Source organism: Streptomyces sp. NPDC048637, from assembly GCF_040650675.1.
GTDB lineage: Bacteria > Actinomycetota > Actinomycetes > Streptomycetales > Streptomycetaceae > Streptomyces.
On sequence record NZ_JBEZHQ010000043.1, the window covers coordinates 1 to 57,671 of the forward strand.

44 protein-coding genes, 1 rRNA gene, 1 pseudogene and 3 riboswitches (1 of these 49 running past the window's edge) are annotated in these 57,671 nt (G+C 70.7%); of the genes and pseudogenes, 29 read left to right on the forward strand and 17 right to left on the reverse strand.

Translation table 11 applies throughout. The features are described 5' to 3' along the window. The 3 genes from rrf to AB0C46_RS34530 all read left to right on the forward strand — a co-directional run. Nucleotides 1-93: ribosomal RNA gene (rrf, locus tag AB0C46_RS34520) — 5S ribosomal RNA — on the forward strand; the annotation flags it as partial. Between the two features lie 709 nt (nt 94-802). Further along, nucleotides 803-3,028: a hypothetical protein gene (locus tag AB0C46_RS34525; RefSeq protein WP_362832760.1), complete on the forward strand. Its 2,226-nt coding sequence runs from the start codon at nt 803-805 to the stop codon at nt 3,026-3,028. 103 nt (nt 3,029-3,131) lie between these two features. Then, nucleotides 3,132-9,521: a hypothetical protein gene (locus AB0C46_RS34530; RefSeq protein ID WP_362832761.1), complete on the forward strand. Its 6,390-nt coding sequence runs from the start codon at nt 3,132-3,134 to the stop codon at nt 9,519-9,521. A gap of 336 nt (nt 9,522-9,857) precedes the next feature. Here the strand turns inward: AB0C46_RS34530 and metE are convergent, their stop codons facing one another. From metE to aceA, 4 genes are all read right to left on the reverse strand, one after another. After that, nucleotides 9,858-12,176 carry a 5-methyltetrahydropteroyltriglutamate--homocysteine S-methyltransferase gene (gene metE, locus AB0C46_RS34535; protein ID WP_362832763.1) on the reverse strand — a complete coding sequence of 773 codons (2,319 nt, stop codon included), beginning with the start codon at nt 12,174-12,176 and terminating at the stop codon, nt 9,858-9,860. A 165-nt stretch (nt 12,177-12,341) separates the two neighbouring features. Beyond that, nucleotides 12,342-12,569, reverse strand: a riboswitch (cobalamin riboswitch). Between the two features lie 174 nt (nt 12,570-12,743). Then, nucleotides 12,744-13,625, reverse strand: a complete 882-nt coding sequence (locus AB0C46_RS34540; RefSeq protein WP_362832765.1) for a 3-hydroxybutyryl-CoA dehydrogenase — start codon at nt 13,623-13,625, stop codon at nt 12,744-12,746. Further along, nucleotides 13,622-15,256 carry a malate synthase A gene (gene aceB, locus AB0C46_RS34545; protein ID WP_362832767.1) on the reverse strand — a complete coding sequence of 545 codons (1,635 nt, stop codon included), beginning with the start codon at nt 15,254-15,256 and terminating at the stop codon, nt 13,622-13,624. Before aceB ends, AB0C46_RS34540 begins: the two co-directional genes overlap by 4 nt. A 167-nt stretch (nt 15,257-15,423) precedes the next feature. Continuing rightward, nucleotides 15,424-16,707: an isocitrate lyase gene (gene aceA, locus AB0C46_RS34550; protein ID WP_362832769.1), complete on the reverse strand. Its 1,284-nt coding sequence runs from the start codon at nt 16,705-16,707 to the stop codon at nt 15,424-15,426. Between the two features lie 365 nt (nt 16,708-17,072). Here aceA and AB0C46_RS34555 point away from each other — a divergent pair, with 365 nt between their 5' ends. From AB0C46_RS34555 to AB0C46_RS34580, 6 genes are all read left to right on the forward strand, one after another. Further along, a complete protein-coding gene (locus AB0C46_RS34555) occupies nt 17,073-18,479 on the forward strand; it encodes a short-chain fatty acyl-CoA regulator family protein (RefSeq protein ID WP_362832771.1) in 1,407 nt (468 codons plus the stop codon). 101 nt (nt 18,480-18,580) lie between these two features. Next, nucleotides 18,581-18,767, forward strand: a riboswitch (cobalamin riboswitch). A gap of 197 nt (nt 18,768-18,964) precedes the next feature. After that, nucleotides 18,965-20,464 (forward strand): CoA-acylating methylmalonate-semialdehyde dehydrogenase, encoded by a 1,500-nt coding sequence (locus tag AB0C46_RS34560; RefSeq protein WP_362832773.1) that lies wholly within the window; start codon nt 18,965-18,967, stop codon nt 20,462-20,464. Between the two features lie 5 nt (nt 20,465-20,469). Then, a complete protein-coding gene (locus AB0C46_RS34565; RefSeq protein ID WP_362832775.1) occupies nt 20,470-21,618 on the forward strand; it encodes an acyl-CoA dehydrogenase family protein in 1,149 nt (382 codons plus the stop codon). Beyond that, nucleotides 21,615-22,736 (forward strand): enoyl-CoA hydratase/isomerase family protein, encoded by a 1,122-nt coding sequence (locus AB0C46_RS34570; RefSeq protein WP_362832777.1) that lies wholly within the window; start codon nt 21,615-21,617, stop codon nt 22,734-22,736. The genes AB0C46_RS34565 and AB0C46_RS34570 overlap by 4 nt, the downstream gene beginning before the upstream one ends. Continuing rightward, nucleotides 22,733-23,686 carry a 3-hydroxyisobutyrate dehydrogenase gene (mmsB, locus tag AB0C46_RS34575; protein WP_362832779.1) on the forward strand — a complete coding sequence of 318 codons (954 nt, stop codon included), beginning with the start codon at nt 22,733-22,735 and terminating at the stop codon, nt 23,684-23,686. The genes AB0C46_RS34570 and mmsB overlap by 4 nt, the downstream gene beginning before the upstream one ends. Beyond that, nucleotides 23,683-24,474, forward strand: a complete 792-nt coding sequence (locus tag AB0C46_RS34580) for an enoyl-CoA hydratase (protein WP_362832781.1) — start codon at nt 23,683-23,685, stop codon at nt 24,472-24,474. The genes mmsB and AB0C46_RS34580 overlap by 4 nt, the downstream gene beginning before the upstream one ends. Before the next feature lie 234 nt (nt 24,475-24,708). On the opposite strand, the gene cobF is transcribed toward AB0C46_RS34580, so the two are convergent. Next, complete coding sequence (cobF, locus tag AB0C46_RS34585) at nt 24,709-25,527, reverse strand: precorrin-6A synthase (deacetylating) (protein WP_362832783.1); 819 nt, start codon at nt 25,525-25,527, stop codon at nt 24,709-24,711. Then, nucleotides 25,524-26,885 carry a tRNA uracil 4-sulfurtransferase ThiI gene (gene thiI / locus AB0C46_RS34590; protein ID WP_362832785.1) on the reverse strand — a complete coding sequence of 454 codons (1,362 nt, stop codon included), beginning with the start codon at nt 26,883-26,885 and terminating at the stop codon, nt 25,524-25,526. The genes cobF and thiI overlap by 4 nt, the downstream gene beginning before the upstream one ends. A gap of 160 nt (nt 26,886-27,045) precedes the next feature. Further along, nucleotides 27,046-27,264: riboswitch (cobalamin riboswitch) on the reverse strand. A gap of 257 nt (nt 27,265-27,521) precedes the next feature. On the opposite strand from thiI, the gene AB0C46_RS34595 reads away from it, so the two are divergent. Then, nucleotides 27,522-28,535, forward strand: a complete 1,014-nt coding sequence (locus AB0C46_RS34595) for a helix-turn-helix transcriptional regulator (RefSeq protein WP_362832787.1) — start codon at nt 27,522-27,524, stop codon at nt 28,533-28,535. Between the two features lie 392 nt (nt 28,536-28,927). Next, entirely contained in the window at nt 28,928-30,166 is a 1,239-nt protein-coding gene (locus AB0C46_RS34600) for a multidrug effflux MFS transporter (protein ID WP_362832789.1), read from the forward strand. 85 nt (nt 30,167-30,251) lie between these two features. Here the strand turns inward: AB0C46_RS34600 and AB0C46_RS34605 are convergent, their stop codons facing one another. Then, on the reverse strand, nt 30,252-30,782 hold the full coding sequence (locus AB0C46_RS34605; protein ID WP_362832791.1) for a CGNR zinc finger domain-containing protein: 531 nt from the start codon (nt 30,780-30,782) through the stop codon (nt 30,252-30,254). 56 nt (nt 30,783-30,838) lie between these two features. Between AB0C46_RS34605 and AB0C46_RS34610 the strand changes: the two genes are divergently transcribed. Both AB0C46_RS34610 and AB0C46_RS34615 read left to right on the forward strand, forming a co-directional pair. Then, nucleotides 30,839-32,305 (forward strand): MFS transporter, encoded by a 1,467-nt coding sequence (locus AB0C46_RS34610; protein ID WP_362832793.1) that lies wholly within the window; start codon nt 30,839-30,841, stop codon nt 32,303-32,305. Then, nucleotides 32,302-32,775, forward strand: a complete 474-nt coding sequence (locus AB0C46_RS34615) for a carboxymuconolactone decarboxylase family protein (RefSeq protein WP_362832794.1) — start codon at nt 32,302-32,304, stop codon at nt 32,773-32,775. The genes AB0C46_RS34610 and AB0C46_RS34615 overlap by 4 nt, the downstream gene beginning before the upstream one ends. Before the next feature lie 207 nt (nt 32,776-32,982). Here AB0C46_RS34615 and AB0C46_RS34620 read toward each other — a convergent pair whose 3' ends face one another. Then, nucleotides 32,983-34,428, reverse strand: a complete 1,446-nt coding sequence (locus tag AB0C46_RS34620) for a glyceraldehyde-3-phosphate dehydrogenase (RefSeq protein WP_362832796.1) — start codon at nt 34,426-34,428, stop codon at nt 32,983-32,985. A gap of 571 nt (nt 34,429-34,999) precedes the next feature. Here AB0C46_RS34620 and AB0C46_RS34625 point away from each other — a divergent pair. The 7 genes and pseudogenes from AB0C46_RS34625 to AB0C46_RS34655 all read left to right on the forward strand — a co-directional run bounded on the left by AB0C46_RS34625 (nt 35,000) and on the right by AB0C46_RS34655 (nt 40,481). Beyond that, nucleotides 35,000-35,353, forward strand: a complete 354-nt coding sequence (locus tag AB0C46_RS34625; protein ID WP_362832798.1) for a PRC-barrel domain containing protein — start codon at nt 35,000-35,002, stop codon at nt 35,351-35,353. Nucleotides 35,354-35,734: 381 nt separating this feature from the next. Continuing rightward, nucleotides 35,735-36,127, forward strand: a complete 393-nt coding sequence (locus AB0C46_RS34630) for an ATP-binding protein (RefSeq protein ID WP_362832800.1) — start codon at nt 35,735-35,737, stop codon at nt 36,125-36,127. A 481-nt stretch (nt 36,128-36,608) separates the two neighbouring features. Beyond that, complete coding sequence (locus tag AB0C46_RS34635) at nt 36,609-36,974, forward strand: ATP-binding protein (protein ID WP_362832802.1); 366 nt, start codon at nt 36,609-36,611, stop codon at nt 36,972-36,974. Nucleotides 36,975-37,017: 43 nt separating this feature from the next. Beyond that, a pseudogene (locus tag AB0C46_RS34640) lies at nt 37,018-37,219 on the forward strand (glycoside hydrolase family 15 protein); the annotation flags it as partial. Between the two features lie 503 nt (nt 37,220-37,722). After that, nucleotides 37,723-38,271: a ferritin-like domain-containing protein gene (locus AB0C46_RS34645; RefSeq protein WP_362832804.1), complete on the forward strand. Its 549-nt coding sequence runs from the start codon at nt 37,723-37,725 to the stop codon at nt 38,269-38,271. A 220-nt stretch (nt 38,272-38,491) separates the two neighbouring features. Then, nucleotides 38,492-39,388, forward strand: a complete 897-nt coding sequence (locus tag AB0C46_RS34650; RefSeq protein ID WP_362832806.1) for a SigB/SigF/SigG family RNA polymerase sigma factor — start codon at nt 38,492-38,494, stop codon at nt 39,386-39,388. Between the two features lie 358 nt (nt 39,389-39,746). Further along, nucleotides 39,747-40,481, forward strand: coding sequence for an aromatic acid exporter family protein (locus tag AB0C46_RS34655; protein ID WP_362832808.1), 735 nt, complete (start codon nt 39,747-39,749; stop codon nt 40,479-40,481). Nucleotides 40,482-40,661: 180 nt separating this feature from the next. Here the strand turns inward: AB0C46_RS34655 and AB0C46_RS34660 are convergent, their stop codons facing one another. Next, complete coding sequence (locus AB0C46_RS34660; protein ID WP_362832810.1) at nt 40,662-40,835, reverse strand: CsbD family protein; 174 nt, start codon at nt 40,833-40,835, stop codon at nt 40,662-40,664. A gap of 264 nt (nt 40,836-41,099) precedes the next feature. Next, nucleotides 41,100-41,270, reverse strand: coding sequence for a hydrophobic protein (locus AB0C46_RS34665; RefSeq protein WP_362832812.1), 171 nt, complete (start codon nt 41,268-41,270; stop codon nt 41,100-41,102). 338 nt (nt 41,271-41,608) lie between these two features. Here AB0C46_RS34665 and AB0C46_RS34670 point away from each other — a divergent pair, with 338 nt between their 5' ends. Together AB0C46_RS34670 and AB0C46_RS34675 are read left to right on the forward strand one after the other, a co-directional pair. Beyond that, the gene (locus tag AB0C46_RS34670; RefSeq protein WP_362832814.1) at nt 41,609-42,469 is read left to right on the forward strand and encodes an RNA polymerase sigma factor SigF; all 861 of its coding nucleotides are present in this window, start codon (nt 41,609-41,611) and stop codon (nt 42,467-42,469) included. 304 nt (nt 42,470-42,773) lie between these two features. Further along, nucleotides 42,774-43,985 (forward strand): MFS transporter, encoded by a 1,212-nt coding sequence (locus AB0C46_RS34675; protein WP_362832816.1) that lies wholly within the window; start codon nt 42,774-42,776, stop codon nt 43,983-43,985. A gap of 100 nt (nt 43,986-44,085) precedes the next feature. On the opposite strand, the gene AB0C46_RS34680 is transcribed toward AB0C46_RS34675, so the two are convergent. The 3 genes from AB0C46_RS34680 to AB0C46_RS34690 form a co-directional block, all read right to left on the reverse strand. Next, nucleotides 44,086-45,312 (reverse strand): MFS transporter, encoded by a 1,227-nt coding sequence (locus tag AB0C46_RS34680; protein WP_362832818.1) that lies wholly within the window; start codon nt 45,310-45,312, stop codon nt 44,086-44,088. Nucleotides 45,313-45,327: 15 nt separating this feature from the next. Continuing rightward, on the reverse strand, nt 45,328-46,275 hold the full coding sequence (locus tag AB0C46_RS34685) for a DMT family transporter (protein WP_362832820.1): 948 nt from the start codon (nt 46,273-46,275) through the stop codon (nt 45,328-45,330). Nucleotides 46,276-46,466: 191 nt separating this feature from the next. Beyond that, complete coding sequence (locus AB0C46_RS34690; RefSeq protein WP_362832822.1) at nt 46,467-47,057, reverse strand: XRE family transcriptional regulator; 591 nt, start codon at nt 47,055-47,057, stop codon at nt 46,467-46,469. Between AB0C46_RS34690 and AB0C46_RS34695 the strand changes: the two genes are divergently transcribed. The 3 genes from AB0C46_RS34695 to AB0C46_RS34705 all read left to right on the forward strand — a co-directional run bounded on the left by AB0C46_RS34695 (nt 47,051) and on the right by AB0C46_RS34705 (nt 49,708). After that, nucleotides 47,051-47,422: a DUF664 domain-containing protein gene (locus AB0C46_RS34695; RefSeq protein WP_362832872.1), complete on the forward strand. Its 372-nt coding sequence runs from the start codon at nt 47,051-47,053 to the stop codon at nt 47,420-47,422. The two genes, AB0C46_RS34690 and AB0C46_RS34695, sit on opposite strands and share 7 nt — an antisense overlap. 31 nt (nt 47,423-47,453) lie before the next feature. Then, a complete protein-coding gene (locus AB0C46_RS34700) occupies nt 47,454-48,371 on the forward strand; it encodes a LysR family transcriptional regulator (RefSeq protein ID WP_362832824.1) in 918 nt (305 codons plus the stop codon). 131 nt (nt 48,372-48,502) lie between these two features. Further along, nucleotides 48,503-49,708, forward strand: a complete 1,206-nt coding sequence (locus AB0C46_RS34705; protein ID WP_362832826.1) for a PP2C family protein-serine/threonine phosphatase — start codon at nt 48,503-48,505, stop codon at nt 49,706-49,708. Nucleotides 49,709-49,763: 55 nt separating this feature from the next. Here AB0C46_RS34705 and AB0C46_RS34710 read toward each other — a convergent pair whose 3' ends face one another. Next, the gene (locus AB0C46_RS34710; RefSeq protein ID WP_362832828.1) at nt 49,764-50,297 is read right to left on the reverse strand and encodes a hypothetical protein; all 534 of its coding nucleotides are present in this window, start codon (nt 50,295-50,297) and stop codon (nt 49,764-49,766) included. Between the two features lie 42 nt (nt 50,298-50,339). Next, nucleotides 50,340-51,344, reverse strand: coding sequence for a hypothetical protein (locus AB0C46_RS34715; protein ID WP_362832830.1), 1,005 nt, complete (start codon nt 51,342-51,344; stop codon nt 50,340-50,342). Between the two features lie 281 nt (nt 51,345-51,625). Between AB0C46_RS34715 and AB0C46_RS34720 the strand changes: the two genes are divergently transcribed. Together AB0C46_RS34720 and AB0C46_RS34725 are read left to right on the forward strand one after the other, a co-directional pair. Continuing rightward, a complete protein-coding gene (locus AB0C46_RS34720) occupies nt 51,626-52,441 on the forward strand; it encodes a PTS sugar transporter subunit IIA (RefSeq protein WP_362832832.1) in 816 nt (271 codons plus the stop codon). 70 nt (nt 52,442-52,511) lie between these two features. Next, complete coding sequence (locus tag AB0C46_RS34725) at nt 52,512-54,074, forward strand: PTS ascorbate transporter subunit IIC (protein ID WP_362832834.1); 1,563 nt, start codon at nt 52,512-52,514, stop codon at nt 54,072-54,074. 97 nt (nt 54,075-54,171) lie between these two features. Here the strand turns inward: AB0C46_RS34725 and AB0C46_RS34730 are convergent, their stop codons facing one another. After that, nucleotides 54,172-54,759, reverse strand: a complete 588-nt coding sequence (locus AB0C46_RS34730) for a TetR/AcrR family transcriptional regulator (protein ID WP_362832836.1) — start codon at nt 54,757-54,759, stop codon at nt 54,172-54,174. A 224-nt stretch (nt 54,760-54,983) separates the two neighbouring features. Between AB0C46_RS34730 and AB0C46_RS34735 the strand changes: the two genes are divergently transcribed. Beyond that, nucleotides 54,984-56,159 carry an ATP-binding cassette domain-containing protein gene (locus AB0C46_RS34735; protein ID WP_362832838.1) on the forward strand — a complete coding sequence of 392 codons (1,176 nt, stop codon included), beginning with the start codon at nt 54,984-54,986 and terminating at the stop codon, nt 56,157-56,159. After that, nucleotides 56,119-56,982, forward strand: coding sequence for an ABC transporter permease (locus AB0C46_RS34740; protein ID WP_362832840.1), 864 nt, complete (start codon nt 56,119-56,121; stop codon nt 56,980-56,982). The genes AB0C46_RS34735 and AB0C46_RS34740 overlap by 41 nt, the downstream gene beginning before the upstream one ends. Before the next feature lie 181 nt (nt 56,983-57,163). Here the strand turns inward: AB0C46_RS34740 and AB0C46_RS34745 are convergent, their stop codons facing one another. After that, a protein-coding gene (locus AB0C46_RS34745) for a hypothetical protein (protein WP_362832842.1) crosses the window boundary here: on the reverse strand, nt 57,164-57,671 show its 3' portion. Its footprint extends 17 nt past the window's final position; 508 of the gene's 525 nt are visible here — the last part of the coding sequence; its start codon lies beyond the right edge, outside the window; it ends in the stop codon at nt 57,164-57,166.

A 57,671-nucleotide genomic window follows, 5' to 3' on the forward strand; every position in this document is an offset into this window, starting at 1 on the left:
ACGCCCGGTTACATTCCGAACCCGGAAGCTAAGCCTTTCAGCGCCGATGGTACTGCAGGGGGGACCCTGTGGGAGAGTAGGACGCCGCCGAACAATCATTGTGGGAAAGCCCCGCACCTTATGGTGCGGGGCTTTTCTGCATTCTGGGTCCGTTCTCCCCTTACATATGCCGGGGGCTTGTGCCGGCTCTGCAGGTTCATCCGTCGAGGCGTCGGAGCAATGAGGCTGCAGGCCAGGGAGGCGAATGCGTCATGGCGTTCGGTGCGGCGTTCCACGGTGAGTCGTCCTTATGACTGCCAGTAGCGTGCGCGAAGGAGACGGTGCATAGCCGTTCCTCTCTGTTGAGGGGCAGCGCGAAGAGCCCGCTCGTAGTAGTGGGCCGTCCGTATGGATCGGCAGCTGAGCAGGTATCCGGCGACCGGTGGTCCACCGGCTCACACCGGACGTGCGGGTGCTGACCTGACCGGCGCGCGGCATATCCATTTCGCGCCGGGCGTGCGCTTCTCTGCGCCGCCCCGTGGCCTTGGCGCAGGTGCCGAAAGCATGGTCGGAGAGCCGGGGACCGACATAGCCTGCGTGAGGCATTGCATGCAGGTCGGGACGGTCTGCGGTGTGCGGAGGTGTCATGGGCGGGGAGCCGCAAAGTCCGGTAGCTGTCAGGGGATGTGGCCGGCCGGCCGGAGAGCAGCAGAATGATCTGACTGACCATCAAGAAGGTGCGGGAGGCGCCCACGGAAGGACGGCATTTCGCTTGCGTCACACCGTGTCCGAGGTGCCGGATCCGTATGGCGAGCATCCCTTGTTGACCGCTGCCATGGCCGAGGGCTACGACGCTGTACCGGATCTGGAGCGGGAGCGGTTGCTGCGGTACCTGGAAGCGGTTGTCGCGGTCCGCCGCACCCCGGTGCACGCCGCCGTCGCCTTCAACGCCGTGTATTTCGGCTACCACCTTCACGGTGACGGCTACGGCCGCAGTCCTCTGCGGCTCGACGACTTCCCGGTGGTCACGCTCGGCGAGCGCGCAGCCGCCCTCCCCGTCGGCGCGATGGTGTGTGTGGCGACCGGGTCGGATCCGCTCTACGCGGAGATCCTCTACAAGGAGGGCGCCCATCCGGACGTGGGCAGCCTCGGGGACGTACCGGCCTGGGTGTCCGGAGCGCCGGCGGGTGCCGAGGGCCCGGGCAGGGAGGGGGCGGAGGACTCTCCACGGCGCCGGGAACTGCTGGTGCCGGATCCGAACGCATTCGGCCCCGGGGTGAGTCTTTCGCCCGCCCAACTCCACCGTCTGCGTACCCATCGACGATGGATCAACGAGGACGGCCATATCGTCATCGATGCCTGCTATCCGTCGCGGGAAGCGGCCCGGCGCGATGACCTGTCCGCCTACGCGGACTATCTGCTGACCACCGCACGGGCGCAGCTCCTCAGCCCCTATGTCCCTGTGTCCCTCGCTGAACTCGTGGGCAGCACGCATGACGACGTCCTCCGTATCGGTCTGCTCCGGCTCCTGGACACGGTGCGACGCCTTCTCGCCTCCAGCGATCTGCTGCGTATGTGGGGTCCGTACGCCGTGACCCGGGAAGCACTTGCGGCCTGCTGGCGTGACACCGGACCGCTTGGCGGCGATGACTTGAGAACGCTGGCGGCGGCCGTGGAGCATGCGGCCACCCCGTCGCGGCGCCGCTACGGACTGGCCGCTCCCGTCACGGTCTACACCGCGGTCGGGCCCCGGCTGCGCGCCTTTCCCGGAGCCGAGGACCTGCTCAAGGGCGTGGAGTACGCCGCAGCGGTGTGCCGGGCGAACGTGACGCTCGCCGATGTCGTCCAACGGGACAGCGCACAGGGCCTGTTCGCGAACGGCGCCCGGGTCACGCTCGACGACGCCTTCGAAGGCGGGGGCGTCTGGCGTTCCCATTACCCAGGTGACACGGACCGCACGGGCGATCCTTTGGACCCGGCCGGACAGGGCTGGACGTCAACCACGGCAACGGCCCCCGGGCAGGTACAGGAGCAGGAGCAGGACCCGGACCCGGACCAGGAGCCGGTTGACGCGCCGCTCGCGGACGATGCTGCCCTTGGGCCGAGCGAGCTGTTGCAGACCGGTGAGGAGGAGATCGTCTGGCGGCTGCCGCTGCGCCTGGCCTCGCTCATCGACGGCTGTCTTCCGCTGTGCTCGCCCATTGCCGGGGAACTGCGGACGGCCTTCGGGCGCCGGCCCGCGTTACGGCTCGAACTTGACCACCCCGGCGGCTCCCTCGACGCGGCCGAAGCCGTCCAGCACACCGTCGCGGAGCTCGGCGCGGGAGCCGACCGCCTGACCGGAGTGGTCTGGCCCCTTGATTTCTTTCCCGGCCTGGTCGTGCAGCTCCACTGGCTCCGGGGCAGCCGGGTGATCCGGGCGGTCACGACGCGGCTCGACCGGGCGGTGCAGATCGGCCACCGAGTGATCGGCCACTGCTACGACCCGTGCGTCCTCACCCGCGAGGACGCCCCGGGCAGTGACCGCAACGGCGACACGGCTGCGGGCCTCGGGCCCAGACAACTGGTGCTGCGCACGGTCCGCCGCTGCGGGCTGCTCACCCCGGACGGCCATGCCCTGCTCGACCGATCCGGCCTGCCCCTTGCCGTGTATGGCCGTCGGCCCGCCCGGACCCGGTCAACCGCCCTGGAAGCGGCGGTGGCGGAACTGCTCGCCGAACGACTCCTCGAACCGGCCGTCGGCAGCCGTGACACGACCGGCCGGCCGCACTTCCCGGCACGCGCAGGGGAGCGGACGATCCCGCTCATCGGCTACCGCCCCGCCCTGATCCGGGTGATACAGCCCTGGGGCGGCACGGGGCCGGCGACCGGGCGGATGCGCGGTGTGCAGTACGTACCCGGCCATCTGCGCCGTTTGCTGCCGGAGCGCTCGGCGAGCGAAGCCCAGCGGACGGCTTTCCGGGAGCACTGCCGCAGACTCGGCAAGGCGGACGGCTGGGAACTGCCCGAGGGCTACACCTTCGTCACCCAGCACACCCGTGGCCGCTGAGTCCTCCGCCGAGCCCGCGCACCCGGCCAACACCTCACTTCCCCGGTCATGTTGACGCCGGGCGAACCGCACCACGCACAACTCACCATCGAACGGAGCGCGTATGCAGGACCGCTATCACGTCATCGCGGGGCCCCCGATGTCCCCGGGCGGCGTGCCGGTCGAGGGCCTCGGGGCTCTGGCCGCAGCACTCAACGCACTGGATCAGCCGGCTGCCGCCGCCCTGGACGACCTGCAGACGGACATGGTGGAACTGGCCTTCAACTCCCTTGCCCCCAAGGACCGCCAGCGGTTGCTCGGCCGCACAGGAATCCGGATGGCGGCCCCACGGCGGGCAGGCAGCGCCTTGTGCCGGGACGTCCTGGCAAGGCTTCGGCGCGAGGCACGGCAGCACTCGTGCACCTGCGGTGTCATGGCGCTCACCCAGACCGTGATGAACGATGTGGGCAGGGCCGCCGTCGCACAGTGCGGCGCCGCCTCCGATCCTGTTCTCCGGTGGGGCGCGACCCTGGTCCGGGCCGCCGTGTTCGCGTGGTGCAATGCCTCGGTCGCCGACGCGTTTGTCCTTGTCTGGGCGGCTGACCGGGACTGGTTCGGGGCGAAGGAGGCGGGCACAGCGGAGACCCAACGCCTTGACGCGGTACGCGCCGCCGCGCAGTCCGTCGTCGAGGCGAACGAAGACTTCGCTCTCGACCTGCACGAAGCCTACAGCGCATCCGGACGCAGGGAACGGCAGCCCGCGACGGCCCAGGACCGGCCTGCCGGGGCCGGCCGGACGGAGGCGGACGCCACCGCGTCGGACGCCGTTGCCCCGTCCTCACCCGCGCCGGACCGGCCCCTCCCGGACCAGCGCACCGCGCCTACATCGGCGTGGGACGCCCCCGTCCCGGACCCACCGGGCGCGGTGTCCGATACGACCGGGCCGACGGAAAGCGCGGATCCGGAAGAGGTCTGCCGGCGGCTGGAGTTCACCCTCGCAGAGGCCGGGCGGGCCGTCCGGCGGGTGACCGCGGCGGTCGAGGACGGACGCCCTCCCGCCGCAGCCGATCTGACGCCGTTGACCGCGCTGCGGGCCGTCTTCGACAGCGCCCGGACCGTGCTCGACGCGGCCGGCATCGCAGCGGGACCGCTTCGCCTGGAGGACATGGCACGGGCCGCGTACGCGCATCGGATGGAACGCGACCGTGACCGCGTCGCGCGGGCGGCCCTGCGGGACCTGCCGGCCCTCAGCTGCCGGGAGGACAGCCCCGCAGCATCCGCCGCCGAGGCCGTACGCTCCGTCGCCCGGCGGCTTCTGGGCATACCGGTGTGGGGAGAGACGGAACGGCGGGAGAGCGCCGCGCTCACTGCACTCGCCGATCTCGTCCGGCTGGGGCGTGAGGCAGCGGCCGCGGCGGAGATTCTGGCCCTGCAGGAACGCGTCGTACGGGTGTTGCCCGCGTGTGCCACCGCCGCGGTGATGGCATACGAACTGACGCTGCCCGGGCCGACGGAAGTCCGCTCCGGCCCCGAGTTCAGCGAGCCTGCCGGGGCGGCCTCGGACAGCGACGCTGCGGCTGACCTGCCGGGTACGCCCTACGGCGGCGCGCGGGAGGCCACCGCTTCCGGTGCCTGTGCCCAGGACGCCGCGGAGAGCATGCGGACGGGCGGGTCCGGTGACGCCGTGGCGGACGCGGCCGGACCGGCTGCCGGCCCGGCGAGCGGCGAGCACATGGGCGCAGCCCCCACCGAGGACTCCGTCGAGGGGACCGTCAAGTGCCCCGCTCAGGACGCCGCTCAGGACGCCGCTCAGGACGCCGCCGAGGAGCCGGCCGGGGACGCCGGGACCCGGCGCGAGGCCGTCCCGGAAGCGGTCACCCTCCCGGAATCGGATTCCTCGGAATTACCTCCGGCCGAAGCGCCGGATGCGGCGCCCCGGCCCGCTCCGCTCTTCGCGGGGGAGGAGGCCGCGTCCGCGGATTCCCATCCCGCGGCCGTGCGCACCGCCCCTGCTGTGGAGCACACCGTCACGGTGCCGACGGGTACCGTCGGTACGCCCCACGGCACGGAGCCCCTGAAGGAGGAGGCGGACCAGGACGACGACACCGCGTCGGCCGGACGGGTCCTGGCCCGGCTGGTTGCGGAGCGGCGTTTCGGACTCGCGCACCATGTGGCGCGGGCCGCAGGCCGCCCCGAGCCCCAGGCGGTGGCGCTCCGGCTGGCCGGTGCGGCAGCGCTGCTCACCTCCGGCACCAGCCACGGCGCCCGGCTGGTCGCCGGCCTGCTCCAGCAGCAGAGCGAATTCGTCGGAGAGGACGTGGAGGGCAACGAACTCGTCCTGCTTCCCGCCCTGTTGCGCGCGGCCCTGGTCACCGGCGACCACCTGGCGGGTGCTCAGCTCAAGGTCATGGTGCCGCGCCTGCCGGACGCGCTGGGGGAGGTGGCGGCCGCGGTCGCGGACCGTGCGCTCAGCGGGGCCCTGATGATCGCCTCCCCGCTCGTCGTGATCGCCGACGCCTCCGAGACCGAGGCCCGGTTGCGGGAGCTGCGCGAACAGTGCGGCACCGTCACCGCACCGCAGCGGCTCCGGTTCGCCAGGGCGACGGAGATCGCCAAGCGTTGGCTGGCTCCCGACGACGGGCTGCTCGGTTCGATGCTCACGGCCGTGCTCAACAATGACCGTGACGCGTTGCCGGCCGTCCGGGAGAAGGCGGAGCGCCTGTCGAAGCCGTCCGAGATCAACAGTGAGATCGACCGGATGGACCGCGAGTACCGTCCGTCCAGCGGCAAACCGCTCCAGGGCTCCGGACGCCGGGACCTGGTGCATATCGTCGAGCGAGCCGTCGGTCTGGCGAAGGAATGGTGCCTGGCGGCCGACACGGCCCGCCGGGGCGGCCGGTCGGAGGGGAACCGTGCCGCCAAGGAGATCTCGTCCCTGCGCCAGTCGATGCTGGCCCGGCGTGACGCCGTGCTGACGGAACTCGAACGGCCGGCGGGGCGATCCGGTACTGCCGCCACCGCGGCCGCGTGGGCGGCGCGCAGTGCCATGGAGGAGCTCTTCGCCCTGCTGTCCGGCGGCACCGGGACCGTGCCCCCCGGCAGCGGAGCCGACCCGGAGCTGGTCCTGGATGCGGAACTGCTGAAGGTCTGTGACACCGCAGCGGAGCAGCCCTCGCTCGACGGGCTCCTGACGGCGGCCGACCGCGGCTGGGAAGAGGCGCTGCGCGAGCGGCTCGACCGCGACGCGTTCACGGCGGCCCGCACGATGGTGGAGCTGGCGGCCCGGGGGGCACTGCCGGCCTCGGAGGGCGAAGCGTTCGGGCCGCAGAGGCTGGCCGAGATCGAGGAGCTGGAGACCACGAGGCGTACGGCTCTCCGGACGGAGCACGACGAACTCGTCACGGAGCTGCACCGGGCCCAGGCCGACGGTGCGGTGACGGACGACCAGGATCTGTGCCTGCAGGAGCTGCTGGCGGATGCGCGCACGCACCTCGACGACACCGGCCATCATGACCTGATCGACGTGCGGCGGGCGCTGGAGACGGTACGGGCGGATCTGCCCATGCACCGGCAAGAAGCGGCCGACCGGATCCGGGCCCGGCTCGACGCCCTGGACCTCCCGGTGGACGAACGGGCACAGGTGCTGCGGCACCTGGATACCGGCGGCCTGGCGACCGCCGCCGACCTCGTCTACTTCCTGGAGATCGGCGAACCCGTCCCGGAGATCGAGGCGGGCGAGTCCCACCTGACGGAGTTCTTCCCTGTCGTGCCCGAAGGACTGCCCAAGGGCATTGACCACGAACTCGTCGCGATGGTCCGCTCCGGCGGGAAGCACCCGACCGTTCCCGTCCTGGACTACGGGAACCTCTCCAGCGACGAGGCGGCACTGGCGGCGGACGCCCTGAACGACTGGCGTGAGCTGGGCGCCACCGAGGCGAAGGGCCGGCCCAAGGCCCCCGCCGGGCGGAAGCTGCTCCCGGCCCTGAAACTCCTGGGCTACGACGCCGAGAGCGCCCGGTCGCTGGAGGAGCTGTCGCCGCACCGGCGCGAGTACCGCTTCTTCGAAGCGAGCGGCGTGGAGGTCAACGGCCGGGCCAAGGTGCCGGCCTTCGGCTCGCAGATCAAGGAGCAGGGCGGCAACCTCCGTGTGTTGATGCTCTGGGGCCGCCCGCCTGCCGAGGTCGTCATGAGCCTGGCGTCGCGGGACACCAGCGAGACCAGTCTCCTGGTCGTCTACTTCGGCACCCTCGGCCGGGAGGCCCGCGCGGAACTCGCCGCCGGATCCGACCGTCTGCAGCCGCTGCTGGTCGTGGACGATGCCGCCCTGGCCTATCTCGCGGCCCGCGGCAACCGGCAGGCCAGTACGGCCACCCAGACCCTGCTGCCGTTCTCCGGTGTCAACCCGTACATCAGGGAGAAGCGCGGGCGGATCGGCGGGGAGATGTTCTACGGGCGGGACGCGGAACGCAAGAGCATCCTCGACCCGCGCGGCACCCAGGTCATTTTCGGCGGCCGCGGCCTGGGCAAGTCGGCGCTGCTCAGCGATGCCGGGGAACGCTTCATGGACCAGCGCCCCGGGTTCCACCAGTCGGTGTACCTGAACCTGGACCAGGAGAACATCGGCAAGGGGAGCTCCCTCGGGCCGGAGGCCCTGTGGAGCGTCCTGGACCGGGAGCTGACCGATGCCCAGGTGCTGGGCCGGCCCCAGGGCCGCAAGTCGCAGAAGGACCGTTCCGAGCGGGTGCGCGAGGGAACCCGCCGCTGGCTCGACGGGGACTCGCGGCGCCGCCTGCTGATCCTGCTCGACGAGTGCGACCAGTTCTTCGAGGCGGACGCTCCTCGGTTCGACCAGACCAAGAAGCTGAAGGGACTCGGGTCGGACACCAAGGACCGGGCCAAGGTTGTCTTTGCCGGCCTGCACTCCGTGCAGCGCTTCTCCAAGCTGGCGAGCAACGGACCGTTCGGGCATCTCGCACAGACCCCGAAGGTGATCGGTCCGCTCGCCCCGCAGTTCGCCGCCGATCTGCTGGTCGAGCCGATGCGGGCGCTGGGCTTCGAGTTCGACGACGTGGACCTGGTGAACCGGGTGCTGGGTTACTGCTCGTACCAGCCGTTCCTGCTGCAGATGTTCGGCCACCGGCTGGTCGAGGTGATGCACCGCAAGCGGGCGCGGCGCGGAGCGGAGGGACCTCCGTACACGGTGCGGGTCACCGACATCGAGGCCGTGGAGTCGGATGCCGCCCTCAGGACCGGCATCTCGGCGGCCTTCAAGGACACCCTGAGCCTGGACCACCGTTACGACGTGATCGCCAACGTCCTGGCGTACCAGGCCCGTAACCACGGTCTGGAAGTACGGCTGAGCGACGCCGAACTGCGCGAGGAATGCGAGACCTATTGGCGGGAGGGTTTCCGGCAGCTCGACACCGAGGGGTTCCGGGCCTATCTCTCCGAGATGGTGGGGCTGGGAGTTCTGGCGCCCAACCACGAGGGCCAGGGCTGGCATCTGCGTGGCCCGAACGCACTGCGCATGATCGGCACGTCCCACGAGGTGGAGACCCGTCTGGTCCGGGCCGAACAGGACTGCAAGCTGGAGGAGAGCATCGTGCTGGAGGGGCGGCCGGAGCTCCCCGACGGCCGTCCCGCCCCGCTCACCATCACGCAGCTGGACGATCTCCTCGGTGAGCGCGCGAATCAGACGAGGGTCGTCCTGGGCACCCCGGCCACCGGGGTCGGCGACGTGGGCGACACCCTGCGCGCGGTCGCCGGGCGCATCGCCGACTGGCAGCTCCCGCCCATCGGCAAGCCCAGCGTCTTCAAACAGGAGCTCACGGGTGGGAATCCGCGCGAACGGCGGGTGCTCATCAGCGACTTCGCCCGCTACCCCGCGAAGCCGGAGACCTGCCGCGAGGCCGTCGATCTGGCCGACGACCTGCTGCCCGGCACTCCCGGGGTGACGCGCGCGGTGGTGCTCGTGACCGACACCGGACAACTGGACCTGTGGCGTGTCCTGCTGACGGGCGAGGAACACACCACCGCGGTTCCGGTGGTGCTGCGCCGGCATGACCGCCGCAGCCTGCGGGGCTGGGCACAGCGCACCGAGGTGTTCAACACGGACGAACGCCTGGACCGGCTCTACACGCTGACCGGCGGCTGGCCCCTCCTCGTCGACCGCGCACACCAGCTGTACGGCGAACTCGGCGACCCCGAAGAGGTCTTACGGCGGCTGGCCGGCATGCGCACGGACCGCTCGGCGGCCCGTGCGTTCGTCGAAGCGACCGGTATGTACGCGGATCCGATGCTGGCGGCGGGCTATCGGTCCATTGTCGAGGCATTCGAAGGGGATCCGGCGGACCGGGAGAGCGTCGTGACCGCGATCGTGTACAAGACCGGGGACGAGGCGGAGGCCCGCTGGGTCTACGCGTGCCTCGACGCTCTGCAGATGTTCGATCACGAGGACGACGCACAGCTGCGCCTGGAACCCCTGCTCCGGCAGTGCGTGGAACTCGGCGAGTGACACCGTCCGGTCGGTCCCGCGCCCTGTCCTCCGCACCGCGGCCCGCGGAGCGGAGGACAGGGCGGGGCCGTGTACCGGGAAGATCTCCCTGATCTCTACGAGCCGCTGGTCTTCATTCTATGAGCGGGGTGGGGAGTTCGTCATACGCTGCTCGGCAAGGCCGCGAACAGATCATCTGTCACCCGAGCCTGCTGGGGCTGGTTCCCGCGCGCGCCGGCCGAGCCGGCGCACAGTGGCCGGCGTGCTCACGGCTGGGGCCGCACGTGTGTGCCGGCTGGACATCCCCAGACGGCCGGGAGGCCGCAGTGGCGCTTCCTCCCGGCCGTAGGAACGGGATCAGGAGCCGGGCAGCTCCGTGCGGACGGTGTGGGCCGCTGTGACCAGGTTTTCCAGTGAGGTGCGGGTCTCGGGCCAGCCGCGGGTCTTCAGGCCGCAGTCCGGGTTGACCCAGAGGCGTTCGGCGGGGATGGCCTCAAGTCCCTTGCGCAGCAGGGCAGCTGCCTCGTCGGCGCTCGGGACGCGTGGGGAGTGGATGTCGTAGACACCGGGGCCGGCCTCGCGCGGGTAGCCGTGTGCGGCCAGTTCCCGGGCGACCTGCATGTGGGAGCGGGCGGCCTCCAGGCTGATGACGTCCGCGTCGAGGTCGTCGATGGCCTGGACGATGTCGCCGAATTCGGCGTAGCACATGTGGGTGTGGACCTGGGTGCGGTCCTGTACGCCGCTGGTGGTGAGGCGGAATGCCTCGGTGGCCCAGGCCAGGTAGGTGGTGTGGTCGGCGGCGCGCAGGGGCAGCGTCTCGCGCAGGGCGGGTTCGTCGACCTGGATGACCGAAGTGCCCGCCGTCTCCAGGTCGTTCACCTCGTCGCGCAGGGCGAGTGCCACCTGGCGGGCGGTGTCGCCGAGCGGCTGGTCGTCGCGGACGAAGGACCAGGCGAGCATGGTGACCGGGCCGGTGAGCATGCCCTTGACGGGGCGGTCGGTCTGCGACTGGGCGTAGGAGGTCCAGCGGACGGTCATCGGATCGGGGCGGGAGATGTCGCCGGCCAGGACCGGCGGGCGGACGTAGCGGGTGCCGTAGGACTGGACCCAGCCGTGCTGGGTGGCCAGGTAGCCGGTGAGCTGCTCGGCGAAGTACTGCACCATGTCGTTGCGCTCGGGCTCGCCGTGCACCAGGACGTCGATGCCGGCCTTCTCCTGGAAGGCGAGGACGTCGCGGATCTCGGCCGCGATGCGGTCGTTGTATCCCGCGGTGTCGATCCGTCCCGCGCGCAGGTCGGCGCGGGCGGTCCGCAGCGCGGCGGTCTGGGGGAAGGAGCCGATGGTGGTGGTCGGCAGCAGCGGCAGCCCGAGGTGGGCACGCTGGGCCGTCGTGCGCTCGGCGTACGGCGACCGGCGGCGGCCGTCGGCGTCGGTGACGGCGGCGGCACGGGCGCGCACGGCCGGGTCGTGGGTGAGGGCGGAGTTCGCCCGGGAGGCCAGGTCGGCGCGGTTCGCGGCGAGTTCGGCGGCGATGGTGTCGGTGCCCTGTGCCAGGCCCCGTGCCAGCGTCACCAGTTCCGCGGTCTTCTGCTTGGCGAAGGCCAGCCAGCGGGCGATCTGCGGGTCGATATCACGCTCGACGACGGCGTCCAGCGGCACGTGCAGGAGCGAGCAGGACGCGGCCACATCGACCCGGTCGGCGAGGCCGAGCAGGGTGCCGAGGGTGGACAGCGACTTCTCCAGATCGTTGATCCAGATGTTGCGGCCGTTGACCACGCCCGCGACCAGGCGCTTGCCCGGCAGTCCGCCGACGGCCGCCAGGGCATCGAGGTTGGCCGCGGCCGCGTCGGTGAAGTCGAGCGCCAGACCGTCCACCGGGGCCTTGGCCAGGACGGGCAGGGCGTCGCCGAGCCGGTCGAAGTACGAGGCGACCAGGAGCTTCGGGCGGTCGGTGAGGGCGCCCAGGTCGCGATAGGCGCGGGCGGCGGCGTTGAGTTCGGCCGGGGTGCGGTCCTGGACGAGGGCGGGCTCGTCGAGCTGTACCCAGTCGGCGCCGGCGGCGCGCAGGTCGGCGAGGACCTCGGCGTAGACGGGCAGCAGCCGGTCGAGGAGGGTCAGCGGCTCGAAGTCGGCGGCCACGCCGGGAGCGGGCTTCGACAGCAGGAGGTAGGTGACCGGGCCGACGAGCACCGGCCGGGCGGTGAGACCGAGGGTGAGGGCTTCCTTGAGCTCGGTGACCTGCTTGGTGGAGTCGGCGGTGAAGACGGTGTGCGGGCCCAACTCCGGGACCAGATAGTGGTAGTTGGTGTCGAACCACTTGGTCATCTCCAGCGGCGCCACGTCCTGCGTGCCGCGGGCCATCGCGAAGTAGCCGTCGAGGGCGTCGGCCGCGACGGCCTCGCGGTGGCGGTCCGGGACAGCACCGACCATGACGCTGGTGTCCAGCACGTGGTCGTAGTACGAGAAGTCACCGGTCGGCACCTCGTGGAGGCCGGCGTCGGCCAGTTGCCGCCAGTGGGAGCGGCGCAGGGTCAGGGCGGTGTCCTTGAGGGCTTCGGCGGTGACCTTGCCCTTCCAGTAGCCCTCGATGGCCTTCTTCAGTTCCCGGTTCTGGCCCTGGCGGGGGTAGCCGTACACGGTGGCCCGTGCTGCCGCGGCTGCGGGCTTTGCTGTCACGGAATTCTCCTTCGCGAATACGTGTCCTGAGAGTCCCGGGGGCGGAACGAGGTACGCGAAGGGGTGACGGACCCGACGGAAGCACGGTGCGTCTGTGAGGCACATGTCCGCCTGGTACGTACGCCGACCCGCCCTCGAGGTCACCGGGATATCCGTCCACACATGGGGTGCGCACGGGCAACGGGCAGGTCTTCGGACTCGTGGGCGCGCCTGCCGGAGTCTTCCGGCGGGCCCCTACTGGCCGTCGCTTCCCGGATCCGCGGTCGGATCCAGTGCGTATGACGGCGGTCGTTCCCACTCACCGCTGCGGGGCAGTCCCGGATTCTCACCGGGTTCCCTCTTACGACGCGGCCCGTCTGGCGGACGGGGCGAACCAATTGCCCGGCCAGCCTAGAGGGTGGCGGCAAACGCGGACACCCCTGCTCACATTCCGGACGAGGAGGTGAGACTCCGGCGGGGTGCGGTCCATGGCACGGCGGGGCGCGGAACGGCATCGGCAATCCGTTCCGCGCCCCGTACCGCACCACCTGCCGGGGCCCCTCAGCCCCGGCAGCGACCCAGGGACCCTCAGCCCCGGTCGTAGGTGTGGAACCCGCGCCCGGTCTTGCGGCCGAGCAGTCCCGCCTCCACCATCCGCTGGAGCAGCGGCGGTGGTGCGTAGAGGGGTTCCTTGAACTCGTCGTAGAGGGACCGGGCGATGGAGGCCACGGTGTCCAGCCCGATCAGGTCGGCGAGTTTGAGCGGGCCCATGGGGTGGGCGCAGCCCAGCTCCATGCCCGCGTCCACATCGGCGGCCGTGGCGAAGCCGGACTCGGCCATCCGGATCGCCGACAGGAGGTAGGGGATGAGCAGGGCGTTGACGACGAAGCCGGCCCGGTCCTGGGACCGTACGACCGTCTTGGCCAGGGTGCCGGTGATGAATCGCTCGGCGGCGGCGACCGTCGCCGGCGTGGTGTGCAGGGAGGTGACGACCTCGACGAGCGGCAGTACCGGTACGGGGTTGAAGAAGTGCAGCCCGAGGACGCGGTCCGCGCGGTGGGTGGCCATGCCGAGGCGCATGACGGGGAGGGCCGAGGTGTTGGTCGCCAGGATGGCCTCCTCGTCTTCGACGATCTTGTCGAGGGCTGTGAAAACGTCCGTCTTTGCGGCGGGGTTCTCGACGATGGCCTCGATGACGAGCTGGCGGTCCGCGAGGTCGTCGAGGCTGCCGGTGAAGACCATCCGGGTCAGGGCGTCCTCGGCCGGGATACGGTCCAGCTTGCCGCGCTGGACGGCGCGTTCGAGGGAGACGGCCACCCGCTCGCGGGCAGTGCGGGCCGCGGTCGCATCGGCCTCGCAGACCACGGTGTCGACGCCGGCGCGGGCGCACACCTCGGCGATGCCCGCCCCCATCTGACCTCCCCCGACGACTCCGACCCGCTGGATCGTGGGCTCCGGAAGGGCGCTCATACGGTGACCTCCGTGCGGTGTACGAGGTGGCGGGCGTAGGCGTCCGGGGTGAAGAAGGCGGGCAACTCCTGGGCGAGGGCGGTCCGTTCGAACAGTTCCCGGACCTCGTCGAGCCGCGCCCAGGGGTACTGGGCTCCCAGGGCGGCGAGCTCGTCGTCGAGGAGGCCGAGCACCGTGTCGCGTTCGACGGCACCATGGCGCAACCACTGCCAGATCTGCGCCCGGGCGATCTCGGCGGCCGCCGCGTCCTCCATCAGCCCCTCCAGCACCACGGCACCGGTGCCGCGCAGCCAGGCGTCGAAGTACCGCAGTGCGACGGCGATGTTGGCGCGCACGCCGTCCTCGGTGGGCGGCCCCGCGGTGCGCCGGACGGCCAGGAGCTGCTCGGCGGTGACGTCGACGTCGTCCCGGGTGCGGTCGATCTGGTGGGGCTGTCCGTCCAGCACACCGTCGAAGATCTCGCGGCAGAGGGGGACGAGCCCGGGGTGGGCGACCCACGTTCCGTCGAAGCCGTCCTCGGCCTCGCGCTCCTTGTCGAGACGCACCCGGGCGAGCGCCGCCCCGTCTGCCTGCGCGTCGTGGCCCGGGACGTGCGCGGCCATGCCGCCGATGGCGTGCGCGCCGCGCTGGTGACAGGTGCGTACGAGCAGTTCCGTGTAGGCCCGCAGGAAGGGGGCCGTCATGGTGACCTTCGTCCGGTCGGGGAGGGAGAAGTCGGGGCGGTGCGCGAAGACCTTGATCAGGCTGAAGAGGTAGTCCCAGCGGCCGGCGTTGAGCCCGGCACTGTGCTCGCGCAGCTCGTAGAGGATCTCCTCCATTTCGAAGGCCGCGGTGACCGTCTCGATCAGGGCGGTGGCGCGGATGGTGCCCCGCGGGATGCCGAGCAGATCCTGGGCGAAGACGAACACGTCGTTCCACAGGCGGGCGTCGTAGGCGTTCTCAAGCTTGGGCAGGTAGAAGTACGGGCCGGATCCGGCGTCGATCTGCCGCTGCGCGCAGTGGAAGAAGTACAGGCCGAAGTCGACGAGCGAGGCGGGCACCGGATGGCCGTCGACGAGAAGATGCTCTTCGGTGAGGTGCCAGCCCCGGGGGCGGACGACGATGGTCGCGAGCCGGTCGCCGAGGCGGTACTCCGTGCCGTCCGGCGCGGTGAAGTCGATCCGCCGCTCGATGGCGTCCAGCAGGTTCAGCTGACCGCCGATGATGTTGTCCCAGGTAGGGGAGGTGGCGTCTTCGAAGTCGGCCAGCCACACCTGGGCCCCGGAGTTGAGCGCGTCGACCGTCATCCGCCGCTCCGGCGGCCCGGTGATCTCCACCCGCCGGTCGGCGAGCCCCGGCGCGGGCGGTGCGACCCGCCAGTGCGGATCGGCGCGGACGGCGGAGGTGGCCCGCGAGAAGTCGAGCGGGGAACCGGACGAGAGGCGAAGGGCGCGGCGGCGGCGCTCGGTGAGGATGTCGCGGTACCGGTCGGCGAAGGTACGGGCGAGGCACCCGAGGAAGTCGAGTGCGGCGGGGGTGAGGATCTCGTCGAAGCGGTCGCCAAGGGGGCCTCCCCTGCTCGTCGAGCGGAGTCGAGAGCTTGGGGAAGCGCCGAGCACCTGGACCCGGCTGGGCAGTGTGGTGGTGGACATGCGCATCTCCTCAACGGGCGCAGTGGGGCCGGGTGGTGAGGGCCGGACGGAGACGGTCGTCCGGCCCTCACCCGGATACGGGCGGCCGGGCGCGCCTACGCGCCGAGCCGCGGGGGCCGACACCGGGCCTTCGGCGCCCGGGTCGCCCGGAGAGGGCCGAGCAGTTCCTAGTGGAACTGCTCCTCCTCGGTGGAGCCGGCAAGCGCGGTGGTCGAGGACGCCGGGTTGAGGGCCGTCGACACCTGGTCGAAGTAGCCGGTGCCGACCTCGCGCTGGTGCCTGACCGCGGTGAAGCCCTCGGCCTGCGCGGCGAACTCCTTCTCCTGCAGGTCGACATAGGCGGTCATACCGGACTCGGCGTAGCCGCGGGCGAGGTCGAACATGCCGTGGTTGAGGGAGTGGAAGCCGGCCAGGGTGATGAACTGGAAGCGGTAGCCCATCGCGGCCAGTTCGCGCTGGAACTTGGCGATCTGGTCGTCGTCGAGGGCGGCCTTCCAGTTGAAGGACGGCGAGCAGTTGTAGGCGAGCATCTGGTCGGGGTGCTCGGCGTGGATGGCCTCGGCGAACTCGCGGGCCTGCGCCAGGTCCGGGGTGCCGGTCTCGACCCAGATCAGATCGGCGTACGGGGCGTAGGCCAGGCCGCGGGCGATGACCGGCGCCATCCCGTTCTCGACCCGGTAGAAGCCCTCGGCGGTGCGCTCACCGGTGACGAACCGGGCGTCGCGCTCGTCGATGTCGCTGGTCAGCAGGTTCGCCGCGAGGGCGTCCGTACGGGCCACGATCAGGGTGGGCACGTCGGCGATGTCGGCGGCGAGGCGGGCGGCGTTGAGGGTGCGGATGTGCTGGCCGGTGGGCACCAGGACCTTGCCGCCGAGGTGGCCGCACTTCTTCTCGGACGCGAGCTGGTCCTCGTAGTGGATGCCCGCGGCACCGGCCGCGATCATCGCCTTGGTCAGCTCGAAGGCGTTGAGCGGCCCGCCGAAACCGGCTTCCGCGTCGGCGACGATCGGCGCGAGCCAGTCCGTGGTGTCGCCGCCGCCCTCGGCGGTGGCGATCTGGTCGGCGCGCAGCAGTGCGTTGTTGATCCGGCGGACCACCTGCGGCACGGAGTTGGCGGGGTACAGGCTCTGGTCGGGGTAGGTGTGGCCGGCCTGGTTGGCGTCGGCGGCGACCTGCCAGCCGGAGAGGTAGATGGCCTGCAGCCCGGCCTTGACCTGCTGGACCGCCTGCCCGCCGGTCAGTGCGCCCAGTGCGTGGATATAGTCCTGCTCGTGCAGCTGCCGCCACAGCCGCTCGGCGCCGTGCCGGGCCAGCGTGTGCTCCTCACGGACGCTGCCCGACAGCCGCATCACATCCTCGGCCGAGTAGGTGCGCTCGATGCCCTTCCAGCGCGGGTCGGCCGCCCACCGCTGCGCCAGCTCTGCGGCCGTCGTCGTGCTTGCCTGTGCCATGACCGTCTCCCGGGTCTGCCTGAGTCTCGTCAAAGATGCGAATGTGGCACTGGGTGCCGATTCGGATGCGGCCCGCCGGAGGTCCCTGCGCGATCAATGGTGAGCAATGTTGCGCGGACTTCCGTGGGAACGGCCGGGGTCTCCGACGTCAGGGCCTGAATCGCGCCCGGTGTTCCGCTCCGGTCGCCGGTTCCGGCGGGCCGTACTCAGACTTTGACACCGGCACTGAGTGCCAACAACCATGGATGTCTGCCAAGTTTTGCGTATCTTCCCGGGCGCCTTTGCCAACCTTGCGAAGGTCTGCAACGGCAGGCTTCTGTTTAGGATCCAGGGCGGGACACCCGCGGAGAGGAGCGGTGATCGCCGTGAGCAAGACCTACGCCGGAGCACGCCTGCGACGGCTTCGCGAGGACCGGCGCCTGAGCCAGGCGGCCCTGGCGCGCATGCTGGAGATCTCGCCCAGCTACCTCAACCAGATGGAACACGACTCGCGCCCGCTGACCGTGCCGGTCCTGCTCCGCCTCACCGAGGTGTTCGGCGTCGATCCGGGGTTCTTCTCCGAACGTGACACCAGCCGGCTGGTCGCCGATCTGCGGGACGCCCTCGCCAACGAGATCAGCGCCGACCGGGTGTCCCGCTCCGACCTCGCGGAACTCGCCTCCCGTATGCCCGCCGTCGCCGGGGTGCTGGTCGACCTCGGCCGCCGCAATCATCAGCTCGCCGAGCGGCTGTCCGAAGCCGCGGAGGGCAGGGGGCAGACCGTTGCCGCGCTGCCGCGTTCCCCGCACGAGGAGATCCGCGAATTCTTCTACCGCCGCCGGAACTACCTCCACGACATCGATCTCGCCGCCGAGGAACTCGCCACGGAGATCGGCATCCGCCCCGGTGAGGTCGTCCGTGTCCTGACCGCCCGCTTGGCGCAACGCCACGGCGTACAGGTGTCGGCGGACGCGAGCGTGCTGCATCACTACGACGACACCGGCCGGGTGCTGCGCCTGTCGGGCCGGCTGCGCCCCGGTCAGCAGGCGTTCCGGATGGCCACGCAGCTGGCGTTCCTCGAAGGTGACGATGAGCTGTCCCGCCTCGCCTCGGAGGACTTCGCCCCGGACTCGGACGCCTGGTCGCTGGCCCGTATCGGCATTGCCAACTACTTCGCGGCGGCGCTGATCCTTCCCTACCGCCGCTTCCACGCGACCGCCGAAGAGGCGCGCTACGACATCGAACGGCTCACCGACCGCTTCGGTCTCGGCTACGAGACGGTCTGCCACCGCCTGAGCACCCTCCAGCGCCCGCGTCTGCGGGGCGTGCCGTTCTCGTTCGTGCGGGTGGACCGCGCGGGCAACATGTCCAAGCGGCAGTCGGCGACCGGCTTCCACTTCTCCCGGGCGGGCGGCACCTGCCCGTTGTGGAACGTCTACGAGGCGTTCGCCGCCCCCGGCCGCATCCACGTCCAGATCGCCGCGATGCCGGACGGGCAGCGCTACCTGTGGACCGCCCGCGCGATCACCCGGCACCGCGGCGGCTGGGGAGAGCCCGGCAAGACCTTCGCCATCGGCCTCGGCTGCGAGATCCGGCACGCCTCCCGGCTCGTCTACTCCGACGGACTGGATCTCGGCAACGCCGCGGCGGCCACCCCGATCGGCATGGGCTGCCGCATCTGCGAACGCACCGACTGTCCGCAGCGGGCGGTACCACCGCTGGACCGCCGGCTCGCGGTGGACGAGACCAGCAGCACGTTCGTGCCGTACCCCGTCGTCGAACCGGACGCCTGACCGCGGGATTCAACGGCCGGAGACGTGCGGCGCGGTGCGCCGGTGCCCTGGAGATCGGCCGCGGCACGGTCCGTGGCGGGGTGGACTTACTAGGACGTCCAACTATATGTTCGGGGCAAGGCCCGCGGTGCAGGGAAGCCGGTGCGATTCCGGCGCGGTCCCGCCACTGTGACCGGGGAATACGCTCCCCGAAAGAGACCGGCCACTGACGGAGAAGTCCGTTGGGAAGGCCGGGGAGCGTGTGCTGATCCGGGAGTCAGGATACCGGCCGCGGGGTGTTCCGTGTTGTCCACGAGGATGGAGCAGACACGCATGGCACCGGTGTGCACCCACGCCCTTGACCGGCGGACCCGGCGGGTACCGATCACCGACATCTGACGGTCACCCGGCCCTGCGCTTCTCGCGCCGCCCGCGCGCACGCCGTCCGGCGTCCGTGCCGGGCCGGCGCGCCATCCCCGGACTCACCTGACGGAGAGCAGGCATTCATGGTCCGTGAACTGGCACATTTCATCGGCGGCAAGCACACCCCGGGCACCTCGGGGACCTACGGCGACGTGTACGACCCCAACACCGGCGAGGTGCAGGCCCGCGTCCCGCTCGCCGGCCGCGCCGAGACCGAGGCGGCGATCGCCGATGCGGCCGAGGCCCAGCGCGAATGGGGCGAGTGGAACCCGCAGCGCCGCGCCCGCGTGCTGCTGAAGTTCCTCCAACTGGCCGAAGGGGAACGGGAGTCGCTGGCCCGGCTGCTGTCGTCCGAGCACGGCAAGACGGTCGCCGACGCCCACGGGGACCTGCAACGCGGGCTGGAGGTCGTCGAATTCGCCGCGGGTATCCCGCATCTGCTCAAGGGCGAGTTCACCGACAATGCCGGCACCGGCATCGATGTGCACTCCCTGCGCGGCCCCATCGGTGTCACCGCCGGCATCACCCCGTTCAACTTCCCCGCGATGATCCCGCTGTGGAAGGCCGCGCCCGCGCTGGCCTGCGGCAACTCCTTCATCCTCAAACCGTCCGAGCGCGACCCCTCCGTACCGCTCCGGCTCGCCGAACTGTTCCTGGAGGCGGGGCTCCCGCCCGGTGTCCTCAATGTCGTCAACGGGGGGAAGGAAGCGGTCGACGCCCTGCTGACGGACCCCCGGGTCGGTGCGCTCGGCTTCGTCGGCTCGACCCCGGTCGCCGCGCACCTCTACGCCACCGCCGCCGCGCACGGCAAGCGTGCCCAGTGCTTCGGCGGCGCCAAGAACCACCTGATCGTGATGCCGGACGCCGACCTCGACCAGGCCGCCGACGCGCTGATCGGCGCGGGCTACGGCTCGGCGGGCGAGCGCTGTATGGCGATCTCCGTGGCCGTCCCCGTCGGCGAGGCCACCGCGGACGCCCTGGTGGCACGCCTGAAGGAGCACATCGGGAAGCTGCGCATCGGCCGTTCCGACGACCCCGAGGCCGACTTCGGCCCGCTGGTCAGCCGGGACGCCCTCGACCGGGTGCGTCGCTATGTCGACATCGGCGTCAACGAAGGCGCCGAACTCGTCGTGGACGGACGGGCCTTCACGCTCGCCGGACACGAGAACGGCTTCTTCGCCGGGGCCTCGCTCTTCGACCGCGTCAGCCCGCAGATGCGCGTCTACCGGGAGGAGATCTTCGGCCCCGTCCTGTGCGTCGTACGGGCCGCCGACTACGAGGAGGCGCTGCGGCTGCCCAGCGAGCACCCCTACGGCAACGGCGTCGCGATCTTCACCCGCGACGGGGACACCGCCCGCGACTTCACCCGCCGGGTGAACACCGGCATGGTCGGCGTGAACGTGCCCATCCCGGTCCCGGTCGCCTACCACACCTTCGGCGGCTGGAAGCGCTCCGGATTCGGCGACCTCAACCAGCACGGACCGGACGCGATCCGCTTCTACACCCGCACCAAGACCGTCACCTCGCGCTGGCCCGCCGGGTCCAAGGAGGGCGCGAGCTTCACCCTCCCGACCATGAGGTGAGCGCCATGACCACCACCATGCTCACCGACGACCAACTCGCCCTCGTCGAGGCCACGCTCGACTTCACCCAGGACCATCTGACCCCGTACGCCGTGCAGTGGGACCAGGACAAGCACTTCCCCCTGGACGTCCTGCGCAAGGCCGCGGGCATCGGGCTCGGTGGCGTCTATGTGCGGGAGGAGGCCGGCGGCAGTGGACTCAGCCGTGCCGACGGCGTCCTGGTCTTCGAGACCCTGGCCTCCGGCTGCCCGTCCATCGCCGGATTCGTCTCCATCCACAACATGGTCGCCTGGATGATCGACCACTACGGCGACGCCGGTCAGCGCGAACGATGGCTGCCGCGCCTGTGCGCCATGGAGGACCTCGGCAGCTACTGCCTGACCGAACCCGGCGCCGGCTCGGACGCCGCCGCCCTGCGCACCCGCGCGGTACGCGACGGCGACGACCATCTCCTCACCGGCGTCAAGCAGTTCATCTCCGGCGCCGGTGCCTCCCAGGTGTATGTCGTCATGGCCCGCACCGGTGACGACGGCCCGCGCGGCATCTCCGCCTTCCTCGTCGACAAGGACGATCCCGGGCTCTCGTTCGGTCCGAACGAGACGAAGATGGGCTGGAACGCCCAGCCCACCCGCCAAGTGGTCCTCGACGGGGTGAGGGTGCCCGGGGACCGGCTGCTGGGCCGGGAGGGCGAGGGCTTCCGCATCGCCATGAACGCGCTGAACGGCGGCCGCCTCGGCATCGCCGCCTGCTCGCTCGGCGGTGCCCGCGCCGCCCTGGACGGCAGCCTGGTCCACCTCGCCGACCGCGAGGCGTTCGGGGCCCGGCTGCTCGACGCGCAGGCCCTGCAGTTCCGGCTCGCCGACATGGCGACCGAACTCGCCGCGGCCCGCGCCCTGGTCCACCAGGCCGCACAGGCCCTGGACCGCGGCGACCCGGCGGCCCCGCAGCTGTGCGCGATGGCCAAGCGGTTCGCCACCGACACCGGCTACGCCGTCGCCGACCGTGCGCTGCAACTGCACGGCGGATACGGCTACTTGAGCGAGTACGGCATCGAGAAGATCGTCCGCGATCTGCGGGTGCACCAGATCCTGGAAGGAACCAACGAGATCATGCGTGTCATCGTGGCCCGCGGTATGACGGAGGCGCTGCGATGACCGGCGCCGACGAGCCCGTCCTCCTGACCACCGAAGGACGTACCGCCCGCATCACCCTCAACCGGCCCCGCGCCCTCAACGCCCTCACCCACCCGATGGTCGAGCGCATCGACCAGGCGCTGACCAGCTGGGAGCACGACCCCGCCGTCGAGACCGTGGTCCTCACGGGCGCGGGAGGGCGCGGCCTGTGCGCGGGGGGTGACATCCGCGCCATCTACGAGGACGCGCGCGCCGGAGGAAGCGCCTCGGCCGCCTTCTGGCGGGACGAATACCGGCTCAACGCCCGTATCGCGCGCTACCCGAAGCCGTATGTCGCCGTCATGGACGGCATCGTGATGGGCGGCGGCGTCGGCGTCTCCGCCCACGGCAGCATCCGTATCGTCACCGAACGCTCCCGGGTCGCCATGCCCGAGACCGGCATCGGTTTCGTCCCCGACGTCGGCGGCACCTACCTGCTGGGCCTCGCCCCCGGCGAACTCGGCACCCACCTGGCGCTCACCGGCACACCGGTCGGTGCTGCCGACGCCCTGCTGTGCGGCCTCGCCGACCACTTCGTCCCCGCCGGCCTCCTGCCCCGGCTGCTCGCCGACCTCACCACCACCGCGGTCCGCGACGCCCTGGAACGCTACGTCCGGCAGCCACCGCCGGGCGAACTCGGCGGGCAGCGGGCCTGGATCGACTCCTGCTACCGCGCCGGCACCGTGGAAGAGATCCTCACCCGTCTGCGCGCCCACCCCGCCCCCGAGGCCGCGCAGGCCGCCGAGACCCTGACCGGCAAGTCACCCACCGCCCTCAAGGTCACGCTCGCCGCACTGCGCCAGGCCCGGCAGCTCGGGCCCCTGGAACGCGTGCTGGAACAGGAGTACCGGATCTCCTGCGCCGCCCTGTCCTCGCCCGACCTGACCGAGGGCATCCGGGCCCAGGTCATCGACAAGGACCGGGCCCCGAAGTGGTCACCGGGCACGCTGGCCGAGGTCAGCGACGCGGACGTGGACCGCTTCTTCGCACCGCCCGAACTGTCCGCACCGTCCGCACAGTCCGGACCCGGACCCGGACCCGGACCCGGACCCGGGCTCGGACTCGCCCCACTCGCATCGGCGCAGGAGGTGCCCTGGTGAACAGCGACACCCGCACCATCGGCTTCATCGGTCTCGGCCACATGGGCGGCCCGATGGCTGCCAACCTCGTCAAGGCCGGCCACCGCGTGATCGGTTTCGACCTGGTGCCCGGCCTCCTCGCCGCCGCTGCCGCCGCCGGAGTCGAGGCCGCCGGCTCGTCGGTGGCGGTCGCGACCGCGGCGGACGTGGTGATCACCATGCTGCCCGCGGGGCGTCATGTCCTGGCCCTGTACCGGGACGAGGGGCTGCTGACCGCCGCCCGGCCCGGCACGCTGTTCATCGACTGCTCGACCATCGACGTCGCCGATGCGCGCTCCGCCCACGAAGCCGCCGTCGCCGCCGGGATGCGCGCCCTGGACGCCCCTGTCTCCGGCGGTGTGGTCGGCGCCGAGGCCGCCGGCCTCACCTTCATGGTGGGCGGTGCGCAGGCCGAGTTCGCCGAGGCCGAGCCGCTGCTCGCCGCGATGGGCCGGAAGGCCGTGCACTGTGGCGGGACCGGCGCGGGACAGGCCGCGAAGATCTGCAACAACATGATCCTCGGCATCTCGATGATCGCTGTCAGCGAGGCCTTCGTCCTCGGCGAAAGCCTCGGCCTGTCCCACCAGGCGCTCTTCGACGTGGCCTCCACCGCGTCCGGCCAGTGCTGGGCGCTGACCGTCAACTGCCCCGTTCCGGGACCCGTCCCCACCAGCCCCGCCAACCGCGACTACCTGCCCGGTTTCGCAGCCTCGCTGATGGCCAAGGACCTCGGCCTGGCCGCCGGCGCCGCACGGGCGGGCGGCGTACCCGCCGAACTCGGCCTGAAGGCGGCGGAGTTGTACGCCGCGTATGCGGCGGGAGGCGGCGCGGACGAGGACTTCTCTGGGATCCTGCGGACCCTGAGGGACGAAGCCACCACCGAGCACAGGACCGGACCCGAGAACTACGAGAAGGGCGGCACCCCCGCATGACCCCTCCCCAGGAGACGGCGTACGAGACCATCCTCGTCGAACGCAAGGGCCGCACCGCCCTGGTGACCCTCAACCGCCCCAAGGCACTCAACGCCCTCAGCCTCCAGGTCATGACCGAAGTCGTCGCGGCCACCGAGGCCCTCGACCGGGACCCGGACGTCGGCTGCCTCGTCCTCACCGGGTCGGCGAAGGCGTTCGCGGCCGGAGCCGACATCAAGGAGATGGCCCCGCAGGGCTATCTCGACATGTATCTCAGCGACTGGTTCACCGCCTGGGACCGGCTGGGCGGGCTGCGCACCCCGACAGTCGCGGCCGTCTCCGGCTTCGCCCTCGGTGGTGGCTGCGAACTCGCCATGCTCTGCGACATCCTGCTGGCCGCCGACACCGCCGTGTTCGGGCAGCCGGAGATCAAGCTGGGCGTCATCCCGGGCATCGGCGGCTCCCAGCGGCTGACCCGCGCCGTCGGCAAGGCCAAGGCGATGGAGATGTGCCTGACCGGTCGCACCATGGACGCCACCGAGGCGGAGCGGGCCGGCCTGGTCTCCCGGGTCATCCCCGCGGACGACCTGCTCGGCGAGGCCCTCGCGGTCGCCGAGACCGTCGCGGGAATGTCCCTTCCCGTAGCGATGATGGCGAAAGAGGCGGTCTCCCGGGCCTTCGAGACGACCCTCACCGAGGGCGTCCGCTTTGAACGGCGGCTGTTCCACGCAGTGTTCGCGGCCGCGGACCAGAAGGAGGGCATGAGCGCCTTCGCCGACAAGCGGCCGCCGGAGTTCCTCCATCGCTGAGTGGCGGACCGCCTTCGGCGTGGGCCCATGCCTCAGGGCGGGGCCCACGCCGAAGGTGAAGCGGGCGCCTGATGCTGCCGTCACCGCGCCGTGGGGACGGCCCGAGAACGGGGGCGGTGGAAGCGCACCGGCGCCTGACACGGGCATCAAGTGGCCGCGCACCGCAGCACAGCCGGCCGGGGGCCGGGCATCAGGAGGCAGCTCACGGCAGCGGGAGGTGACGGCAGAGCGGAGCTAGCAGGAGGCCGTTGGACCGGCACCTTCCGACGGCTCGGGACCGTCGTCGCGCAGCAGACAGGCATCCATGATCCAGCCATGACGCTCCCGGGCCGCGGCACGCAACTCCAGTACCCGGTCGGCGGCTTCGGCCAGCGGACCGGAGACCAGCAGCTCCTCAGGTGTGCCGACATAGGCGCCCCAGTACATCCACCAGCCCTCCTCCCGGTGGGCGGTGAGCGCCGCACCGACATCGAGCATCACGGCGACGTCCTCGCCCGCGGCGAGCCCGGACCCGGCGACGTGACGCCCGGGGGCGATCCGGACCGGACGGCCGAGCCGGGTCAGCGTCGTACGGTGGCGCGCGGCCAGCACCGAGACGCTGCTCACCCCGGGAATCACGTCGTACGTGAAGGGCACCGCACCCCGGGCGGCGACCTCCTCCAGCGTGTCGATCGTGCTGTCGTAGAGCGCGGGGTCACCCCACACCAGGAACGCGCCGGTCCGGCCCGGTGCCAGCTCGTCCCGGAGGAGCCGCTCGTACAGGGCGGCGCGGCGGTGGCGCCAGTCCACGACCTGCGCCTGATAGCCGGCCGGGCTCGCGGGGGAGCGGTCGCGCCGCGGGTCCTCGGCCTCGACCACCCGGTGCCCGGGGCCGGCGTGCTCGGCCACCAGCTCCCTGCGCAGCCGGGTCAGTTCGGACGCCCGCGCGCCCTTGTCGAGCAGGAAGAACACCTCACAGTCCCGCATGGCCCGCACGGCGGCCAGCGTCAGATGCTCCGGATCTCCCGAGCCGATCCCGATCACACGGATCCGCCGCAGGCCCTCCCCGGTCATGACGGCACCGCCCCGGACGGCTCCGCCGCGCACACGGCCGGACCGGGGCGGCCGGACGCGGGTCCGCCGTCCGGGCCGTCCGCGCAGGCCTCCCCGTCCCCGTCGTCCGCGCCGGTCTCCCCGTCCCCGCCGGTCTCTCCCGGGTACATGACCTGCACCTCACGCAGCAGACCCGCCACCACGTCGTCCAGGTCGAGCCGCTTCTCCACTGTGCGCAGGCCCGTCAGCCCGGCCCGGAGGGAGACCCGGGGCGGGGCGAGGAGCTTGCAGCAGTCCTCGTCCGGCAGCACGGAGATCTCCGCGGTGCCGATGGACCGGGCCTCGTCGATGATCTCCTGCTTCTCCCAGCCGACCAGCGGCCGCAGCACCGGCAGGGTGGCGGCCTCGTCGACGGCGGCCATGTTCGCCAGGGTCTGGCTGGCCACCTGCCCCAGGCTGTCGCCCGTCACCAGGGCCTCGGCACGGGGCCGGCCCGCCAGCGCGGAAGCGGCGCGGACCATCAGCCGTCGCTGTGCGACGACCTGAAGCCGGCCGGCCCCCGCGATGGCCAACTGCTTCTGCGCGTGGCCGAGGGCGATGACATGCAGTTGCCCACCGGGCTGGTAGCGGTTGAGTTCCCGGGCGAGCGCGTAAGCCTTGTACACGGAAGCGGCATTCGTGTACGGAGCACCGGTGAAGTGGACGAAGTCGCAGCGCAGTCCGCGACGCATCGCCCGGTAGGCCGCCACCGGCGAGTCGTAGCCACCGGAGAGCAACACCAGGGCGCGTCCGCTGGAACCGACGGGCAGTCCGCCCGGCCCCTGGTGTCGGGTCCAGGAGACATAACTCTCCTTACGATCGATCTCGACCGAGACCCGCACATCCGGGCTGGAGAGATTCACCGGCAGACCTCCCAGAGCTTCCTGGACCCGCGCCCCGAGAAACCGCTCGAACTGCGACGAGGTCATCTCGAAGCTCTTGTCCCGTCGCTTGACCCGCACGGCGAAACTGATCCCGGGCCGCTCGGCCCGGACGCCGGCGAGCGCGTCCACGGCTGCCGTGGTGAGGTCCGCCACGGTGCTCGGGACGCGCAGGGCGGGCTCCACCGAGTTGAACCCGATCACCCGGCGGGCGCGCTCCACAAGGTCCTCCAGCGGGACCTCACCACCGAGCACGGTGACGTCCTGACCGGACTTGATCCACGTGGAACCGCCGATGCCCTGCAAGGCGCTGCGGAGGTTGTCGTGCAGCCGCTCGGTGAACCGGTGCCGGTTGCGGCCCCTGAGGAAGATCTCACCGTGCTTGAGCAGGACACAGGGCCCGCCGGGGCGGGGCGTTCCGGGGGAGGGGACGGAGGGAATGCTCGGATCGCCGGGCACGAAACTCTCCTTCGCGAGTCGTCGTGAGGATCGTGAGGACCGGTCCCGAGCCGTGAACGGGAGGCGGGCCCGCCCACTCCTGCCCTGGGCAGGGTGGGGAGAACGCACCACTCGCTCTACGTCCCGCTACCGGGTCGCCGTGGATACGTGCGCGGTGATCGCACCCCGCACGAGCAGTGGCAGGTCTTCGGACTCGTGGGCACCTCCCGAAGGACGGGACACCTACTGGCCGTCGCTTCCCGGGCCACACACGGACCCAGTGCTTCATGACGGCGGTCGTTCCCACTCACCGCTGCGAGGCAGTTCCGGACTCCCACCGGCTTCCCTCTTACGACACCCCGACTGGCGGGCGGGGCGAACCAGCTGCGGGTCCAGGGTAGACAAGCCGGCGCGGGGTCCGTGTCGGGGAGGCGGGTGCCTGCGACGCCGGTGTTCCTCTTGGCCGGCCCTCATCCGCTGCGCTGGCCGAGCGCGCCGAGGAGGTGCCCGTGCGCCAGGCAGTCCTCCCCGTCCAGGCACGAGGCGTAGGCCCTCCGCAGCACGGTCGTTGAGGAGCAAGGCCGGCCGGTGCGCGTGCCGTGCAGCCGTCTTCATGAACACGCTCCAGGTGCTGGGGGAGGGGTAAACTGCCCGCTCGTGACCCGGGTTCACCAGCTCGCCGGCGCGGTCGGTTCCGCCGCGCTGGATGCGACGTACGCGGCGTACTACGCGTCGATCGCACAGGCCGACGAAAGCCGCGACGGCACCGTCCGGCACCGGCTCCGTCCGGAGGTCGGCGACGGCACGATCGAGGTGACGTCGTTGCGGAGCGGGTTCCACATCGTCCGCTACGACGTCGCTTTCGCCGGAGGGCACCAGGTCGGGTACGCCTTCCCGGGCGACCACTTCGAGCTGGAGCACTGCGTCGACGGGCGCATGCACATCAGGGACGCCACCGCCGGCGCCGGCGACCTGCACGCCCGCTCGGTGTCGCTGAGCCCCCGTTGTGCCACCGAAGGCGTCGTCGCACACGGCGACGCTGAGCGGTACCGGGCGGTGTCGATCACCGGGTCCTGGACCGGGCTGGAGTCCTACCTCGGCGGTCTCGGCACAGGCGCCCTACCGGCCATCGGACCGGAGAAGGCCGCGCGCGAGCGGTATCTGGGCCGGTCCGCCGCGTTGCGCCCGGTGGCCGGTCCGCTGGAGGAGATCTTCCTGCACCGGCGCTCGTCCCCGGGGCGCCCGCTGTTCATGGAATCGCGGCTCGTGGCGGCGCTGGCCGCACTGATCGACGGGCTCACGGTCACCGCGCCGCCCGCAGACGCCCGGGACCGCGCTCTGGACGACCACGAGGTGGCCGCCTTGCGCCGCGTCCCCGAGCTGCTCTGGCGGGAACGCCACGCACCGCCGACGCTGGCCGGTCTGGCCCGTGCGTCGTCGATGTCGGTCCGGCGCCTCGGCACCGGGTTCCGCGCGCTGTACGGGACGTCGGTGAGGGAGTACCACCGACGCCGCTGCCTCGACCGGGCCGCGGCTCTGCTCGTCGAGACCGACTGGCCGGTGGCCCGGATCGCGCACGAGGTCGGCTACGCCTCACCCAGCAATTTCGGCTACGCCTTCCGGCGCGACCGGGGCACCACCCCCGCCCGGTTCAGGCGGGCGCACTCCTGACACCCGTCGGGGCAGGCACCGCGCTCCACATCCCCGGCCCCCTCGCTCCACACTGCGGCGCGGCCCCGGCACCGACGATGTGAGACGCAGCGGTCGCACCGCCGTCGCCTTGTCGTGAGCATCACCTTCGGCGCCACGCTTCGGCATGACCTTCGGCGTCACGTTCGGCAGGAACTTCGGCGTCACGTTCGGTATGAACCTTCGGCGTCGCCGACCGGACAGATTCCTCCATCGCCGAGGAGCGGCAGCGCCTCGACCGAATCCGGTCGGTGGCAGCGACGGCCCCGGCGCGGCCATGTCCACAGCTGCGACACGACGACAAACGCGACAGAGGGGAGTCCTTCCGTGCGATCCAGGTATCGCTCACAGCAGGCACCCTCGGATGGAGACCGATGACCGTCAGCATCGACACCGCGAGTGCTCGGACCGGAACGGGGCGACTCGTGCTCGTCCTCGGCGGGCTCTCGGCGGTATCGCCGTTCGCGATCGACATGTACGCGCCCGGCTTCCCTCAGATCGTCACCTCGTTCGGAACCTCGAAAACGGCCGTTCAACTCTCCCTGACGGCCTGCCTCGCCGGGCTCGCCGTCGGCCAGGTCGTGCTCGGGCCGGTCAGCGACGCGATGGGGCGACGACGCCTCCTCCTGGCCGGCTCCGGCCTGTTCACCGCGTTGTCCTTGGTCTGCGCGTTCGCTCCGTCCATCGCCGTGTTCGACGTGGCCCGACTGCTGCAAGGCATCGCCGGCAGTGCGGGGATCGTCATCGGACGGGCGGTCATCAGCGACCGGTTCACCGGCACCCACGCGGCCCGTCAACTCACCACGCTGAGCGTGACCGGGTCGACCGCGCCGATTCTGGCGCCGGTGGTCGGCGGCCTCATGCTCGGCGTCGGCTCGTGGCGTCTGGTGTTCGTGGCGCTGGCCGTGACCGGGCTGCTGTTGTGGGCCGCGGTCTGGTCATGGGTTCCCGAATCGCTGCCCATCGAGCGGCGCCGGACCGGCGGTCTGCGAGCCGTGTTCGCCGCGATGGGCGGATTGCTCCGGCGTCGCGAACTGGTCGGCTACCTCCTCGTCATGGGAGGTGGCCTGGCCGCCCTGTTCGCCTACATCACCGGCTCGCCCTTCGTCTTCGAAGGCATCTACGGCTTGTCGCCCACGGTGTACAGCCTCGTCTTCGCCACGAACGCCGTCGGCACCGTAGTGGCCGGAACGATATTCGGGCGGCTGGCCGGGCGCGTACGGCTCAACTCTCTGCTCGCCATCGGCGTGGCCATCACCGTGCTCTCCCTGATCACGCTGGTGACCCTGCTCGCCATCGGCATCAGCACGTTCCCCACCACATGGGCCTGCCTGTTCGGTCTGACGTCCGGCTTCGGACTGCTGCTGCCCGCGTCGACGGCCATCATCCTCGCGGTCGGCAGCGATGCCCCCGGAGCCGCCTCCGGCCTGCTCGGTGGCGCCCAGTTCGTGCTCGGCGCGGTGGCCGCACCGCTGCCCGGCGCTCTGGGTAACACCACCGCCATGTCGACGGCGGTCGTGGTGCTGGGCTCGGTACTCCTCTCTGCGGCAGCTCTGATCACGCTCGCCCGACCGTGGCAGGGCAGCCATGGAGAGCCCGTCGGCCAACCCTGAGTTGGCGGCACTGTGCCCCTCGACGTATCCGAGAAGAGGGAGCTCGTGACCACCGCGGAACGTGCTTCGACGGTGCCCTTGTCCTTCACGGCTTCTGTGCTGCCTGCCGGACGCGGTACCGGCGCACGGCGTCGCGGTTCGCGCAGGTGGGGGAGCAGTAGCGCTGCCGGCCGCCCCGTGTGAAGTCACCGTAGGCCCGGCCGCATTCAGCCAGGGCACAGCGCCCGAGGCGGTCCATACCGCGGCAGGTCAGATGCAGGGCGGTGCCCACGCTGACCACCGCCCGCACCACACCGGCCAGGCCCAGGCCGTCGGCGCGGTAGTGGATGTGCCAGCCGCCGTCGGCGTGGTCGGTCAGCCGGGGGTGCGCGGACGAGGTCGTCAGCAGCTCGTTGAGCAGGGCGGCCCGCCGCTCGGGGGTATCGGCGTCGACCACCGCGAGCCAGCACGGGATGAACTCCAGGATCTCCGCCAGGTCCTCGTCGCCCACCGGCCGGTCGATCGCCATGCCCGCCGCGACGCAGCGTTCGGTGAATTCCTCGGGGGAGCGGGGCGGCGTGGCCGCAAGGTCGACGATGAGTCGTACGGGATCTTCTCCGTAAGGGTTCTGCTGCACAAGGGTATTACAGCAGGCTTGCTCCGGAAGGCTCCAGCCCGGAAGGAAGCACGTCCATGCCCAAATGGCTGCCGTTAGTTGCCACTTGCTCGGGAACGTTCATGCTGCTCGTCTACTCGACGATCGTGACGGTGGCGCTCCCCAGCATGGCCCACGATCTGCACGCGGGCTTCGGCTCTTTGCAGTGGATCGTCGATGTCTACACCCTCGCCCTGGCGGGGCTGTTGCCCGGCATGGGATCACTCGGTGACAACCTCGGGCGCAAACGCCTCTACCTGGCCGGCCTGGTGCTCTTCGGCGTCGCCACGCTCGTCTGCGGCCTGGCCGGCGAGGACACCGTGCTGATCGCCGCGCGGGCGGTACAGGGCCTGGCGGGTGCCGCGATGTTCTCGACCCTGCTGCCCCTGATCGGACTCACCTACACCGGGCGTGACAAGGGGGTGGCCTTCGCGGTCTGGGGCGCGGTCGCCGGTGCCGCCGCCGGTATCGGCAATGTCGCGGGCGGAGTCCTGACGCAGTTTCTGTCCTGGCAGTGGATCTTCTTCGGCGGAGTGCCCGTCTGCGCGATCACGGTGGCGCTGTCCGCAGCGGTGCTGATCGACGACACCGGCACCGCGACCCGCATCGACTACCTGGGCATCGTCACCTTCACCCTGGCGGCGATCGGCATCACCTTCGGCATCATCCGCGGCGGCGAGCAGGGGTGGGGTGCCCCCTCCGCGGTGCTCGGCCTCGTCGCGGGCCTGGTGATGCTCCTCGCGTTCCTCCTCGTCGAGCGGACCAGCAGCAACCCGATGATCCCGTTGGACCTGTTCCGCACGCGGGAGTTCAACGGAACGCTGGTCGCCGCCATGGGCTACTACCTCGCCGGCTTCGGCGCGCTGCCGGTCATGTCGATCTGGCTGCAGGACGGCGTGGGGCTCGCCTCCCTCCCCACGGCCCTGGTCATCACCGTGCAGCCGGTGGCGTTCTTCGCCACCTCCGCCGTGGTCGGCAGCGCACTGCACCGCCTCCCCTCCCACCGGACGCTCGGCGGCGGCACGGTGGCCGTGGGCCTGGGCAATGTCCTCATGCTGACCGTCGACGCGGACTCGTCCTGGGCGGCGCTGGTACCGGGACTGATCCTCACCGGAATCGGCGCGGGCATCGTCTCCCCGGTGCTGCCTGCCATCGCCATGTCTGCCGCGCCTGAGTCCCGGAGCGGGGTCGCCTCCGCCGCGGCGAATTGCGCCCGCCAGCTCGGCCTGGCGCTGGGCATCGCCGTGCTCGGCTCCGTCTTCCACCAGTTCTCGTCCGGTACGGGCGGCGACCTGCGCATGCGGTACGCCAGCGGGCTGTCCGCGGTGTTCGTGGTTGCGGCTGCCGTCGGGCTGGGCAGTGGACTGCTGGCGCTCTGGCTGCTCAAGGAACGGCGTCCCGCCCGCCGGCCGGCCCAGGGGAGGCACCTTCGCCCGTGTCACATCTCGCCGAGCTGTCCCGTCCAAGGGGGTGACCAGTCACCACGACACAGGAGTGCACCATGAATGCTCGGTTGGACCTCATGGCCGGCCCGGTCGCGGCCAAGGCCATGAAGCACCTCGTCGCGGCGGGCAAGGCGCTCGCGGACTCGACGCTGCCGTTCGCGACGCAGGAGCTGGTGAAGCTCCGCGCCAGCCAGATCAACGGCTGCGCCGGATGCATCGACATGCACACCAAGGACGCCGCGGCTGCCGGGGAGACGTCGGTGCGCCTCCACCTGGTCGCGGCGTGGCGGGAGGCCACGGTCTTCACCGAGGCCGAGCGCGCCGCGCTGGAGCTGGCGGAGCAGGGCACCCGCATCGCCGACGCGGCCGGTGGCGTCACGGACGAGGCCTGGGCGAACGCTGCCAAGCACTACGACGGGGAGCAGTTGGCCGCCCTGGTGTGCGCCATCGCCCTCATCAATGCCTTCAACCGCGGGAACGTCATGATCCAGCAGCCCGCCGGCGACTACCAGCCCGGCCAGTTCGGATAACGAGGGCGACCTCAGCCGACCTCAGCCGACCTCAAGCAACCCCAGGCAACCCCAGGCAACCTCAAGCGACTTCAACCGGTCGCAACGCACTGGGCCTGCCCAACACGGTGGAGAGCAACCGGACGCCCCGACCGCGATCGGTTGCTCTCCACCGCCGCCTCACCGTCGCCCCGCCTGACGGGGCGACGGATCGGACGGTTCGCCGGATCAGACCGCCGGGGCCGGGTAGGTCGGGTACTCCACTCCGGAGACGTGCTGGACGACGCGGATGACCTGGCAGGAGTAGCCGAACTCGTTGTCGTACCACAGGTAGAGGATCGCGTTGTCGCCCTCGACCTTGGTGGGGCCGGAGTCGACGATCGAGGCGTGGCGTGAGCCGATGAAGTCGCTGGAGACCGCGTCGGGGGCCGTGGTGAAGTCGATCTGGCGCTTGAGCGGCGAGGTCAGCGACACATCGCGGAGGTGGTCGAGGACCTCCTCGCGGGTGGTCTCGCGCCCGAGCTGCAGGCTGAGGATCGCGATCGAGACGTCCGGCACGGGAACGCGGATCGAGCTGCCGGTGATCGTCGCTTCGAGGTTGGGCAGCGCCTTGGCGACGGCGGAGGCGGCACCGGTCTCGGTGATCACCATGTTGAGCGGCGCCGAGCGGCCACGGCGGTCGGAGTTGTGGTAGTTGTCCAGCAGGTTCTGGTCGTTGGTGAACGAGTGGATGGTCTCCACGTGACCGCGCAGGACGCCGTACTCGTCCGCCATCGCCTTCAGCGGCGGGACGATCGCGTTGGTGGTGCAGGACGCGCAGGACAGGATCTGCTCGTCCGGCTTGATCATGTCGTGGTTGACGCCGTGGACGACGTTGGGGACATCGCCCTTGCCCGGCGCGGTCAGGACGACCTTGGCGATGCCGGGACGGAGGTGCTTCGAGAGGCCCTCGCGGTCGCGCCACTTGCCGGTGTTGTCGATGAGGATGGCGTTCTTGATGCCATGCGCCGTGTAGTCCACCGACGTCGGGTCGCTGGAGTAGATCACCTTGATCTCGTTGCCATTGGCGATGATCTTGCTGTTCGCCTCGTCAACGGTGATCGTGCCCTGGAACTGGCCGTGGATGGAGTCACGGCGCAGCAGCGAGGCGCGCTTGACGATGTCCTGGTCGCCGCCCCCGCGGACGACGATGGCGCGCAGCCGCAGACCGTTGCCCGAGCCGGCCTTCTCGATGAGCAGGCGGGCGACGAGGCGGCCGATGCGGCCGAACCCGTAGAGCACGACGTCGCGCGGCTCGCGGCGCTCGATCTTGTTCTCACCCGTGGCGCCGGCGACGGCCTCGGCGGTGAACTCCTCCACCGACAGTCCGCGGTCGTCGGTCCGGTACGTCTCGGCGAGCAAGGCGATGTCGATCTGGGACGGGCCGAGATCGAGCGTGGTGAGAGCCTGCAGGAACGGCATCGTCTCGGTGACCGAGAGCTCCGTACCGGCGATCTGCCGGGCGAACCGGTGGGTCTTCAGGATGCTGACCACCGACTTGTTCACCAGGGAGCGGCTGTGGAGCAGGGCCGTGACGTCCTGCTCCCGGTGCAGCTTCCCGATGATCGGGATCATCGACTCCGCGATCTCCTCGCGGTTCTTCCAGTTGGTGAACGAGTCGTCATTGACAGTCACAGGCTTATCTTTCGAGCTAGGCGGTGCTCATATGCTACCGCCACCATATTTTGATCGTTCAAACGGTGCCGCCTGAGCGGCCTGCTGTGATCGGGGTCATGCTCGGGCCGGGGTCGCGAACGGGCTGCTGGGTGGTGCAGCGATGTCGCGTTTGTGGTGGTTTGCTGCAGCCGGCTCGTCTCCTGCGGCCGGCTCGCCCCTGCCCGGCTCACCCGTGGCCGTCTCTCCGGCGTCGGCCCGGTCAGCGGTGCGGTGCGCGCATGGACGCGACACGGTGGGGACGCACTCTTGCTCCCGTCGGGTCCGGTGAATTCCTGAGCAGGTGGCCGAAGGAGTGGCCGAAGGAGTGGGTATTTCTGGCCGAAAGGTGGTTGGGGCCGGGCTGCGTCTGCCCGGTAAAGGGCTCGGGTGGGAGGGCTGTGCGGCGGTCGCTGTTTTGGAGACACGCCCCGGGGCAGCAGAGCACTGCCGGGCTGACCGGCACGGTGGAAGGGCTTCGCCATTACTTCCCATTGTTGGGAAACAGCGGCTGGGCGGGGCCTTCTTTTGCGTCGCGCTGAAGGGATGTTGCATGAGTGCCAATGTCTGGGGATACCTTCCCGATTCCGGATACCGGGCGGGCACGGTCCTTGTGGGGTACAGCGTCGAAGCGGTGGACGGGAGCACCGGCAAGGTCGACAAGCATTCCGACGAGGTGGATTCCGCGCACCTTGTCGTCGATACGGGGCCGTGGATTCTCGGACGGCGCGTTGTGCTGCCGGCCGGCACTGTGACCGGCATCGACCAGCAGGAGAAGAGGGTCTACGTGGGTCGCACCAAGGACGAGATCAAGGGTGCGCCCGACTTCGAGACTGCCGGGGACGAGGGCGGTGCGGATTACCTGCATCAGGTCGGGGTCTATTTCGGTGGATTTCCTCTGGTGTGAGGCGTCTTGTGTAGAGCATTGGGGCCGGTTGTCGCCCCGGGATCGGCGGGCCGGTCCTGGGGCCCGCGCCCGCCCGATTCGTGGCGCATACCGTGCGCAGCCGGGCGCGCTCCGCGGCGTCGTCCCTGTGACGTCCTTCACCGGAGCCATGACGTCCTTCATCGGAGCCATGGTGTGACCGGCGCTTCTGCGCGCCGCCGAGGGTGAGATCAGGGGCCGCTCCGGTGTCTTGGCATCGAGTCGTGGAGAGCGCGGCGTGAACTCCGCGCTCCGGGGAAGCCGTCAAAGAACCTTCTCGCCGAAGTAGCCTTTTGCGTGGCCCTCGCAGGGGGTGGCGGGTGAGCTCCAGCGTTGTGGTCGATCGGGCGTGAGGTGAGAGGTGTGACGGGCACGCAGCAGACCCCTGTGAACAAGGCAGCGGAGGCGCGGGACCGCGTCCAGGAGTTGCTGCACGCGCACCGCCCACGGGTCGATGAACTCTCCATGATCGACGCCCTGCTGGTCACCTCGGAATTGGTCACCAATGCGCAGCGCCATGGCGGTGGACTCGCCGATTTCTCCGCACGGATCGCAGCCGGTTTTCTGGAGCTCACCGTTGCGGATCGCAGCCCCCGTCATCCCGCCACGGCCATCGGAGGCGAAAAATTCGGGGTCGGTGGATATGGGTGGCCGATGATCCAGAAACTCACCTCTTGTGTCGTCATCGTCCCCGCCGTCGGCGGCAAGGCCATTACCGTGACCGTCCCTCTCGGATGTGACAGCTCGGCCGGGTGAGGATGCCGCAGATACGACATTTCGTGGTGCGCCGATTTTCCTGAGCGCGCGATAGGCCCTGTCGCCGGTGTAATTCCGGTCGACCCCCGAAGGGGGGCGGGCGGATAACAGGTGCCAGGATGCTTCCCGTCGTAAGCGGAACTTCGGTGGAGGCGGAGGTGGAGGGGGCCAGGGGATACCGTCCCTGTCATACAGGGCCGCCCTTTCGGTGGTGCAGTAAGAGTCGATGCGCCGTGCGCGCCCGGCTCGGCCGCCGCCGGCTGAGCCGGGCGCACACGCACACGGCGACGTCCGCTGTGACATCCGCTGTGACGCCCGCTGTGACATCCGCTGTGACGTCCGCAATGAGGCCTGAGAGTATTGCCGTCCCGCCGTCCTGCCGTGCGAGAAGGAAGTGCCCCGGTCGGCGATGCCCGCCCGGAGGGGGCGAGGGATGCAGCGTCGCTATGCCAGTTCGGGCGCATTGAGGTGGAACAGTGTGATGCGGGGACTACCTGTAAGAGCGGCCGAAGCACGCAACTTTGTGCACGACCTGCTGCACAGGACAGGCAGCCCGGTCGAGGTCGATGACCTGGCCCTCGTCGATGCCCTCCTGGTGACCACGGAGCTGGTCACCAATGCCCAGCGGCACGGGGGCGGGCTCACCGGGTTCACCGCGCGGATCGTCGAGGGGTACCTGGAAGTGGCGGTCGAGGACGGCAGCGCGCACTGCCCCACCGCCGCTTCCCCGCGCGATCCCGGCGCCACGGGGGCACACGGCTGGTCCCTTATACAACGGCTGGCCCGCACCGTCGACATCACCGTGACCGTGACCGGCAAGACCATTCGCGTCACCTTGCCCCTTTGACGCCGTCGGCTCATGAACGTGCTCCACCGGGGCATACGCGAGTTCAGCGGTTCTTCCCGGACTCCTGACCCACGAGCCCACCGGAGCCATTGTCGCCGCACTGCCCCTCGGGCTGCCCGAACAACTCGGCGGTGAACGGAACCTGGGACTATCGCTATGTCTGGAGACGCGACGCGGCCTTCTCCCTCCACGCCCTGCTGCGCCTGGGCTTCACCCGCGAGGCGCAGGCCTTCATCGGCTGGCTGACCTCGTGTCTGCGCGGTGCGCACGACGGTGACCGCGGCCCGCTACGGGTGCGGTATTCGTCATGGACCAGGGCTGGAACGCGCAGGAAGAGACCTTTGTCCAACGCCTCAGCGGCGACGCGGGACAGCCACCGGAGTGCATTCTGGATGCCTCGCTCCTGCCCATCACCTCGGTCTGTACGCGGAGCAGATAGGGATGACGGGCGAACATCTGGGGAATTTCCCGCAGCCATTCACTCATCTCGCGCTGATCAGCGCGGCCACGAGCCTGGACGACTTCATGGGCTGAGCCGCCCTGCCCGGCCGGCCGGGCGCTCGCTGCGTACTCCACCGGCCGGCTCCGGGATTCCCCGGGTGCCGCAGGCGCAGGAAACGCCCCGCTGGCGACGGAATGGTGACCGTTGCCGCGCCCGACTCCGGGCATACTGACCGGCGGTGCCACAGGAGCACAATTCCCGGAGCGAAGCGCTGTCCACTCAGGAAACCCGAAGGGCAGGAAGACCGTGGCTGACTTTCTCACCGACATCACCACTCTCCGCGAGCGCGCCCGCCGCGAGATCGAAAAGGGACCGGTCACCGAAGCGTACGGAGCCGACCTGGCGCGTGTTCTGCAGGTGCTGAACGAGGCGCTGGCCACGGAAATCGTGTGCACCCTGCGGTACCGGCGGCACTATTACACGGCTTCCGGTCTCTATTCGGAGCCGGTCGCCGCGGAGTTTCTGGAACACGCCGCGCAGGAACAAGAACACGCCGACAAGGTGGCGCAGCGCATCGTTCAGCTCGGCGGCAAGCCCGACTTCAACCCGGAAACCCTGACGCAGCGGGCGCACGCCGGTTACGACGCCAGTGACGACCTCCTGGAGATGATCAAGGAAGACCTGGTGGCCGAACGTGTGGCCATCGCCTCGTACACGGAAATCGCGAAGTGGCTGGGGGACGGCGATCCGACCACACGGCGCGTATTCGAAGAACTGCTGGCGCAGGAGGAAGAGCACGCGGACGATCTGCGCGGGCTGCTGGAACGCATTCCGCAGGACAAGAAGGCCGATTGACGAGTGCCGCGAATGCCGCGGGCACGGACGCCCTCGCTCCCGTCCGGAGCGATCGGCGGCGCACGGACATGCTTCTCATGAATCACTCAGGAATTCCGCGGATGGTCTCTCCGGTGCGCCGGCTGCGCCACTCCGTGGGGTGATTGTTCCACCGACACGCATAAGCACGGTGGCGCCGGGCAACAGGCCTGCTCAACGACCTGAATCCCGGAGGTGGAGCATGAACACGGTTTTCGAGGACGTATGTGACACACCATTGGCGGCGCCCCATGACGTGCCGTCACCGCGGGCCGGAAGATATTCCACCACGCTTCCGCGCATCGAGAACGCCGGGAGCGTCGCTCCCCAGGACGCCAAGGCACTGTCGCCGCTGTTCTTCGAGCGACTCGCGCAGCTCGAAGAGGGCACTCCCGAGTATCAGTACGCCCGCAATACGCTCATCGAGATGAACCTTTCCCTGGTGCGCTATGTGGCCTCCCGGTACAGAAGCCGCAGTGACCAGATGGAGGACATCGTCCAGGTCGGCACCATCGGCCTCATCAAGGCCATCGACCGGTTCGATCTCTCCCGCCGTACGGAGTTCGCGGCCTTCGCCATTCCCCATGTCCTCGGGGAGATCAAGCGGTTCTTCCGCGACACCAGCTGGGCCGTTCATGTCCCGCGCCGTCTGCAGGAACTCCGCATCGACCTGGCCCAGGCAATGGAGCATCTGTCCACCCTCCTGGACCGGGAACCCACCGTCAAAGAGCTGGCTGAGCATATGCAGCTCACGGAAGAGGAGATCATCGAGGGCATTGTGGCCGGCAACGGTTACACCGCCATCTCCCTGCACCTCTCCTGTGACAGTGAGGCGACGCAGGGCGCCGGCGGACCCGCCTTCGCCGACATTCTCGGCGCGACCGATCCCGCCACGGAGCACGTCGAAGACCGGTACGCCCTGGCCTCACTCCTGCAACTGCTCGGCGAGCGCGACCGGCTCATCGTGCATCTGCGCTTCGACCGGGAGATGACCCAGGCCCAGATCGGTGCGGTGCTCGGTATCTCCCAGATGCATGTCTCCCGACTGCTCGCCCGCATCATCAAGCAGCTGCGCAAGGGCATGCTCGGCCAGCAGTGACCCGGGCCGGGACCGCTTTCGGCGTCCGGGCGGCACCGCTTCTGAAGGTGCGTCACCAAGGCCGCCCGCAGCGCCGGGCCCACACGCCCGCTTGTGCAGCGCAAGTGCCCTGTACAGGAGGCGTGCCGTAGGGGTGTCAGCCGGGCCACAGCTGCCGTACGGCAGGGATGGTTCTGCCGTGGCCGGGTACCGGGCCCCGGAAGATCCGCTGACGCGCGGACGGGGCAGCAGACGAAGGGACGGTATGGCGGCAGAAGTCAGCGAGCGACGGATACCACCGGCCCGGCCGGGCCGGGTTGCCCGCGCTCGGCGGTGGTGGCGACGGGCACTGGGTTCGGAGGGCCATGAGCGCTCCACGGTGCTCCTCATCGCGAAGGGCACCTTGGCGGCGACGATCGCCTGGGTGGTCTCCTACCACCTCCTGCGTGCACAGTCGCCCGCCTTCGCCCCGTTCTCCGCAGTGCTGATCATGCAAGTGACCGTCTACCAGTCGCTGCTGCAGTCCTCGCGCTACGTGGGCGCGGTGGTGGCGGGTGTGGCGGTGCAGGCCGCCCTGGGCTTTCTCGTCGGGCCCGACGTGCTGACGTTCGCCCTGGTGGCGGCGGTGGCGCTCACCATCGGCCGGTGGCGGGCACGGGCCGAACAGACCGGAGAACTGGTCACCCAGGCCAGAACGGGACTACGGATGGCCCAGGAGAGCCTCCACTACAACCCGCGCCGGCTCTTCCGCCGCGGCCGCGCCACCCACTTCGAGGGCTATGCCGCGGTGCTGGAAGCGCGGGAGCGCACTCTGCGCCAAGTCACCGCCCTGACCCGGAGCTTGGACAGTGGAGTGCGGACGAGGACCGCTACCACTACGGCGCCTTTCTGGCGAGCTACGCCGATTTCCTGGAGTCCCTCTCCCGGATCACCCGCGTCTTCGCCGACCTCGACGAGGACCGGCTCGGCGACCAGGCGCCTCAGCTGCGTCAACTGGCCGACCAGGCACAGAACTACCGCCGGCGGCCGGCCGAACAGGCAGAGCGGGACGACCTGCCGCTCACGGACCCCGGCCGCCCCTATGGCGTGCTGGTCATCGAGGCCGCTCGCCTGATGGAGGAGTTCCAGTACACCTGTGACGTTCTCCAGCACCATGTCGGGCGGTGAACCGCCGGCCACGCGAGGCGGTGTCCAACACGGGGCCGGACGTGGGGGAGAGGCCAACGCGGCCGGACATGGGGGAGGGGCCACCGCAGGAGAGCGGTGGCCCCTCCCGCGCGCCGGCTGCGCCTGATCAGTCCTTGAAGGCGTCCTTGGCCTTCTCCTTCGCTCCGCGGAGATCCCCCTTGGATTCCTTTGCGGAGCCCTCGGCGGTGGCGCTTTCGTTTCCGACGACTCGTCCCGCTTCCTTCTTGACCTTGCCGATTGCCTGCTCGGCGAGGGCCTTGGCCTTTTCACTGGCACTCATTGCCGGTCCTTCCGTTGGCGGCATTGTTCGCGTGCCCCGGCATGGCGCGGTCAAACGACGGAGCGGGATGCGGGGGAGCGAAAGTGACCCGGAGCGCACACTGTGATGGAGGTGAGTCCCCTGCGGGAACAGTGCACGCCCCGGGCCGTACTTCTCGTATTTCCCCGGGTGCGGTGATGATGCTTCGGCAGACACAGAAAAATCCGGGGTGGGTCGGACAACACCGTGTTGTCCGACCCACCCCGGATATGCGGGCTGCGGCGGCTACCAGCGGTACCACCGGCCGCGCTTACCGCCGGCTCCCGCGGAACGCAGGAGAAATCCCAGCGCCCAGATGACGAGTACGGCCACCGCCACATACCAGAGCGCCTTGAGGGCGAATCCGGCACCGAAAAGCAGCAGCGCGAGCAGAAGAACGAGAAGAAGGGGAACCATGGATATCAACCTCCGAGACATCGTGTTCCCGGACAGGGGACTCACACACAACGTTTCTTCGGAGAGGAACCGGGCACCACCGTCCGGGCAACGCGCATTTAACCGCTGAAAACAGTCAACGTGGCCTTTGGGATGCACGAGTGGGGCGCAGGAGCGGGACGCAGGAGGGGAACGCACGAGTGGGGCGCACGAGGTTCCTGCGACCTTTTGTGGGCCTCGCAACTGTCGCCGATCAGGGCGCTGTTGCCTCCGAGTCCGCTGGGAAGGCATGACGCGGATGGATCGGGGTAGGCGGGCCGCTGCAGCGTCCGCAGGTGCCGGGCGCGCGGGAAGGCGAGATGACCACCATCGTGAGCGGGACCACGACCGAGCAGCGACAGACCAACACGGCCTCTGTACTGCCGGAGGTGACGCAACCGCAGAAGGTGGCTCCTCGCGACGCGAGGGAGTTGTCGAAGCAGTTCTTCGAACGGCTTCAGGTCCTCGAAGAGGGCACGCACGAGTACCAGTACGCGCGTAACACCCTCATCGAGATGAATATGTCGATGGTGCGCTATGTCGCCCGCCGCTACCGCAACCGCGGCGACGACATGGAAGACGTCATCCAGGTGGGCACCATCGGTCTGATCAAGGCCATCGACCGGTTCGACCTCGCGCGTGAGGTGGAGTTCTCCACCTTTGCCGTCCCCTACATCCTGGGCGAGATCAAGCGGTTCTTCCGTGACACCGGCTGGGCCGTCCATGTGCCCCGCCGTCTCCAGGAGCTGCGCAGCGACCTGGCCAAGGCCAAGGAGCACCTCGCCGCCAAGCTCGACCGCGACCCCACCGTCCGCGAACTGGCCGCGCACCTCGACCTGTCGGAGGATGAGGTCATCGAGGGCATTGTCGCCGCCAACGGCTACACCGCCGGTTCGCTCGACACGCCCGCCGACCCCGACCCGTCGGAGCAGCGCCGTACCCTCGTCGACGTCCTGGGGGAGAACGACCCGGCGCTGGAGGCCGTCGAAGACTTCCAGGTGCTCGCTCCGCTGATCGACACGCTCGACGCACGGGAACGACGCCTCATCGAGCTGCGCTTCGGCCAGGAGATGACCCAGTCGCAGATCGGCGACGAGCTCGGTGTTTCCCAGATGCATGTCTCCCGACTGCTCACCCGCACCCTGTCGAAGCTCCGTGCCGGGATGCTCACCGAACGGTGAGACCGCTCTGTGCGGTGCGCGGGACGACTCTCTTCTCCGCCCCAAAAATGGGTGTGTGGCCGAGGGGTCCCGGTTTTAGCATGACGCGACGACAGCCATGAGGTGAAGAAGGGGGGACGGGGTGCAGCCGGCGTTACCTGCCGTGGGGGGAGAGCGGGCGAGCCGCAGGCCCCGTAACGCCCACGCCACGTGGTGGCCCCTGGTCCGAAGACAGGCCACGCCCCGGCGCTGAGCCGTGCCCGCCCGGCACGGCTCGGTTCCGTATGCCTGCCTTCATCCCTTCAGGACCATCCCTCATGAGGCCATGACCACAAAGAGATATCTGCCTGCCCTGCTCGTGGTGACGCTCATCGGCACCATCATGGAACTCGACATGTCCGTGCCCAGCTTCCCGGACATCGCCCATGACCTCGGAGCATCCGCCTCCTCGGTGCAGCTGACGATCACCTGCAACTTCTTCGGCTATTGCCTGGGCGCCCTCGCCTACGGCCCTTTGTCGGACCGTTTCGGCCGGCGCACGGTGATGCTGACCGGCAACACGATCATGCTGGCCGGTGCGCTGGGCTGCACGGTCGCGCCCCACATCGCCTTTCTGCTGGCTTCCCGGTTCATCCAGGGCGTCGGGGCGAGTACCTCCGTGGTGCTGGTCTTCGTCATCATCGGTGACGTCTACCAGGGCACCCGGCGCCTCCAGCTGTTCGGGCTCACCAACGCCGCGATGTCCGTGTTCATGACCGCGGCACCCGCCCTGGGCGGCATCGTCAACCGCACGCTCGGCTGGCGCGGCAACTACGCGACGGTCTTCGCCCTCACGCTGGTGTCGCTGCTGCTGATGGTGTTCTTCCTGCCCGAGACCAACGGCGCGCCGGTGAAGGCCGGTGTGCGGCAGGTCGCTGCCGGTTTCCGGAAGCTGCTGACCAGCAAGGAATTCCTCGCGGCGTCACTCGTGCCCAGCCTGCTGTTCGCCGCCTACATGGTGTTCATCGCGGCCAGTTCGTTCCTCTACACCGGCGCTTTCGGCCTGTCCACGGTCGGGTTCGCCGGCCATCTGCTGATCATCGTGGCATCGTTCTCGGTGACCAGTCTGCTGGCCTCGAAGCTCATCGGCGTACTGGGCGGACCGGAGCGCACAGTGGTCTGCGGCATCGCCGCCACGGTCGTCGGTACCGCCCTGTTTCTGGTGTTCGGCCAGGGACCGTGGGCCGCCACCGGACCGATCGCCCTCTTCTGCGTCGGCTTCGCCGCGGTCTACCCGGTGATCTTCGGGCGCTCCATGGGGGTCCACCCGGAGCTCCAGGGGGCCGCGGCCTCGCTGAACATGAGCGGACGGGCGCTGCTGGTGACCCTGTTCACCGGTGTCGCCGGCAGTCTGTTCACGGGCAACTCCCGGGTGACCGCCGGGGTGATGGCCGCCGCCGTGGCCGTGGCCGCCCTCCTGGCCTTCGTCAGGCCCGGTCCGGAGCGGGACCGGACGGTGGCCGAACCGGAGGCCGAACTGGAGGCCAAGGAAGGCTGAGCCGCCGCGTCCACCGGACTGTTCCCTGCCCCTGAGGCACCCGCGGTGGCGGTACGGCCGCCATCGCGGGCACGCGGACAGGGGGCGGGCGTCGCGCGGTTCAGCGCGACGTCCGCCGCCGGCCCCGCTGGACCAGCTGTCCGAGCAGCGCCGCCACGGCGGCCAGCGCGGCGATCGTGGTCAGCGCCCGCGGCAGCCCGTACGCCTCGGTAAGGAACCCGATCGACGGCGGGCCGAGCAGGATGCCGGTGTACCCCAGGGTCGACGCCACCACGACGCCTTGGGGGCCGCCGAGGGCGCCGGCGCCGCCGACCGCGACCGGGAAGACATTGGCCAGGCCCAGTCCGGTCAGCGCATACCCCAGGTACACCAGCCACAGCTGCGGGGACAGCGCTCCCACCAGCATCCCCACTGCCGCGAGGAGACCGCCGGCCACCAGGACGGGGGTGTCGCCCAGCCGTTCCAGGAGCCAGGTGCCCGACATCCGGGAGACCGTCATCAGCAGTGCGAAGACCGCGTATCCGGCCGCTGCTGTACCCGGTCCCGTGTGCAGGTCCGCGGAGAGATGCAGCGATCCCCAGTCGGCCAGCGCGCCCTCGCCGTACGCCGTGCACAGCGTGATCAGCCCGTAGACGGTGATCAACAGCCGGGTACGGCCCCTCGTCGCCCGGCCGCGCCCCGGTACCGCGTCCGTCCCGTCGCGGCGCGGGCCAGGGCCGGGACGCGGTGGGGGCGTCCGCAGCAGCACCCGGCCCGCGTACGCGGTGACCACGAGCCCGGTCGCGGTCAGGAGCAACAGGTGCCACAGCGGGCTCAGATGGGGGGCAAGGAGCCCGCCGAGTCCCGCGCCCACCAGTCCGCCCGCGCTGAACGCCGCGTGGAACGACGGGAGGATCGGGCGCCGGACCGCCTCGGCCAGATCCACGGCGGCCGCGTTGAAGGCGACGTTGAGGCCCCCGTACGCGGCTCCGAACAGCAGCAGGACGAGGCCGAGATGAAGGGCCGAATGCGTCAGCGCGGGCAGGGCGACCGACAGCGACAACAGGGCTGCCGTCACCACCGTCACCGGGTGGTTGCCGTAGCGGCGGCACAGCCTGCCGGTCAGCAGCATCGTGGCGACCGATCCCACCGACACCCCCAGCAGGGCCAGCCCGAGTGCGCCGGCCGAGGCGTGGATCTGCTCCTTGATGGCGGGGATGCGGACCACCCACCCCGCGAACACAAAGCCGTCGAGGGCGAAGAACAGGCTGATCGCCCGGCGCAGCCGGGCCATGGGCGGGGGAGTGGCGGCCGGGGCGCGCCGGACGGTGTCCATGAGCTGGTCCATGGGGCCTCCGGTAGTTCAGTGGCGGACACGGTGGGCGAGGAGGGTGCCGGCGGTGGCGAGCACCAGCCCGCCGAGGGTGAGCGGGCCGAGCGGCTGTCCGAGCAGCAGCGCACCGAGCCCCGCCGTGCACATCGGGACCAGTGAGAACAGGCTGCTGACCTGGCTCGTCCCGTGGCGCTGGAGAAGGCGGTAGAGCAGACCGACGCCGACGATGGAGTTGACCAGCGCGCTCCACAGCAGCACCGGCCAGTACGCGGCGGTGAAGTGCACGTCCCAGCCCTCGGCAAGGAGCGCGGGCACCAGCACCACCAGCGCGGCGGCCAGCAGCTGTACGGCATTGCCGCTCACCGGCTCCATCTGCCCGCAGAACCGCTTCTGGTAGACGGTGCCGGCGGAGATGCCCAGCAGCCCCAGGGTGAGAAAGCCCAGCCCCGGCAGGCAGTCGACGGACAGCTGGATCCCCTCGGCGACCGCCAGGGCCACCCCGCCGAGCCCCAGGAAGAGGCCCAGCAACTGGCCCCCCGAGACCCGCTCGTGGAGCAGCGGTACCGCCAGCAGCGAGGCGGCCAGCGGGTAGAGGGCAATGATCAGCGCCGCGAGCCCGGACGGCACTCCGAGGTCCATTCCCGCGTAGATGCTGGAGAACTGCACCGCCTGGACGAGCACTCCGGCGACTGCCAGGTGCTGCAGGCGGCGTCCCCGGGGCAGGCGCTGACGGCGGATCCCGGCGACGGCCAGCAGTACCAGGCCGGCGAGGGCGAAGCGTAACGCCGCGAAGGTGTAGGGCGCCGCGTACCGCAGGCCGATCGTGCCGGAGAGGAATCCCGAACTCCAGACGACCACGAGGGCCACCCGGGCGGGCAGTTCGGCACGGCGCCCCGCAGGCCGTGCGGCGGTGTCCGGCGCACCGCTCCGGGGCGCGGACCGCTCATGACTCCCGAGCGGCGGGCTGGGACTGGTCACTGCTGACACTCCCTTCGTTGTGTTCGATAAACTGCACGTTAGAGCAAAATATCGTTCACGGCGACGGTTTTGTATCGCGCGGGGGCGCCGTACCGGTCACGGTCACGGCCGGGAACGGGAGGCGGGGCCCGGACCGCAAAAAGCTCCACGGACCGTGGTCCGCAGGGCAGTTGGGAGGAGCGCGGGAAGGCTCAGTAGAGACTGGAGAACAGCACGGCGACCATCTGGGCCGGCTCATCGGTGTCATTGCGGAAGGTGTGCGGATGACCGGCCGACCACTGGATGCAGTCCCCGGCGCGCAGCTCGTGGTCCCGGCCGTTGTACCGGGCCACCAGGGTGCCCCGGGTCACCGTGATGAGGTCGGATCCCTCGTGCTGCAGTTCCTCGGTGAGGCCGCTGTGCGGTGCGAAGTCCCCCGTCACCACCTGATATCCGAGTTCCGGTGAGCGCAGCAGCCGGTAGACGACCCCCGGCGCCCGGTTGAGGGTCTCCTGCTCCTCCCGGGGGAAGACCGAGGGGGTGGCCCGCCCCCGGGAGAACCCCAGAAACGAGCCGACATCGTGGTCGAACACCCTGGCCAGACGGCCGAGCCGCTCCAGCGCGATATCGGTCTCGCCCCGCTCCAGAGCGGCCAGGAAGGACACGGACAGCCCGCACTCCGCCGCCACTTGGCGAAGCGACATCCCCCTCTGCGTTCGGAGCCGGTGCAGCACCTCGCCGGGCGGCGGGAATCCGAGTTCCGGATCCCGCGCGGGAGGGGTGGAGGGGGCCGGGTCTGCCATGCCCGCATCCTAATGCCGCCGTCCGGGGCGCCCGGTCACGTCCTGCCGTCCCCCGAGGTGCCGTTGCGTGGGTGCTGGTGCACATGATCGAGGAGACCGCCCGGCACGCGGGCCATGCCGACAGCTTCATGAACACGGCCGAGGCCGAGATGCAGGCGGACCTGGCGACGGCCGCCACGACCGGACGGAACGGGCCACGGGCCGGGCCGCGAACCGGGCCACGAACCGGGCCGCGAACCGGGCCATGCACCAAATCACCGGCCGCTCGCTGTTTGCCCCTCCCGTCCGGCCGTACGGATAAAGGCTTCTCCTGCAACGTCATGAAATCCACTGTGCCCGGCGGGATTCATGAGAAAGAGCGTTGATTTGATGACGGTACTCAGTAGCATCCGTGAGGTGTTCAGCACAGACAGGCTCCGCGCCCTGGCCGCGGTGGCCGCCCACGGCTCGATCGCCCAGGCCGCCCGCACCCTGCACATGACCGCATCAGGGGTGTCCCAGCAACTCGCCAAACTGGAGCGCGAGGCCGGGCACTCCCTCCTGGAGCCGCACGGGCGCAGCGTCCGCCTCACCCACGCCGGCCGGGTCCTGGCCGGTCACGCCGACCAGCTTCTCGCCCAACTCGCCGCCGCGCAGAGCGACTTGGTCGACCTCGGGGACGAGGTGCTGGGCCCGCTCCGCATCGGCGGCGTGGGCAGCGCCGTCCGCACCCTGCTGCCCGACGCGCTGGCCACCCTCGCCGCCGGACATCCCCGGCTCACCCCGACCGTGGTCGACGGGGAGGCCGTCGCTCTGGTGCCCCGGCTGATCCACGGCGAACTCGACCTGCTGCTGATCGAGAGCTGGGCCGATCGCCCGGTGTCCGTCCCCGAGGGCGTGACACTGCGCACCCTGGTCAGTGAGGACGTCCATGTCGCCTTGTCCGAGCGGCATCCGCTCAGCGACCGCGGGACCGTCGACCTGGCCGACCTCGCGGGCACGCCGTGGGCCTGCTGTCCCCCGGGTACCGCGCCCCATGAAGCCCTCGTCCAAGCCCTGCGCACCCGTGGCGTCGAGCCCGACATCCGCTATCTCGTCGCCGAGCACTCCACCCAACTCGCCCTGGTCGCCCGGAATCTCACCGCGTCCCTCGTCCCCGCGATGTCCTGCCGGCCGGCCCCACCCGGCGTACGGTTCCTGGCCACCCGTCCGGCGCTGCGCCGCGACATCCGGGCCGCCTGGCTCACCCGCGCCGAGAGCCCGCCGGTACGCGCCTGTGTCGCCGCCGTGGAGGCCCACCGGCAGGCCGCCGACGAGGCCCGTCCGAAGGAGTGAGGGCGGCCGATGGCTTGGGGCCGGCCGGTGCCTTGTGGGGCGGGACATGCCGCTGACGGCGTAATGACCGGGTTGGTCTGTTTGGCCGCGTCAGGCTGTGGCTCTTGATCACGGTCGCGTCAGGAGCCCGTGTGGACAGATCGGGTGAGTGGATCCTTGAGCGGATCGGCCGTGCCCGCCGGCCGGACCGCGGCCGCACGGCCGGCAGGCTTGCGGAGGTCGTCGACAACAGGGGCTTCGAGGCGCCCCGTCCGCCCGCGTGGATGCGCTGGCTGCCGGTCGCCTATGTGGTGTTCGTCCTGCTGCTGGAAACCGTCACCCCCACGCCGTGGGCGGTGAGCTTTCTGCTCATCGCCCTGCCGGTGATCGCCGCATACACCCTCGGCCCGGTCACGGTCGCGGCGGCCACGGTCTTCGCGGTCGTGCTGGAGGGCGTGGTGGCCGGCACTCCGTGCTGCACCGGCCACAACATCCATATGCTGTGGGAGAACCACCATGTCGCCGCGTATGTCGCCACCGGCCTGGTCGGTGCGCTCGGTGTGGCGCTGGCCGCCCACCGCCGGCGCCAGGAGCGGGACCTGGTGCGTGCCCACTCGGTCGCCGAGGCGCTGATGCGGACCCTGCTGCGGCCGGTGCCGCACCGGGTCGGCCACCTCCTCGCGGCCGGTCTGTACCGGTCCGGCGAGGTCGGCACCATGGTCGGCGGTGACCTCTACGACATCCGCGCCACTCCGTCCGGTGAGCGCGCCATCATCGGCGACGTCCGCGGCAAGGGACTCCAGGCGGTCCGCACGGTCGCCGATATCCTCGGCAGCTTTCGCGAGGCGGTCCACGACGAGGGGGACCTGCGGGCCGTCGCCACCCGTATGGAACGGCGGCTGGCCCGCGAGGCCGAAGAGCTCCTCGACGACGAGCTGTTCGTCACCGCCGCCCTGATCGAGTACGACGCCGTCGCCCACCAAGTGACGATCATCAACCATGGGCACATCGAGCCGGTCCTGATCTCCCGCGGCGAGGTGACGCCGCTCATCGGACCGCCTGCCCTCCCCCTCGGCCTGGGGGCACTGGCCGACGAGGAGCCCGTCACCTACACCCACCCCTTCACCCGCGGCGATGTCCTTCTCCTGTGCACCGACGGCCTGATCGAGGCCCGCGACCAGACCGGCGCCTTCTACCCGCTCCTCGACCGCCTCCGCCACCGCTTCGCCGGCCGGACCGCCCCCGGCCCCGCCGACGTCATCGACTTCCTCAACACCGACCTCCCCCGCCACACCCGCGTCTTCCACGACGACGTCGCCCTCCTCGCCCTCGCGCCTCACGACGACAACGGGGCATAGGCGAGCCAGGGGCGCCGCCGCGGGGCGACTCCCTTCAGTTCCGCTGATGGGCGTCTCAGTCCCGCTGATGGGCGTCCTGCGCCGCGTCCACGAAGTCCTCCAGCGCTTTCCAGAAGGGGCGGTAGGCGGCATCGAAGGCGTCATGACCCTCGGGTTCGCCGGTCAGGTCGGCCCTGAGGGCGGCGTAGAAGGGGCGGGTGGCCTTCTGGAGGGTGAGGGCCGCGGCGGCGGCCGAGGGCGGGCCCTCCAGTTCGACCACCCGTGCGCAGCGGCGGATCTTCAGGTACTCGGCGACCTCCCGGTCCTGCAGCTCGCCGAGTGTGGAGGTGCGGGTATCGGAGCGGGGGAGCCGTAGCACGGCGGAGATCTCCCAGAACAACTCGCCCATCCGGTGGGTCTGTTCGATCAGATCCAGATAGGCGGTGCGGCGGCTCTCCCGCAGCCGCTCGGCACGCTGCGAGCGCGCGGCGATCTCGGCCTGAATCCTGGCGGCCCGGGTGCTGCCGCGGCTGGTGACCCAACTGGCGAGCACCGCCGTGCCACCGGTCACCGCCGCGATCGCCAGAGTCCATACCGTGCTGTCGCCCACGTGACGCCACAATACCGAGCCGCTCCGGCGCACCGGCCGCCGCTACGAAGGGAACTCGCCCGGCGGCACCGTACTCGTGGAGGCATTGCCGCCGAACACCTTGTTCAGGGTGAAGGTCAGCACCGTGTACTGCGTCCCGCCGGACACCCGCACCGTCCGGAAGTTCGCCTTGTCGTCGAACTTCTCGAAGCCGCACCCGCGAGTGAAGGAGCGCTTCCCGCCGTTCCAGTCCTCACCGGTGGTGAAGTACACCGTGTACGAGCCGCTGTTGACGCTGCGGACGGTCGCCTTCGAGCCCTGGCGGACGTACACGGAGAACGCCGTCCGGGCGCCGCGGGTCAGTGTCACCACCGCATCGGAGCGGGTGCCGTTGTTGATGGTCAGCCGGCCCAGACCGCCCCGGCTGCCGTCGCGCACGAAGGCGCCGTTCGCCAGCCGCCGGTGCCGGGCCCGTTCCGTACGCGGCAGCCGCAGTGAGGCGTCATAGCCGAGGGCCTTGAGCGCGCGGCCGGCTGCCCTGATGCTCTGCGGCCCGTGGGCCGTGTCGAGTTCGACGCGGGGTGAGGTGGCGCAGCGGCCACCGGTGCCGCGGGCGCTGCGCAGATCCTGTCCCAACGCACGTAAGGCGGTGGCGAGTTGACTGTTGCCCGCGAGGGCGTCGTCCGGTGCGTCGGCGGCCTGCAGGGCATCGGCGGCGGTCTCGGCCCTGGTCGCGGCGGTGTCCAGCGCCTTGTCCAGCGAACCGCCCTCGCGCGCGCCGTCGACCGTGCGCAGTGCGCTGTCGAGGGGGCGGAGGGCGCCGGTCAGCGCGTGGCGGTAGGCGTCGGGGTCGACGGCCGGCGTGGAGCTGGGGGACGGCGCCGCACCGGCCGCCGAGCTGTGGGAGCCGCCCGCCGGGTCACGGCTTCCCCCATCCGACGAACAGGCCGCCAGCGGCAGCGCGAGAGCGAGGGCCGCCGCCCCGAGCGCGGCCGCCCGGCCCGTCCTGCGCGGCGGCCGGAACCGCGGCGCCAGACGTACGGCCGCGGTACGGGCCCCGTCGTACACCGATGCCCCACCCGTATCCGCCGATGTGCGATCTGTATCCGCTGATGTCCGGCCCGTTGTGTGCGCAGACGTGTACCTCACTATGAGTCCCCCGATTCCCCCGGTATCCCCCGACATCCGGCAACTGCCGGAAGAAACAGGCTTCTCCGCCCACAAGTAGCTGTCAAGACCGTTGTGCGGCACGGCAGTTGCCCGCTGCCCGCGGCCGCGCGGAGATCTCTCGGAATTCCTGCTTCCGCACCGGTGCGCCGATCACCTGCGCATATGTAGAGTCCCCTGCCATGGCAGCGCTGAGTGATCTTTTCCCCGTGGCGGCCGTACGCCTCGGCGTCCGGGCGGCGGACTGGCGAGAGGCAATGGACGCGGCGGGCGGGCTGCTGGTGGAGACGGGTGCCACCACCGCCGCCTACACCACGGAGATGATCCGCAACGTCGAGGAGAACGGGCCGTATATCGTCATCGCGCCCGGCTTCGCCTTCGCCCACGCCCGCCCCTCACCGGCCGTGCTCCGGACCGGGCTGTCATGGGTACGCCTGGAACGGCCGGTGGAATTCGGCCATGCGGCGAATGACCCGGTGCAGCTGGTGGTGGGACTGGCCGCCGAGGACTCCGGGGCGCATACGGCGGCGATGTCGGCCCTGGCGAAACTGCTGGCCGACCCGGCGACGGCCCGGGCCCTTCAGGAGGCGGATGATCCGGAGGCGCTCCATACGGTGCTCGCGCGGGCTGCGGGGGCTGCGGGGGCATCGGGGGCTGCGGGGGAGGGCCTGGAGCGTGGGGCGCGCGGTGAGCGGCCGCGTGGCGGGCCGGCCGTGCACAAGATCCTTACGGTGTGCGGCAACGGCGTGGGCACCAGCCTGTTCCTGAAGAACACGCTGGAGCAGGTGCTCGACCGCTGGGGCTGGTCCCGCCATGTGACGGTGGAGGCGACCGACACCATCTCGGCCAAGGGCAAGGCCGCCGAGGCCGTCGCGATCCTCACCTCCCGGGAGATCGCCAGGACGCTGGGCGACGTCGGCGTACCGGTCACCGTCGTCGAGGACTTCACCAGCGGCTTCGAGGTCGACCGCGCACTCCGCGCCACGTACGACGTCTGAGCGGCGGCGCCCGGCACAAGAAGTCCGACACACGACGCCCATCGACAGAGCCGGGAGGACGGACGGCACCATGGACTGGCTCATATCCCTCGCCACGTTTCTCGTGAACGAGGTCCTCAGCCAACCCGCGTATCTGATCGGCCTGATCACGGCGGCCGGTCTGATCGCGCTGAAGAAGACCGCCGGCCAGGTCGTCGGCGGTGCCCTCAAGGCGACGCTGGGCTTTCTGCTGATCGGCGCCGGCGCGGGACTGGTGGTCAGCTCCCTCGCCCCGCTGGGCGGCATGATCCAGGGCGCGACCGGCGCACATGGCGTGATCCCCACCAACGAGGCGATCGTCGGCATCGCCCAGGACCGGTTCGGCGCCCGGGTCGCCTGGCTGATGATCCTCGGCTTTGCGGTCGCCCTGGCGCTGGCCCGCTTCACCCCGCTGCGCTACGTCTTCCTGACGGGCCATCACATGCTCTTCATGGCCACTCTGCTGACGATGGTCCTGGCGACCTCCGGCCGGTCCTCGGTGAGCGTGGTGGTCGTCGGCGGACTGCTGCTGGGCATCCTGCTGGTGGCGATGCCCGCCTTCGCACACCCCTGGACCAAGCGCATCACCGGCAACAACAGCATCGCCATCGGTCACTTCGGCACCGCCGGCTACATTCTCTCGGGCGCCGCCGGACAACTCGTCGGCAAGCGCAGCCGCAGCACCGAGGACATGAAACTGCCCGAGGGCCTGCGCTTTCTGCGGGACTCGATGGTCGCCACGGCACTGTCCATGGTGCTGATCTACGTCATCATGTCGCTGGCCTACCTGGCCAAGGCCGGCCGGGCGACGGCGTTCAAGGCGTTCATGGCCGAGGGCGGCAGCGCCGCCACGGACCTCGGCAACTACGTCATGCAGTCCGTCATGCAGGGCCTCCAGTTCGGAATCGCGGTCGCGGTGATCCTCTTCGGTGTCCGGACGATCCTGGGCGAGCTGGTCCCGGCGTTCCAGGGCATCGCCGGCAGGCTCGTACCGGGCGCGGTGCCGTCCCTCGACGCCCCGATCGTCTTCCCGTACGCGCAGAACGCCGTCCTCATCGGCTTCCTCGCCAGCTTCCTCGGCGGCCTGGTCAGCCTCGCGCTGCTCACCTGGATCGGCCATCCGGCGTTCGGCCTCGCGCTCGTCCTGCCGGGGCTCGTACCGCACTTCTTCACGGGGGGCGCCGCCGGTGTCTACGGCAATGCCACCGGTGGCCGGCGCGGTGCGGTCGTCGGCGCCTTCCTCAACGGCGTGCTGATCACCTTCCTGCCCGCGCTGCTGCTCAAGGTGCTCGGCGCGTTCGGCAAGGAGAACACCACCTTCGGCGACGCCGACTTCGGCTGGTTCGGCACCCTGCTCGGCAACGCCGCCAAGGCGGGCGCCACCGGTGGCAGCCTCGCGATGCTGGCGATCGGTGCCGTACTGCTCGGCGCCGCGATCCTCTTCCAGAAACGCGTCGTGGACACCGGCTGGGACCCGGGCGCCCGCCGTGACGCCTTTCTGCCGCGCGAGGCACCCGCACCGGCCGGCCCGGCCACGGCGGTCGCCCGGACCCACGCGAAGATCGCGCCGCCACCAGGGGCGCCGGCTCCACCGCCGCCTCCGGAAGGAAGCTGAACGCCTCGCGCGCCCCGGGCCGCTCACCCGTCCCGTGACACGGCTCGGCAGGCCACGCGCCCCGGGGCACCGGACCCTGCGGGCTCCGGGCTGCCGCTCACCCGTCCCGGGACACCGCCCTGAGCGCCTGCTCCACCGCCGCGGTCAGATAGGACCGGTCGGCGGCCTTCTCCATCACCCGCAGCCCCTGGGTGAACGTGACCAGGAAGCGGGCCGCGCTCCGGACGTCCGTGCCGGGCGCCAGCTCACCGTTCGCGCGGGCGCGCAGCAGGAGGGCGAAGAAGGCCTCCTCCAGCGCCCCGAGCGCGGCGCGCAGCCGGGTGGCGGCCTCCGTGTCACCAGGGAGGAGTTCCAGCACGCCGTGGGTGACCAGGCACCCGGCGCGCTCGGGATCCGCCAGCGCGGCCTCCACATACGCGAGCAGAAAGGCCCGCAGGGCGGGCAGCGCCGGTCCGGTGCCGGCCAGATCGTCCCGCGCCCTGGCGGCCTCGGCCGCGCTGTAGCGCTCCAGGGCCTTGAGGTAGAGGTCGTGTTTGGAGCCGTAGGCCGCGTACATGCTGGAGCGGTTGATGCCCAGGGCCGTCACGAGATCCTGCACCGAGGTGCCCTCGTACCCCTGGCGGCGGAACGTCTCCATCGCCACCGCGAGGGCGGCGTGCGGGTCGAACTCCTTGGGCCGGGCCATGGGCCGCGATGCTACCGCCCTCCCGGACGGTCGCTTCCGTCGGCGCGGGGCCGGCGAAGCGGCGCGTCCGGCGGCCCTCCCGGGTGGGCCGTTCGATACCCCGCCCCGCGCGCATCCCGGTGTCCGTTCCCGTCTCGGACCTAGAATCGGAACATGCCCGCAGGGGAGTTCCCGACCCGCTCGCCGAGGACGGGCCGGTGTCCAGCGGCTGATCCGGAGGGCACATGACCACCGACGACGAGGCAGGGCGGGGACGGCCGACCGGCCCCACAAGGCGAGACGAGGACCCGCACACCCCGGCCGCCCCCACTCCCGATGCCGCCGGTCCGCCCGCGTCCGCTCCTGATGCTGCCGGTCCGCCCGTGCGCGCTCCTGATGCCGCCGGTCCGCCCGTGCGCGCTCCTGGCGCCCCCGGCTCACCCGCGCCCGCGCCCGCTCCCGACGCCGTGACCTGCCGCGCCCTGCGCTACGCCTTCGGCGAGACCAAGGCCGTGGACGGTGTCGACCTCTCCGTCCGCACCGGCGAGGTCTTCGGCCTGCTCGGCCCGAACGGCGCGGGCAAGACCACCGCGATCCGCTGTATCACCACCCTCCTGCCCGTCCCGGCCGGCCTGGTGCGGGTCTTCGGGCATGACGCGGCGAAGGAGCGGATGGCGGTGCGCCGGCTGCTCGGGTACGTCCCGCAGCAGCTGTCCGCGGACGCCGGACTGACCGGCCGGGAGAATGTCGCGCTGTTCGCCCGGGTCTTCGACGTCTCCCGCCGTGAGCGCGCCGCACGTGTCACCCAGGCGCTGGCTGCGGTCGGCCTCACCGACGCGGCCAGCCGGCTCGCCAAGACGTACTCCGGCGGCATGATCCGCCGCCTCGAACTCGCCCAGGCCCTGGTCAGCGCGCCCCGGCTGCTGATGCTCGACGAGCCGACGATCGGCCTGGACCCGATCGCCCGTACCAGCGTCTGGGAACACATCAACGCCGTACGGGCCGCCACCGGCATGACCGTCCTGGTGACCACGCACTACATGGACGAGGCCGACCAGTACTGCGACCGCCTCGCCCTGATGCACCAGGGCCGGATTCGCGCCCTCGGAACCCCCGACGAGCTGCGGTCCGCCCTGCGCGCCCGCCGCGTCGCCGCCCGGACCTCGGCCACCCCTCACCCGGCACCCCATGCCCCAGGCGCCTCCACCCCGGCCGTTGCTCCGGACACTTCCACCGCGACCGCCCCGGCCTCTTCTCCCGTCACCCCCACCCCTCCGTCCTCGGCCCCATCGCGCGCGTCCGACACCGCGCCGACCCTGGAGGACGTCTTCCGGGACGTCGCCGGCAGCGGCCTCGACGAGCAGTCAGGAGACTTCCGCGATGTCCGGAGCACCCGCCGCACCGCAAACCGGGTCGGCTGACACCGCCACCGGCCCCGGCCGGCTGGACCTGTTGCTGGTCCCTCCGCGCGCCCGTACCGGCTGGCGGGTGCTGACCGCCCGGGTCGTCGCGATGTGTGTGGTCGAGCTGCAAAAGCTGCGCCACGACCGCACCGAGCTGTACACCCGCGCCGTCCAGCCCGCCCTGTGGCTCCTGGTCTTCGGCGAGACCTTCACCCGCCTCAAGGCCATCCCGACCGGCGGCACCCCGTACATCGACTATCTGGCGCCCGGCATCATCGCCCAGTCCGCCATGTTCATCGCGATCTTCTACGGCATCATGATCATCTGGGAGCGGGACGCCGGCATCCTCACCAAACTGCTGGTCACCCCGACCCCGCGGTCCGCCCTGATCGCGGGCAAGGCCTTCGCCGCCGGAGTGAAGGCGCTCATCCAGGCCGTCGTGGTGATCGCCATCGCCGCACTGCTCGGCGTCGCCATGACCTGGAACCCCCTCCGGCTGCTCGCCGTTGCCGTCGCCGTGGTCCTCGGCTCGGCGTTCTTCTCCTGTCTGTCCATGACGATCGCGGGCATCGTGCTCACCCGGGACCGCCTGATGGGCATCGGCCAGGCCATCACCATGCCGCTCTTCTTCGCCTCCAACGCCCTCTACCCGGTGGCGATCATGCCCGGCTGGCTCCAGACGGTCAGCATGATGAACCCCCTGAGCTACCAGGTCGACGCCCTCCGCGGCCTCCTCCTGGGCACCCACGCCCACCTGGCCCTCGACTACACCGTCCTGGTCGCCGCCGCCGCACTCGGCATCGCCGCCGCCTCCTCCCTCCTGGGGCGCCTGGCGCGCTGAGCGGATGGTGGCCTCCGGGCCGCTATTCGCCCTGGTCGTCGTTGTCGTCGTCAAGCAGGCGCGGCGACTTGAGGGCGCCCCCGGAGGCCGCCCGCCGCCAGCCAGGTTGCCGGCAGCAAGGGGGCTGACAACGGACGCGCCGGCTCCTGCCTGCCCGCGCCAGCGGCGTCGGTCATGACGCTCAGGCCTTGATGAGCGGGTTGTAGGGGTGATTCTCCGGCGTGAAGATCAGGACGAAGTCCTTGCCCACTTCGGTGGCGACTTCGCGGAGTCGTGCCAGGACATCGGCCTCGGTGGGCAGGTCAAGGCCGAGAGCAGCGGCCGCCCGGTCCCGCCGAGCCACCAGGTCGGGCATGTCCTCCAGGTACTCGGCAGCCAGCTCGGCGCTCTCCTCCCCAGTGAACGCTCGGCAGTCACGCCACCAGGGCGCGACCAGCAGGAGTCGCAGCAGCTCCGTCAGACCGATCGCGACCAGGGCCGCGCCACCCTCGGAGTCTGCGTAGAGGACCGGGCGTTCCTCGCCGCCATCGCCGCAGAAGAAGTACGTGCCTCCAGCACCGTCCCCCGCAAAGCCCTCCAACGTCGCGCCCGACGCGAGGTGGACCTCCTCGACATGGTCGCCGCGGTCGGGGTCGAAGTCGCCGGGCCAGGCCAGGAAATCGGCAATGTCGTCGTCTTCGTTGAGGGAG

Bases quoted from the DNA above. Each gene is read 5' to 3' on its own strand.
- AB0C46_RS34530 (WP_362832761.1), top strand. From the start codon at position 3,132: ATGCAGGACCGCTATCACGTCATCGCGGGGCCCCCGATGTCCCCGGGC.
- AB0C46_RS34540 (WP_362832765.1), bottom strand. From the start codon at position 13,625: ATGAGCGCCCTTCCGGAGCCCACGATCCAGCGGGTCGGAGTCGTCGGG.
- aceB (WP_362832767.1), bottom strand. From the start codon at position 15,256: ATGTCCACCACCACACTGCCCAGCCGGGTCCAGGTGCTCGGCGCTTCC.
- aceA (WP_362832769.1), bottom strand. From the start codon at position 16,707: ATGGCACAGGCAAGCACGACGACGGCCGCAGAGCTGGCGCAGCGGTGG.
- AB0C46_RS34560 (WP_362832773.1), top strand. From the start codon at position 18,965: ATGGTCCGTGAACTGGCACATTTCATCGGCGGCAAGCACACCCCGGGC.
- AB0C46_RS34565 (WP_362832775.1), top strand. From the start codon at position 20,470: ATGACCACCACCATGCTCACCGACGACCAACTCGCCCTCGTCGAGGCC.
- AB0C46_RS34570 (WP_362832777.1), top strand. From the start codon at position 21,615: ATGACCGGCGCCGACGAGCCCGTCCTCCTGACCACCGAAGGACGTACC.
- AB0C46_RS34580 (WP_362832781.1), top strand. From the start codon at position 23,683: ATGACCCCTCCCCAGGAGACGGCGTACGAGACCATCCTCGTCGAACGC.
- cobF (WP_362832783.1), bottom strand. From the start codon at position 25,527: ATGACCGGGGAGGGCCTGCGGCGGATCCGTGTGATCGGGATCGGCTCG.
- AB0C46_RS34600 (WP_362832789.1), top strand. From the start codon at position 28,928: ATGACCGTCAGCATCGACACCGCGAGTGCTCGGACCGGAACGGGGCGA.
- AB0C46_RS34610 (WP_362832793.1), top strand. From the start codon at position 30,839: ATGCCCAAATGGCTGCCGTTAGTTGCCACTTGCTCGGGAACGTTCATG.
- AB0C46_RS34615 (WP_362832794.1), top strand. From the start codon at position 32,302: ATGAATGCTCGGTTGGACCTCATGGCCGGCCCGGTCGCGGCCAAGGCC.
- AB0C46_RS34625 (WP_362832798.1), top strand. From the start codon at position 35,000: ATGAGTGCCAATGTCTGGGGATACCTTCCCGATTCCGGATACCGGGCG.
- AB0C46_RS34635 (WP_362832802.1), top strand. From the start codon at position 36,609: ATGCGGGGACTACCTGTAAGAGCGGCCGAAGCACGCAACTTTGTGCAC.
- AB0C46_RS34650 (WP_362832806.1), top strand. From the start codon at position 38,492: ATGAACACGGTTTTCGAGGACGTATGTGACACACCATTGGCGGCGCCC.
- AB0C46_RS34660 (WP_362832810.1), bottom strand. From the start codon at position 40,835: ATGAGTGCCAGTGAAAAGGCCAAGGCCCTCGCCGAGCAGGCAATCGGC.
- AB0C46_RS34665 (WP_362832812.1), bottom strand. From the start codon at position 41,270: ATGGTTCCCCTTCTTCTCGTTCTTCTGCTCGCGCTGCTGCTTTTCGGT.
- AB0C46_RS34670 (WP_362832814.1), top strand. From the start codon at position 41,609: ATGACCACCATCGTGAGCGGGACCACGACCGAGCAGCGACAGACCAAC.
- AB0C46_RS34675 (WP_362832816.1), top strand. From the start codon at position 42,774: ATGACCACAAAGAGATATCTGCCTGCCCTGCTCGTGGTGACGCTCATC.
- AB0C46_RS34680 (WP_362832818.1), bottom strand. From the start codon at position 45,312: ATGGACCAGCTCATGGACACCGTCCGGCGCGCCCCGGCCGCCACTCCC.
- AB0C46_RS34690 (WP_362832822.1), bottom strand. From the start codon at position 47,057: ATGGCAGACCCGGCCCCCTCCACCCCTCCCGCGCGGGATCCGGAACTC.
- AB0C46_RS34720 (WP_362832832.1), top strand. From the start codon at position 51,626: ATGGCAGCGCTGAGTGATCTTTTCCCCGTGGCGGCCGTACGCCTCGGC.
- AB0C46_RS34725 (WP_362832834.1), top strand. From the start codon at position 52,512: ATGGACTGGCTCATATCCCTCGCCACGTTTCTCGTGAACGAGGTCCTC.
- AB0C46_RS34730 (WP_362832836.1), bottom strand. From the start codon at position 54,759: ATGGCCCGGCCCAAGGAGTTCGACCCGCACGCCGCCCTCGCGGTGGCG.
- AB0C46_RS34735 (WP_362832838.1), top strand. From the start codon at position 54,984: ATGACCACCGACGACGAGGCAGGGCGGGGACGGCCGACCGGCCCCACA.
- AB0C46_RS34740 (WP_362832840.1), top strand. From the start codon at position 56,119: ATGTCCGGAGCACCCGCCGCACCGCAAACCGGGTCGGCTGACACCGCC.